Origin of the sequence: Exiguobacterium sp. ZOR0005, assembly GCF_000798975.1 — a bacterium.
In the GTDB taxonomy this organism is placed as follows: domain Bacteria; phylum Bacillota; class Bacilli; order Exiguobacteriales; family Exiguobacteriaceae; genus Exiguobacterium; species Exiguobacterium aurantiacum.
On the sequence record NZ_JTLB01000026.1, the window covers coordinates 1 to 57,671 of the forward strand.

Annotated in this window: 56 protein-coding genes and 1 other annotated feature (1 of these 57 running past the window's edge); of the genes, 9 read left to right on the plus strand and 47 right to left on the minus strand. The window is 54.1% G+C overall.

The features are described from left to right. Window positions 1-265: 265 nt before the first annotated feature. The 11 genes from radC to L971_RS11940 all read right to left on the minus strand — a co-directional run bounded on the left by radC (window position 266) and on the right by L971_RS11940 (window position 10,778). Complete coding sequence (gene radC, locus L971_RS11890) at window positions 266-895, minus strand: DNA repair protein RadC (RefSeq protein WP_047376035.1); 630 nt, start codon at window positions 893-895, stop codon at window positions 266-268. 24 nt (window positions 896-919) lie between these two features. Next, window positions 920-1,507 carry a nucleoside triphosphate pyrophosphatase gene (locus tag L971_RS11895; RefSeq protein WP_047376037.1) on the minus strand — a complete coding sequence of 196 codons (588 nt, stop codon included), beginning with the start codon at window positions 1,505-1,507 and terminating at the stop codon, window positions 920-922. A gap of 136 nt (window positions 1,508-1,643) precedes the next feature. Continuing rightward, complete coding sequence (locus L971_RS11900) at window positions 1,644-2,351, minus strand: hypothetical protein (protein ID WP_029335622.1); 708 nt, start codon at window positions 2,349-2,351, stop codon at window positions 1,644-1,646. Next, a complete protein-coding gene (gene pilM / locus L971_RS11905) occupies window positions 2,348-3,919 on the minus strand; it encodes a pilus assembly protein PilM (protein WP_047376039.1) in 1,572 nt (523 codons plus the stop codon). The genes L971_RS11900 and pilM overlap by 4 nt, the downstream gene beginning before the upstream one ends. A 12-nt stretch (window positions 3,920-3,931) precedes the next feature. After that, a complete protein-coding gene (locus tag L971_RS11910; protein WP_047376040.1) occupies window positions 3,932-4,684 on the minus strand; it encodes an A24 family peptidase in 753 nt (250 codons plus the stop codon). An 84-nt stretch (window positions 4,685-4,768) separates the two neighbouring features. Beyond that, window positions 4,769-5,206: a prepilin-type N-terminal cleavage/methylation domain-containing protein gene (locus L971_RS11915; protein ID WP_047376042.1), complete on the minus strand. Its 438-nt coding sequence runs from the start codon at window positions 5,204-5,206 to the stop codon at window positions 4,769-4,771. A gap of 140 nt (window positions 5,207-5,346) precedes the next feature. After that, window positions 5,347-6,564, minus strand: a complete 1,218-nt coding sequence (locus L971_RS11920; protein WP_047376044.1) for a type II secretion system F family protein — start codon at window positions 6,562-6,564, stop codon at window positions 5,347-5,349. A gap of 4 nt (window positions 6,565-6,568) precedes the next feature. Then, window positions 6,569-7,606, minus strand: coding sequence for a type IV pilus twitching motility protein PilT (locus L971_RS11925; protein WP_029335628.1), 1,038 nt, complete (start codon window positions 7,604-7,606; stop codon window positions 6,569-6,571). A 4-nt stretch (window positions 7,607-7,610) separates the two neighbouring features. Next, a complete protein-coding gene (locus tag L971_RS11930) occupies window positions 7,611-9,269 on the minus strand; it encodes a GspE/PulE family protein (RefSeq protein WP_024369854.1) in 1,659 nt (552 codons plus the stop codon). Between the two features lies 1 nt (window position 9,270). Beyond that, window positions 9,271-9,555, minus strand: a complete 285-nt coding sequence (locus tag L971_RS11935; RefSeq protein ID WP_024369853.1) for a hypothetical protein — start codon at window positions 9,553-9,555, stop codon at window positions 9,271-9,273. Beyond that, complete coding sequence (locus L971_RS11940) at window positions 9,552-10,778, minus strand: G5 domain-containing protein (RefSeq protein WP_047376046.1); 1,227 nt, start codon at window positions 10,776-10,778, stop codon at window positions 9,552-9,554. The genes L971_RS11935 and L971_RS11940 overlap by 4 nt, the downstream gene beginning before the upstream one ends. Before the next feature lie 161 nt (window positions 10,779-10,939). On the opposite strand from L971_RS11940, the gene L971_RS11945 reads away from it, so the two are divergent. Genes L971_RS11945 through L971_RS11955 form a run of 3 tightly spaced genes read left to right on the plus strand, consistent with a single transcriptional unit; the run spans window position 10,940 to window position 13,565 of the window. Continuing rightward, window positions 10,940-11,389: a prepilin-type N-terminal cleavage/methylation domain-containing protein gene (locus L971_RS11945; protein WP_024369851.1), complete on the plus strand. Its 450-nt coding sequence runs from the start codon at window positions 10,940-10,942 to the stop codon at window positions 11,387-11,389. Then, window positions 11,328-11,891 carry a prepilin-type N-terminal cleavage/methylation domain-containing protein gene (locus L971_RS11950; RefSeq protein WP_024369850.1) on the plus strand — a complete coding sequence of 188 codons (564 nt, stop codon included), beginning with the start codon at window positions 11,328-11,330 and terminating at the stop codon, window positions 11,889-11,891. The genes L971_RS11945 and L971_RS11950 overlap by 62 nt, the downstream gene beginning before the upstream one ends. An 18-nt stretch (window positions 11,892-11,909) precedes the next feature. Continuing rightward, on the plus strand, window positions 11,910-13,565 hold the full coding sequence (locus tag L971_RS11955) for a hypothetical protein (RefSeq protein ID WP_047376048.1): 1,656 nt from the start codon (window positions 11,910-11,912) through the stop codon (window positions 13,563-13,565). Between the two features lie 41 nt (window positions 13,566-13,606). Here the strand turns inward: L971_RS11955 and L971_RS11960 are convergent, their stop codons facing one another. The 3 genes from L971_RS11960 to L971_RS11970 all read right to left on the minus strand — a co-directional run bounded on the left by L971_RS11960 (window position 13,607) and on the right by L971_RS11970 (window position 19,255). Beyond that, window positions 13,607-14,215, minus strand: coding sequence for a hypothetical protein (locus L971_RS11960; RefSeq protein WP_047376051.1), 609 nt, complete (start codon window positions 14,213-14,215; stop codon window positions 13,607-13,609). Beyond that, the gene (locus L971_RS11965; protein ID WP_047376053.1) at window positions 14,215-17,955 is read right to left on the minus strand and encodes a DUF5057 domain-containing protein; all 3,741 of its coding nucleotides are present in this window, start codon (window positions 17,953-17,955) and stop codon (window positions 14,215-14,217) included. The genes L971_RS11960 and L971_RS11965 overlap by 1 nt, the downstream gene beginning before the upstream one ends. 85 nt (window positions 17,956-18,040) lie before the next feature. Beyond that, the gene (locus L971_RS11970) at window positions 18,041-19,255 is read right to left on the minus strand and encodes a folylpolyglutamate synthase/dihydrofolate synthase family protein (RefSeq protein ID WP_047376055.1); all 1,215 of its coding nucleotides are present in this window, start codon (window positions 19,253-19,255) and stop codon (window positions 18,041-18,043) included. Window positions 19,256-19,363: 108 nt separating this feature from the next. On the opposite strand from L971_RS11970, the gene L971_RS11975 reads away from it, so the two are divergent. The 4 genes from L971_RS11975 to L971_RS15085 all read left to right on the plus strand — a co-directional run bounded on the left by L971_RS11975 (window position 19,364) and on the right by L971_RS15085 (window position 21,432). Then, window positions 19,364-20,803, plus strand: a complete 1,440-nt coding sequence (locus L971_RS11975) for a YdiU family protein (RefSeq protein ID WP_047376057.1) — start codon at window positions 19,364-19,366, stop codon at window positions 20,801-20,803. 88 nt (window positions 20,804-20,891) lie between these two features. Beyond that, window positions 20,892-21,068: a hypothetical protein gene (locus L971_RS15080; RefSeq protein WP_156111531.1), complete on the plus strand. Its 177-nt coding sequence runs from the start codon at window positions 20,892-20,894 to the stop codon at window positions 21,066-21,068. After that, window positions 21,065-21,259, plus strand: coding sequence for a hypothetical protein (locus L971_RS11980; protein ID WP_047376059.1), 195 nt, complete (start codon window positions 21,065-21,067; stop codon window positions 21,257-21,259). The genes L971_RS15080 and L971_RS11980 overlap by 4 nt, the downstream gene beginning before the upstream one ends. Continuing rightward, window positions 21,256-21,432 (plus strand): hypothetical protein, encoded by a 177-nt coding sequence (locus L971_RS15085; protein WP_156111532.1) that lies wholly within the window; start codon window positions 21,256-21,258, stop codon window positions 21,430-21,432. Before L971_RS11980 ends, L971_RS15085 begins: the two co-directional genes overlap by 4 nt. 97 nt (window positions 21,433-21,529) lie before the next feature. Here L971_RS15085 and L971_RS11985 read toward each other — a convergent pair whose 3' ends face one another. The 21 genes from L971_RS11985 to L971_RS12085 form a co-directional block, all read right to left on the minus strand. Then, the gene (locus L971_RS11985) at window positions 21,530-24,181 is read right to left on the minus strand and encodes a valine--tRNA ligase (protein ID WP_024369842.1); all 2,652 of its coding nucleotides are present in this window, start codon (window positions 24,179-24,181) and stop codon (window positions 21,530-21,532) included. A 56-nt stretch (window positions 24,182-24,237) separates the two neighbouring features. Further along, window positions 24,238-24,461: a binding site (T-box leader), on the minus strand. A 47-nt stretch (window positions 24,462-24,508) separates the two neighbouring features. Continuing rightward, window positions 24,509-25,813: a glutamate-1-semialdehyde 2,1-aminomutase gene (gene hemL, locus L971_RS11990; RefSeq protein WP_047376061.1), complete on the minus strand. Its 1,305-nt coding sequence runs from the start codon at window positions 25,811-25,813 to the stop codon at window positions 24,509-24,511. After that, window positions 25,810-26,790 carry a porphobilinogen synthase gene (gene hemB, locus L971_RS11995; protein ID WP_024369840.1) on the minus strand — a complete coding sequence of 327 codons (981 nt, stop codon included), beginning with the start codon at window positions 26,788-26,790 and terminating at the stop codon, window positions 25,810-25,812. Before hemB ends, hemL begins: the two co-directional genes overlap by 4 nt. Beyond that, the gene (locus L971_RS12000) at window positions 26,787-27,419 is read right to left on the minus strand and encodes a uroporphyrinogen-III synthase (protein WP_024369839.1); all 633 of its coding nucleotides are present in this window, start codon (window positions 27,417-27,419) and stop codon (window positions 26,787-26,789) included. Before L971_RS12000 ends, hemB begins: the two co-directional genes overlap by 4 nt. 25 nt (window positions 27,420-27,444) lie before the next feature. Further along, window positions 27,445-28,362, minus strand: coding sequence for a hydroxymethylbilane synthase (hemC, locus tag L971_RS12005; RefSeq protein ID WP_047376064.1), 918 nt, complete (start codon window positions 28,360-28,362; stop codon window positions 27,445-27,447). A 54-nt stretch (window positions 28,363-28,416) separates the two neighbouring features. Continuing rightward, the gene (gene hemA / locus L971_RS12010) at window positions 28,417-29,766 is read right to left on the minus strand and encodes a glutamyl-tRNA reductase (protein ID WP_047376065.1); all 1,350 of its coding nucleotides are present in this window, start codon (window positions 29,764-29,766) and stop codon (window positions 28,417-28,419) included. Between the two features lie 185 nt (window positions 29,767-29,951). Continuing rightward, the gene (locus L971_RS12015) at window positions 29,952-31,121 is read right to left on the minus strand and encodes an AI-2E family transporter (RefSeq protein ID WP_024369836.1); all 1,170 of its coding nucleotides are present in this window, start codon (window positions 31,119-31,121) and stop codon (window positions 29,952-29,954) included. 111 nt (window positions 31,122-31,232) lie between these two features. Next, a complete protein-coding gene (gene yihA, locus L971_RS12020; RefSeq protein ID WP_024369835.1) occupies window positions 31,233-31,829 on the minus strand; it encodes a ribosome biogenesis GTP-binding protein YihA/YsxC in 597 nt (198 codons plus the stop codon). After that, the gene (gene lon, locus L971_RS12025; RefSeq protein WP_047376067.1) at window positions 31,830-34,130 is read right to left on the minus strand and encodes an endopeptidase La; all 2,301 of its coding nucleotides are present in this window, start codon (window positions 34,128-34,130) and stop codon (window positions 31,830-31,832) included. Window positions 34,131-34,200: 70 nt separating this feature from the next. Further along, a complete protein-coding gene (clpX, locus tag L971_RS12030) occupies window positions 34,201-35,469 on the minus strand; it encodes an ATP-dependent protease ATP-binding subunit ClpX (protein ID WP_024369833.1) in 1,269 nt (422 codons plus the stop codon). A gap of 208 nt (window positions 35,470-35,677) precedes the next feature. Further along, entirely contained in the window at window positions 35,678-36,970 is a 1,293-nt protein-coding gene (gene tig, locus L971_RS12035; RefSeq protein ID WP_024369832.1) for a trigger factor, read from the minus strand. Window positions 36,971-37,058: 88 nt separating this feature from the next. Continuing rightward, on the minus strand, window positions 37,059-37,961 hold the full coding sequence (locus L971_RS12040) for a hypothetical protein (RefSeq protein WP_024369831.1): 903 nt from the start codon (window positions 37,959-37,961) through the stop codon (window positions 37,059-37,061). 543 nt (window positions 37,962-38,504) lie between these two features. After that, entirely contained in the window at window positions 38,505-39,017 is a 513-nt protein-coding gene (locus L971_RS12045) for a metallophosphoesterase family protein (protein WP_024369830.1), read from the minus strand. A 5-nt stretch (window positions 39,018-39,022) separates the two neighbouring features. Beyond that, window positions 39,023-39,613 carry an XTP/dITP diphosphatase gene (locus L971_RS12050; protein ID WP_029335656.1) on the minus strand — a complete coding sequence of 197 codons (591 nt, stop codon included), beginning with the start codon at window positions 39,611-39,613 and terminating at the stop codon, window positions 39,023-39,025. Further along, the gene (gene rph / locus L971_RS12055; protein WP_024369828.1) at window positions 39,610-40,359 is read right to left on the minus strand and encodes a ribonuclease PH; all 750 of its coding nucleotides are present in this window, start codon (window positions 40,357-40,359) and stop codon (window positions 39,610-39,612) included. The genes L971_RS12050 and rph overlap by 4 nt, the downstream gene beginning before the upstream one ends. After that, on the minus strand, window positions 40,352-41,155 hold the full coding sequence (gene racE / locus L971_RS12060) for a glutamate racemase (protein ID WP_047376071.1): 804 nt from the start codon (window positions 41,153-41,155) through the stop codon (window positions 40,352-40,354). Before racE ends, rph begins: the two co-directional genes overlap by 8 nt. A 115-nt stretch (window positions 41,156-41,270) precedes the next feature. Next, on the minus strand, window positions 41,271-41,534 hold the full coding sequence (locus tag L971_RS12065; protein WP_024369826.1) for a phosphocarrier protein HPr: 264 nt from the start codon (window positions 41,532-41,534) through the stop codon (window positions 41,271-41,273). A gap of 71 nt (window positions 41,535-41,605) precedes the next feature. Continuing rightward, window positions 41,606-42,046, minus strand: a complete 441-nt coding sequence (locus tag L971_RS12070; protein ID WP_024369825.1) for a thioesterase family protein — start codon at window positions 42,044-42,046, stop codon at window positions 41,606-41,608. 9 nt (window positions 42,047-42,055) lie between these two features. Further along, entirely contained in the window at window positions 42,056-42,844 is a 789-nt protein-coding gene (gene sdhB, locus L971_RS12075) for a succinate dehydrogenase iron-sulfur subunit (RefSeq protein WP_174233469.1), read from the minus strand. A gap of 8 nt (window positions 42,845-42,852) precedes the next feature. Continuing rightward, complete coding sequence (sdhA, locus tag L971_RS12080) at window positions 42,853-44,610, minus strand: succinate dehydrogenase flavoprotein subunit (RefSeq protein WP_047376072.1); 1,758 nt, start codon at window positions 44,608-44,610, stop codon at window positions 42,853-42,855. A gap of 15 nt (window positions 44,611-44,625) precedes the next feature. After that, window positions 44,626-45,243, minus strand: a complete 618-nt coding sequence (locus tag L971_RS12085; protein WP_047376074.1) for a succinate dehydrogenase cytochrome b558 subunit — start codon at window positions 45,241-45,243, stop codon at window positions 44,626-44,628. Window positions 45,244-45,466: 223 nt separating this feature from the next. Between L971_RS12085 and L971_RS12090 the strand changes: the two genes are divergently transcribed. After that, window positions 45,467-45,859 (plus strand): YslB family protein, encoded by a 393-nt coding sequence (locus tag L971_RS12090; RefSeq protein WP_231557607.1) that lies wholly within the window; start codon window positions 45,467-45,469, stop codon window positions 45,857-45,859. Between the two features lie 35 nt (window positions 45,860-45,894). On the opposite strand, the gene L971_RS12095 is transcribed toward L971_RS12090, so the two are convergent. Both L971_RS12095 and uvrC read right to left on the minus strand, forming a co-directional pair. Further along, window positions 45,895-46,677: an aminoglycoside adenylyltransferase domain-containing protein gene (locus tag L971_RS12095; RefSeq protein WP_052200386.1), complete on the minus strand. Its 783-nt coding sequence runs from the start codon at window positions 46,675-46,677 to the stop codon at window positions 45,895-45,897. Next, window positions 46,674-48,458 carry an excinuclease ABC subunit UvrC gene (uvrC, locus tag L971_RS12100; protein ID WP_047376077.1) on the minus strand — a complete coding sequence of 595 codons (1,785 nt, stop codon included), beginning with the start codon at window positions 48,456-48,458 and terminating at the stop codon, window positions 46,674-46,676. The genes L971_RS12095 and uvrC overlap by 4 nt, the downstream gene beginning before the upstream one ends. A gap of 72 nt (window positions 48,459-48,530) precedes the next feature. On the opposite strand from uvrC, the gene L971_RS12105 reads away from it, so the two are divergent. Next, on the plus strand, window positions 48,531-49,844 hold the full coding sequence (locus L971_RS12105; protein ID WP_024369818.1) for an NAD(P)/FAD-dependent oxidoreductase: 1,314 nt from the start codon (window positions 48,531-48,533) through the stop codon (window positions 49,842-49,844). An 86-nt stretch (window positions 49,845-49,930) separates the two neighbouring features. On the opposite strand, the gene mnhG is transcribed toward L971_RS12105, so the two are convergent. The 10 genes from mnhG to L971_RS12155 form a co-directional block, all read right to left on the minus strand. Beyond that, window positions 49,931-50,290: a monovalent cation/H(+) antiporter subunit G gene (mnhG, locus tag L971_RS12110; RefSeq protein ID WP_024369817.1), complete on the minus strand. Its 360-nt coding sequence runs from the start codon at window positions 50,288-50,290 to the stop codon at window positions 49,931-49,933. Then, entirely contained in the window at window positions 50,268-50,567 is a 300-nt protein-coding gene (locus tag L971_RS12115; RefSeq protein ID WP_029335664.1) for a Na(+)/H(+) antiporter subunit F1, read from the minus strand. Before L971_RS12115 ends, mnhG begins: the two co-directional genes overlap by 23 nt. After that, entirely contained in the window at window positions 50,564-51,049 is a 486-nt protein-coding gene (locus tag L971_RS12120; protein ID WP_024369815.1) for a Na+/H+ antiporter subunit E, read from the minus strand. The genes L971_RS12115 and L971_RS12120 overlap by 4 nt, the downstream gene beginning before the upstream one ends. A 7-nt stretch (window positions 51,050-51,056) precedes the next feature. Continuing rightward, the gene (locus tag L971_RS12125; RefSeq protein ID WP_024369814.1) at window positions 51,057-52,541 is read right to left on the minus strand and encodes a Na+/H+ antiporter subunit D; all 1,485 of its coding nucleotides are present in this window, start codon (window positions 52,539-52,541) and stop codon (window positions 51,057-51,059) included. After that, window positions 52,534-52,875, minus strand: a complete 342-nt coding sequence (locus L971_RS12130; RefSeq protein WP_024369813.1) for a Na(+)/H(+) antiporter subunit C — start codon at window positions 52,873-52,875, stop codon at window positions 52,534-52,536. The genes L971_RS12125 and L971_RS12130 overlap by 8 nt, the downstream gene beginning before the upstream one ends. Further along, window positions 52,875-53,315, minus strand: coding sequence for a Na(+)/H(+) antiporter subunit B (locus tag L971_RS12135; protein ID WP_024369812.1), 441 nt, complete (start codon window positions 53,313-53,315; stop codon window positions 52,875-52,877). Before L971_RS12135 ends, L971_RS12130 begins: the two co-directional genes overlap by 1 nt. Beyond that, on the minus strand, window positions 53,299-55,737 hold the full coding sequence (locus L971_RS12140; protein ID WP_047376079.1) for a Na+/H+ antiporter subunit A: 2,439 nt from the start codon (window positions 55,735-55,737) through the stop codon (window positions 53,299-53,301). The genes L971_RS12135 and L971_RS12140 overlap by 17 nt, the downstream gene beginning before the upstream one ends. A gap of 277 nt (window positions 55,738-56,014) precedes the next feature. After that, window positions 56,015-56,329: a thioredoxin gene (trxA, locus tag L971_RS12145; protein ID WP_024369810.1), complete on the minus strand. Its 315-nt coding sequence runs from the start codon at window positions 56,327-56,329 to the stop codon at window positions 56,015-56,017. A gap of 106 nt (window positions 56,330-56,435) precedes the next feature. Beyond that, window positions 56,436-57,401: an electron transfer flavoprotein subunit alpha/FixB family protein gene (locus L971_RS12150; RefSeq protein ID WP_024369809.1), complete on the minus strand. Its 966-nt coding sequence runs from the start codon at window positions 57,399-57,401 to the stop codon at window positions 56,436-56,438. Between the two features lie 14 nt (window positions 57,402-57,415). Then, on the minus strand, window positions 57,416-57,671 hold the final stretch of the coding sequence (locus L971_RS12155) for an electron transfer flavoprotein subunit beta/FixA family protein (protein ID WP_029335670.1). Its footprint extends 518 nt past the window's final position; 256 of the gene's 774 nt are visible here — the last part of the coding sequence; the start codon falls outside the window, past its right edge — the gene reads right to left on this strand; the stop codon is at window positions 57,416-57,418.

Genomic DNA, 57,671 nt, shown 5'->3' on the forward strand with positions numbered 1-57,671 from the left:
TTCTCACCATAAAAAAACACTCCCCAATCAGATAAACAGATTTGTTATTTCATCTGTCTACCTATTGGGGAGCATATCAGTATTAAACCGGGCTCAGGTTTTTTTGTCTACTTTTGACATGACAGAACTTACGGTAATCGATATAGTGCTTGATCACCTGTATCATGAACTCCATTATGAATTTAGCAATACAACAACCAATAATAGTTAGATATCACATTTCAACTTTTATCGGATAGTTCAGCCCCAATTTACTTTCTCTTACTTATCCATTCATATACCCGCGCTGTTTCATGCTGACGTAATGGTCCTCCCCGATGATGACGTGGTCGAGACAGGCGATGCCGACGATGTTCCCCGCTTCGACCAACCTCTCCGACACCTCGATGTCTTCCCGGCTCGGCGTCGCGTCCCCGCTCGGATGGTTATGGACGGCGATGAAGCACGCCGCCGACAGCTTGAGCGCCTCGCGGAACACGTCCCGCGGGTGGACGATCGAAGAGTTCAACCCGCCGACGAAGAGCGTCTTCCGGGCGATGAGTTGATTTTTCGTGTTTAAGTACAGACAGACGAAATGCTCTTGATTGAGGAGCCGCAACTCGTTCCGGAGCAGCTCGTACGCGTCTTGCGGCGAGCGGATCGTCGGCATCTCCGACTTCGGTTCTTCGACGTAACGGATCCCAATCGTGAACGCCGCGAGCAACTGTTCGGCCTTCTTTTGCGTCATCCCTTCGATTTTGCACAAGTCGCTCACGGACGCCTGCGACAGCGCCCGAAGCGTCGGATACACGTCGGACAGTCGCCGGGCGGTCGCGTGCGGGTCTCCGCCCCGCCCTCCGATTTGAAGCAGTCTGGCGATGGCGGTTTCAGCACTACGGTCGAGCACCATGGTCATTCCTTCACCTACTTTCTACATCAATCACAGAAAGCGTGGCGTCACCCCGTGACCTTCAAGCGTCCGGACGAGCGGCTGGAGCGGCAGGCCGACGACGTTGTAGTAGTCGCCTTCTAACCGCTCGACGAACAGACCGCCCGAGCCTTGGATGCCATAGGCGCCGGCCTTGTCATACGGCTCAGCGGAATCAAGATACCCTTCGAGCCACGCCTCCGGGATGTCGATGAACGTGACGCGCGTCGCCGTGACGAACAAGTCTTGCCGCTCGGGTCCGATGATGCTGACACCGGTGAGCACGTCGTGCGTCGCCCCGGACAACTGTCCGAGCATCCGCCGCGCCTCTTCCCGGTCGTTCGGCTTCTCGAGGATCTTCCCGTCTAGGACGACGACCGTATCCGATCCGATGACGACGGCGTCACGATTGTCTCGCGCGACATCTATCGCTTTCTCACGGGCGAGGCGCCCGACGTATTCATCTGCCGCTTCGCGCCCGTTGACGCCCTCGACGACGTTCGACGGGATGACCTCGTGGTGAATGCCGGCCTTGGCCAATAGTTCGGTCCGCCGCGGTGACATCGAGGCGAGAATGACACGTTTCTGTGTTGGTTTCATTGTATCGACTCCTTCTCATCTTAGATAACGGGCTTCCTTCCCGTTTCACACTTCCCTGTTGATTGTAGGCAAAAGGGCAGCCGAACACAATGTCAGCCGACTGAAAAACGCCCCTTCATTTCGAAGGGACGTCTCGTTATGGCGTCGTGTAGTCGTATACCGGGATGTCTTTGCGTGGGAACGTTTGCGTCGGCACGAACCGGTCGTCGACGAGTTGCGTCAAGTCCGGGCGGTAGAAGGCGTCGAGTTCGACCGTGAAGTCGAGCGGCGCGATCACGTCCGTCGTGTTCGGTCCCGTCTCGGCCGGTCCCGTGAACTGAACGGTCCGCAAGATGTGGATCCGGTTCATCGACTCGACCGACTCGAGGAAGAGGACGAGCGCGTCGTACGTCTCGGCTTGAAGCGAAACGGTCGTCCGCACCGAGGACGCGTTCACCGGGGTGATGTCGACCGGTGTCGCCGGTTCAGACGTCGCGCTGACGTCTTCCGGTTCCGGTGTCTCGATCGTCTCCGGCACTTCTGATTCGGCGAGAACACCGTCCGCGAAGGCGATGCTCGTCACATTGACGCTTGAGAGCTGGCTCGCCTGCGACAACGCCTCGACGACGGTGTCTAACGCTGGCTCGGCCGGGACGCGCGTCTGGAGTCGCTGCGAGTCGGCGACGTCGACGGCGCGACCTTCCTGGCGCATGAGCTCGAGCTTCGTCTGTTCGAGCGACAGTTCGCGCTCGAGCGCTTTCACGTCACCTTGTTTTATGAAATACGTATAGCCAAAGTAAGCCGGGACGGCGATGGCCGTGAACAGGCACAAGGTGAACACTAAGTAGATCGTCGAACGTTTCATTGGCTCACCACCTCCTCATCGGTCGTCGCTTCGGTCTCAGGCTCTTCGACGTCGACAAACGTGAACGTGAATTCACCGATGTAACGCGGAAGCGGCTCGTCCGTCAGACGAGTCGGTTCATCCGTGTCCGTCTCCGTGTCGGCTTTCGTCTCGGTCGTGACGCCGAGCAGTTTGACGTTCTCAAAGCGCGGATCGGTCAAGAGCGCGCGTTGAAACGCGTTCAAGTCCGGCAACGTCTCGAACTGGGCGCGGACGCTCATGAGCGAGCCGTCGGCGTAATTGTACGTCAAGACGTATCCGGTCGGCGGCAACTGTTCGGTGAGCGCTCGGAGCGCCGGCACCGCTTGTTTCTCTTCGTTCGTAAGCGACGTCACCGTCTGTTCGAGCGACAGCACTTGTTGCCCTTTCGAGTTCACTTGTTCCGTCTGATAAATGCGGACGAGCTGCAACTGTTCGTTCACTTGCGCTTCTTGCCGTTCGAGCCCTTGCACTTCGTAGTACAAGAAGCCGGCGAGCCCTCCACCGATGAGAAGAGACGCGAGACTCGCGACGATTGGCCAGCGGAGCGTGACGTCGGTCGAATTGATGAAGTTCGCGTCGCGGTCACGATCGAGCGTCGCCATCCCGAGGAGCGGCAACATCTGGTGCGACAGCGGCGTCGCGTGTGACAACGGGAGCGGGTCGTCGATCCGTTTGACCGGCACCATCGCTTCCGCCTCGATCGTCCGGACGAGCTCATCGAGTTCCGGGACCGTCCCGGAGACGAGGAGCTCGTCAATCGGGCGACCGTCCGTGCGGAGCGAGTAGCGATAAAAGTCGAGGAAGCGCGACAGCTCGTTCAACCAATCGTCGGTCTGGCTCGAAAGCGTCTCGTTCGAACCGTTGAACGTGTATGTAACCCCGCCGTCTGTCGTATCCGAGCGGTATGAAAGGTCGGTCTCGATGGCGCGGATGAAACGGACCTGCCCTTCCTCAAGGACGAGCAACTGGTGCGCGAACGGTGTCACGTGCCAAAGGAGCGTCGATTTGAGCGGGTCGAGCGTCTCGAGACGGGCCACGCCGTTCGCAATGGCGACCGGGCGCGGGACGATCTTCTTCAAGACGAAGCCGCGTTTTTTCATGTAACCGCGGATCGCTTTCGTCAACTCGACCGAGACGGCGTGCAGCATGACTTCGGTCTTCATCTCCGTCTCGCCGAGCACCTCATAGTCGAAGGCGACGTCGTCGAACGGCAAGATGATCGAACTGCCGATCTCCATGAACAAATAACCGCGGATCTCGTCTTTCGGGATATTCGATGGGATATCGACTTTACGCGACAACACTTCCGTCTCGGCCATGTCGACGGCACAGACCATCCCTTTTCGTACTTTCAATTTTCGGCACAACTCGTCGAAGGCGAGGCCGAACGCGTTCTCGTCTTGGATCCGCCCTTCGGCGTAGGCATTCTTCGCCAACTGGACGGAGGCGCTCCGTTTGAAGACGCCTTGTTTGATCACGGCCCCGTGGATGCTGAGCGCATCGAACGAGAAGTACGCGACCGTTCCTTTCTCTATAGCCCGGCTCATGCTAGTTTCCCCCTACAATAAATCAAAATACCAATCAAAAAAGCGTTCGCTGAACCAAAACGTCAGCATCGTCCCGAGCGCGATCGACGGGACGAACGGGATCGGCTGTTTGCGACCAATCCGTTTCAACCCGATCAGCGCGAGACCGACGACGGCACCGATCAAGCTCGCGAGGAACAACGCGACGAGCACGTCACGCGGTCCGAGCACGAGTCCGATCACTGTAAATAGTTTGACATCGCCGGCTCCAAGTCCCCCTTTTGAGACGAAAAAAACGGTGGCGAGGACCGAAAATCCTAACAACGCCCCGGCGAGCGGGCCCCACCACGTCGCCCCTGATACGTAAGCGAGAGCGAGCAGGACCGGCGCCGTATAGAGCAAAATGACGTTCGGCACGAGCATCGTCGACAAATCGGACATCGCCAAAGCGAGCAGCGTCGACAAGAAGACGAACGCGAGCAGCGTTGTCCCTGAGAAGCCGTACAGCCAAAAGCTGTAGCCGTAGCCGATTGCCCCGAGCAGTTCGAACAGCGGATACGTCGGCGCGATCCGTCCGCCACAGCCGCGGCATTTGCCACTGAGGAACAAGTAGCCGAACACGGGAACGAGTTCCCATGCCGACAAGACGTGGCCGCAAGACGGGCAGTGCGACCGTGGCGTCACGATCGATTGCTTCTGTGGCACGCGGAGCCCGACGACGTTCGTGAACGAAGTGATGACCGCTCCGAGCACGATGCTGTAAATGAGTCCAATGAGGTCAAGCAATTTGGTCACTCCTTCTGTAAGTATATGCCAAAAATAGAAAACCGGCTAGGCTGAGCGAGTGCCCAGCGCCAGCCGGAGATTAAATTATTCAATTGAAGCTTTACTAAGATTTTCTTCACTCACTGCTGCAGTTTTACCAATTGCCTTTTTGCCAATCAGTTGCACAGAGTAACTGTATTTGTTGCCATCAGGCGTAATAGTTACAAGTGCTGTAGAGTAATTTTCACCAAAAGGATCATTAAGTTTAGAAATATATCCTTGCCCTACTGCTTCTTTAAAATCTAACGCTACTGCCTCAGGGTTCGAAGCTGTATGCAATTTCGCCGCACTTATCATCTGCTTCGCATCAGCGACCATCGCATCTTTCTTCGAGTTCTCAATGATCCCACCAATCGCGACGACGGCGATGGCAGCGATAATTCCTAAAATTACGACGACGACGAGCAACTCAACGAGTGTGAGGCCGCGCTCATCCTTCAATTGTTTCGCATCTTGCCAAATCATTTTCATTTTCTCCAACATGACTGATTCTCCCCTTTTGTGTGTTGTGCTGTGTATTGTGCTGTATTCATTACATAAGACCTAGAACAAGTAGAACAATTTTACTATACATTCAAAATTTGGTGTTGAAAAGTAGTTTATGTGCATAAACTAAGAATTTTCTACTGATTTTGGATATCCCCGTAAATTTGGAACATCGGCACGACGATGGCGATGACGATGACGCCGACGATGCTCGCCAAGACGACAATCAGGAGCGGCTCGATGATCGACTTCAATCGGTCCGTCGTCGTCTCGACCTCTGTCTCATAAAACTCAGCGACTTCGTTCAACATCGAGTCCAAATCCCCACTCTCCTCGCCGACCGCGATCATTTGCGTCATGAGCGGCGGGAAGTTGTTGTTGCGCATAAGCGGCTCGTGGAGCGGGATGCCTTGCGCCATACTGTTGCGCGCCTCCCCGAGCCCTTTACGGATGACGCGGTTCGAGACGATCTTCTCGGTGATCTCGATCGCCGACAAAATCGGCACGGCGGCTTGCAGCAAGACGGCGAGACTGCGCGTCAGTAACGCGATCTGCGACTTTAGGACGATTGGCCCAAAAATCGGCATCTTCAGCAACAACCCGTCGATGATGAACCTTTCCTTGTCCCGCTTCAACATCCACGTAAACACGAGGATACCGAGGAGTGCCACCCCGAAGATGAGCCACCAATAGGCGGCGACGAAATCTGAGACGGCGACGACGAGACGGGTGATGAGCGGCAGTTCGCCTCCGAGCTGTCCGAAGATGCTCGCGAACGTCGGCACGACGTTCACCATGAGGAAGGCGACGACACCGATGGCGACGATCGACACGACGAGCGGATACGTCAACGCCGAGATGACTTTTCGCTTCACGTCATACTGCTTTTGAAGCTGGAGCCCGATTTGGTCGAGCGCTTCCTCCAAGTTCCCGCTCGCCTCGCCCGCAAGCGCCATCGAACTGAAGAAGTTCGAGAACACGCGCGGATGCTTTTTGATCGCCTCGGAATAGGCGATTCCTTCCCGTAAATCGTCCTCGACTTGGCTGAGCGTTTTCTTCAACACTTTCGACTCGGTTTGGACGCGCAAGATCGACGTCGCCCGGACGATCGGCACACCGGCCCGGATGAGCGTCGCGAACTGGCGCACGTACATGATCAAATGCTCAATCTTCACCCGCTCCGGAAGAAGGTTGATCTCGGTGTTGAGCCCGGTCGACTCGAGTTCGGACAGCTCGGTGACGAGAATCGACTCTTCGCGGAGTTTCTCTTTCGCCTCGCGGAGCGAGACGGCCGTGATGCGGCCTTTTTTACGGCGCCCGTTCAAGAGCTTGCCTTCGTATTGGAATATGGCCATACGCTTACCTCATTTCTTCGTTCGGCACGGCGTTCGGGTTGATGATACCTTGCCGGACGAGTTGCTCGATGGATGCGTCCATCGACTGCATCCCGCTCTGCCGGTTCGTCTGGATGACGGTCGGGAGCTGGAACTCTTTTTCATTGCGAATCAAGTTGGCGACGGCCGCGTTGCCGAGCATGATCTCCATCGCGGCGACGCGTCCTTTCGGGACGTCGACACGCGGGAACAAGCGCTGGCTGACGACGCCTAGCAAGACGTTGGCGAGCTGCGTCCGGATCTGGTCTTGTTGCTCGGCTGGGAACGCGTCGATGATACGGCTGACGGTCGACATCGCGCTCGACGTATGTAACGTCGCCATGACGAGATGTCCCGTCTCGGCCGCCGTCATCGCTGTCGAGATCGTCTCGAGGTCGCGCATCTCCCCGAGCAAGATGACGTCCGGGTCTTGCCTGAGCGCGGCACGGAGGCCGTTCACGAACTTCATGACGTCCGAACCGATCTCGCGCTGGTCGACGATGCTCTGGTTATGGGAATGTAAATACTCGATCGGGTCTTCAAGCGTGATGATCCGCTTCCGTTGCGTCCGGTTGATCTCATGGATCATCGCGGCGAGCGTCGTCGATTTCCCCGACCCGGTCGGACCGGTCACGAGGATGAGCCCGTGCGGTTTCTCGATGAGCCGCTTCAACACCGGCGGCAGATCGAGCTCGTTTAACGTCGGGATTTCCCCGGAAATCGAACGGAAGGCGATGGCGACCGTCCCCCGCTGGTAATAGGCGTTGACGCGAAACCGCGACACGCGCGGGACGCCGAACGAGAAGTCGAGGTCGCGTTGGACTTCCAAACGCCCCCGCATTTCCTCGGTCATAATCTCATTCAAATAACCTTCGATGTGCGTCGGCAACACTTTCTCCTCGCCCATCGTGACGAGACTGCCGTCGATGCGGAAAATCGGCGGCGAACCCGCGGTCAGATGAATGTCCGAGGCGCGCTGTTCGACCGCTTTTGTCAGTATCACTTCAATCGATTGATGGATCATCTCATCACTCCGTTATGACTGTTCTCAGTATTTCTTCGGTCGTCGTCAATCCTGACGCGACTTTCTCTAATCCATCAGCGAGTAAGAACCTCGCCCCGTTTTGTTTCGCATAGTCGACCATCTCGGCCTCGGTCGCCTGGTTCATGATCATCCGGCGCAGCCCTTCATCGATCGGCACGACTTCATGGATAGCGAGGCGGCCACGGTAACCGGTGAAGTTACACGACGCGCAGCCGTTGCCGCGGACGACGTGCTGAATCGCGACGCCTTCATTCGCGAACAGTTCTTGCTCGCGTTTCGAGACGGGCTGTTCATGGCCACAGTCACGACAGACGCGCCGGACGAGCCGCTGGGCGACGAGCCCGGACGTCGAGGCGGCGACGAGGAACGGTTCGACCCCCATATCGACGAGTCGGGTGATCGAGCTGATCGCCGAGTTCGTATGGAGCGTCGACAGCACCAAGTGACCGGTGAGCGAGGCACGGATGGCGATCTCCGCCGTCTCCGTGTCCCGAATCTCCCCGACCATGACGATGTTCGGGTCTTGACGGAGGATCGAGCGGAGCCCTGAGGCGAACGTGAGGCCGACTTTCGAATTGACTTGCACTTGGTTGATCCCGTCGAGCTGATACTCGACCGGGTCCTCGACCGTGATGATATTTTTCGATTCATCGTTCAGTTCTTTCAGTGACGCGTAAAGCGTCGATGATTTCCCCGACCCCGTCGGTCCGGTAATCAAGATGATCCCGTTCGGCCGTTTCAGCATGTCGCGGTAGACGAGTTCGTTATGCTCGCCGAAGCCGAGCTTCGTCAAATCGGTCAGCCCTTCCGACGAGTCGAGCACCCGGATGACGATTTTCTCGCCGTACATCGTCGGGAGCGTCGAGACGCGGAAGTCGTACGGCCGATCGCGGAGCGTATATTTGATGCGTCCGTCTTGCGGCAAGCGGCTCTCGGTGATGTCTAGATTACTCATGACTTTCAACCGTGTCAGCATGACGCTTTGAATCTTCTTCGGATACACCGCCTCGGTGCGCAAGTCACCATCGACCCGGAAGCGGACGTGGAGCTGCTTCTCGTGCGGGTCGAAGTGGATATCCGAGGCGCGTTGGTCAATCGCGCTCAAGAACAGCTGGTTGACGAGCCGGATGACCGGCGCATCATCCCGTGACGCCGTTTCTTGACGTTCGACTTCGGGCGCTTCTTCTTTCAAGATCTCGATGAGCGAGGCGTCCATCTCGTAGTAGCGGCTGATCGTCTTACGGATCTGTTCCCGCGTCGCGATGCCGACCTCGATGTTCATCCCCGTCTGCAGCCGGACGTCATCGATCGCAATCAAATCAAGGGGATCCGCCGTCGCTACGAACAGCGTGTTCCCCTGTAATTCGATCGGCATGATGTCGTGCTTTTGGGCGATCGCCTTCGGCACGAGCTTTGTCACGGTCACGTTGATGTCTTGCGCGTATAAAGCGATGATCGGCACGTTCAACTGCTCATGCAACACTTGAATGAGCTGCGTCTCCGTCAAATAGTTGAGTCGCATGAGCGTATCGCCGAGCTTTTCACCGCGTCGTTTTTGAGCGAGCGCCTCATCGAGCTGGGCCGTCGTAATAATCCCTGCCTCGATGAGCATCTCGCCTAATCGTTTCTTCGTTCGTCTCACCTTACTTCACCATCCTCTGTGGTACCTCCTGATGCTCGACGTCTCGTTGTTCGATGAAGACGCTCAAAGCGGCACCGCCCATCACCCCGAAGACGAGGAGGAGCAACGCCCACCACGTCCGCTCGAGGGATTCCATGTACATCGTGTACACGCCGACCGATAGCACGGCGACGACGAGCGCGATGACGAGCTTCGTCTCCCGTTTTCGTACGGTCGGGACCGACAAGGCGAACAGCGTCAAGGTGGCGAGCACCCAGAAGGCGAGCAAAATCAAATATCCAATCATCCGACTGCCTCCTCGCTTGTTTCCGGAACGGTTTCGAATACCGGCGGTTCTTCTTCAAATTCATACGATCCGTCATTGTCTACATCGTCACCAAACGGGTCATCTTCCAGTAGTTCATCAGGAAAAGTTGGGATGACCGGTTCGACCGGCTCTGGTGGCGGAAGCGGGACCGAACTCTTCGTCACGATCTCAGGGATCGGTTCGTAGAAGTCGAACCCGAGCATCTCGAGCGTCTCACCCGATTCGGTGATGCGGACGCGGTACAGTTTCCCCGATTCGCCGGCTTGTCCGGATTGCGTCACGGACGAGCTGCCGGCCGGAAGCGACGGGCTGAAACGGACGACGTTTTGATACGGCACGCTCACGACTTCTTCGACGCGAGACTCGTACGCCGCCTCGAACGCTTTGCCGAGCAGTTGCACCGTCATCGTGTTCCCTTCGTTCAAGACGATGATGGCGTATGCCGTCTGTTCCGTGTTTTGGACGGCGAAGTTCGATTGTGCGTCAACCAATACGTCGTAACCGAGCTCGACGCCGTTCGGGAGCGTCTCGTGCGGGACGCGCTCCAAAATCTTGAACGGGGTCGCCGCGAACAGCTTATACAGCGACGGGCCGAGCGTCGTCAGCGCTTCAAAATCTTCCCCGAACGCTTTCAAGCTGAAGATGTCACCAGCGTTCATCTCATATCCGTTCATCCGTTCGAGCGCAGAACGCATCGCCGGCGTCGGACTGATCGTCATCGTGGCGACGACTTCGTTCTCTTCAGTGACCGTCTCGAGTGTGACGTTCGAGTCGAGCTGTGATGCCGACGCCGTGAGCGGTCCTGTCACCATCGTCATCGTCACGGGCTGGTTGTCGAGGTACGGGATGAGCCGCTCCTCATCGATCGCTACGGCGAGCGGATAATCACCCGGTTCACTGATGGCGTCGAGCGTGCCGTCGACGTTGAACGTGACGACGTCTTTCCCGACCTCGAGCGCCGTACCGTCGACCATGCCGACCGTGAACGGCATATTGTTAAAATCTTTGACGGCGTTGTCGAGTCTTATAACCGCCTCTTGTTTCGTCATTCCCGACACGTCGATGCCGGCGACACGCGTGTCTTTATATGTAGTACTCGTCTTCGCGGCCACGTCCAAATAGTTGACGAGCCCGATCGTCGGCAACGATACGAGCAGTACGAGGCATGCCAGGATGAAAAAGTGCATCCCATATCGCTTCATTTCAATTCCCCCTAGTTTTGAATCCATGAGACTTTCGATGGACTATCCGAAATCACTGTAACTTTAGTATAATATGCATTGTACAGAAAATAACAATTAAATCAGGAAAACAGACTGTTTTTTCCTACAGTTTTACTATTTTTGAAAAGGAGGTCAACGCGTTGGCTCGTTCTGAACAAGGTTTCACGCTCGTCGAAGTACTCGTCTCGATTGTTATTCTATCTATTGTATCTTTCTCCTTGTTAAATATATTTAGTCAAAGCTTGAAAACGACGAATGATAGTTTGAATCGTACAATTGCCAATCAAGTCGCACAGAATACGTTACATACGTTAGATCGAAGAGCCTCTTCGCTTGAAGACGTGCTCTCTCTTACGACGCTGACACCGAGCGGTCCTTGTCCGTTTTGTGCGGAGATCAACGGACAATCGTTCAATGTAGTCGTGACGGAGATTGGCCCGACGCAATCCGGTCATACGATTGAGCTTGAAGTATCTGTCACGACGGACACGATGTCCTCCCCCGTCCGATTGAAAGGAGTGATCTCGAATGCGACGTTACGTGAGCCGTTCCCTGAAACGGCTGTCCCAGAAAGCGAAAACGATAAGTAAACAATCAAACGGGTTCACCTTAGTCGAATTGCTTGTGACAGTCGTCGTCGCCTCCATCTTGAGCGGCGTCATCATAACGGCCTTCATCTCAGGCACGCTCGGATTTCGCTTGACGAATGAAACAAGCGAGCTCCGTAGTGAGGCGGACTATTTGGTCTCATCGATCCTCTCGGAGGTGAACCGAAGTCAATTCGATGCGGTCACCCAAATCGATGACACGTTTCAATTTCATCGCCTATCAGACCCAAACATATCTGAATCAGGGATGATTTATCGTGAGGCCGGCTATGAAGCTATCCCGCTCAATCTATCAAACGAGTCATATGAACCAAGCAACCCAAACATCGTACTTGAAGCAATCTCAATTCAACTTATCGATCCAACTTATGACAAACGTCGTCCGAGTTATATGACAAGTGGCTTACTTGAAATCGAGATGCGGTTATCGCTCGCCACTAATCCTGAATCGGCGAAGACGTTTAAAAGTTCCATCCCATTCTAAAGAAAGGAGGCCATCCGCATGCAAAAACGTGAAGAGGGATACGTGCTCGTCCTTGTACTCGTGACGATGGCAGCACTAGCGGTGCTGTCGCTCGCCGCGATGCAGGTGAACCTCGTGACGAACAAACTGACCGTCATCCGAACTGAAGATACACAGTTGAACGAGGATGCGAGAAGCGCCCTCAACTTGATTGCGGCAGACGTTCGCAACAAATTCCCACTCCATGACGCACAAACCGTACCTGAGCACATGGCATCAGAGGCCGCGTTCAATAGCGCGATTCAAGACGTGCTCGCAGTAAATTCGCCATTTGATTCGTTAGCCGAAACGAGCGACAGTACTATCACATACTCGATCCGCCTTAAACAAGACGAAGCCACAAATCTGCTTGAGACAGCTCCTTTCACAAAGATTTTGCAAGTGAATGTCGTTGCGAGCCGCCAGCTGAATCCCGAGCAACCACTCTTATCCGTCGAGTACACGCAAGACCTTTATTTGACGGCGTTGCCCTCTTTCTTATACTACGTACTCGGCTCCGACCAGCAGTTAGCCGTCAACGGGATGCCCACCGTGAAAGGGAATATTTACTCGGGTGGCCCACTATCATTCAATCGAACCGCTGAGTATCAGTTAAACGGGGAAAAACGACTGCTGCCGAACGTGCCGTCTAGCATGCTTCATCTAGATGGACGAATCGATTTATCGAATCCGGCCAACTGTTCGACTTGCGCAGCGAGCGGTTACTTCACTTCAGGCAAAGAAGTTGTTAGTGAAACGGCTGATTATGGCATCTCGAAGAGTCAATTCTCGCCGTTTCAATACGAGTACTCCATTATCGAGTTTTTGAATCGTCACGTGGACCGCACGCTCGCATATACGACAGATGTAAGTAAAACTATTTTTGAGGAGAATATGATTGCGTCAACGGATCAAGCATTTAACGTTGAACGAGTCCTTAGCGAAGATGGATTGACTGTCATTGAGCGCCCAACCTCTTATGTGACGGCTAGCGTCTATAACGGTTTTTTTAAACCGACCATCATTAAACCACCGCCAAGCCTCTCAGATCGGCCGATGTATGTGACAGAATCGATTGCTACGCAAACGGCCCCACTTCTTTTTGACGGTGACGTCGTAATCGAATCGACAAATCAGCTTACCATCGAGCGCCCTTTAATTGTGAGAGGCAATTTAACGATTCGAGGAAATGTCTCGTTCGCTTCAACCGTCTACACGCTAGGCAATACGTTCATCGATCGAGCTAACATTTTGCCAATCGATGAGGCGAAAGGAAACTCGTTGATTTTATTATCAAAAGGACAAATTTTGTTGAATCGTATCAATGAATTCGAGTCGACCCCTACGACGTTGCAGGCTTTTCTTTATAGTGACTCCAGCGACACAACTTTTGTTTATGCCGTTGGATCCACGCTTGAAATTAACGGTGGACTTTATAGTAAGGGGCCAATGGTTGTGAACGTCTTCCGCGGCTCTTTTAGTGAAGACGATCTGTTGACGCCTGAAGCATATTTCGACAGCCGTACTGCGAGCCATGATGCTACCTTATCTCGTCTTAAACTCTCGTATAACGATGCTGTCTTCAACCAGTTGAACACGTTGCCCGTGACGAACCAACTTCAATTTTTCGTAAGCAATCCGGTTCAACTTCGATAAAGTCAACAAACAAGGACAATCCGCGACGGATTGTCCTTGTTTTAGTTTGCTCCATATCCTTTTTGTTTCAGTGCCTCGAGCATGAGTTGTTGGTCTTGTTCCATAGTGAGTTGCTCTACGGTGTCAAAGGGAATGGCCGCTTCATCCATCCGATTGATTAAATCGATGAATGCTTCCGAGTTCCCATCATGAATCGCACGAACCAACACGTTCGGATGTTCGTTTAAAAAAGATGAGTCGATTCGCTCATGTGCGAGCTGCCACTTTTCAGGTTCATCGTTCAAACTGTACAGTCCCTCGAGTAACGTCTGAGACGGGAGCGCCACATTAAGCGGTGCCCCAGCCTCAACAGTACGTTGAAATTGTTCGAACGTCATCAAGTCAGCGAGGTACACCCACTGCTCGTCGGATAACTTTCCACCTTGTTCATACAAGACAATCGCTGTGTTGACATCGAATTGCTCGACCGCCTCACCCATCCATCGATCGTCCACACTTACGAGCGGGCGATTGAGAATTCGTTCTAACCGCTCCACATCACCATCCACCATCGTATGTTCGACTTGTTGCTTTTGATACAACACATATCCCGAAGCGCTGAGTCCGGCGAACAATAATATCCCAACGAGTATGGTTACTTTCCATTTCATCAATAGTAATCTCCTGCATCATTTGGCGTGCCTGGGTTCGGATCATTGCCTTCCCGGACGCGGACATAAAATTCGCGATAAACGATGGACGGTCCTTGATCGTTCGAGAAGAAGCGACTGACGTCTTCGGTCGCAATTTGAACTTTGGCCAGTCCTGGTTTTTTAAGTCGGAGTTTCGTCTGATTGACCACTTCCACGACATCCGTACCTTCGGCCACTCTCATTCCAAACCCTCGAATGTTTGCCGTCGCCGGCAAGAAGACCGGTTCATACGTGTATGGAGAGTTTTCCATATACAGCTCGATGTTCGGAGCAAGAACATCTTGTGGATATTCTTTGACTTCAATCGATGCGGTCACTTGTTGCGATGTGAATTGTTCAAGGGTCCCTTTGACAGGAATGGAACGGTTCGACGTTCCTGGTCCTTGAACGGCTCGAACAGTCACACGATCGAGTGTTGGATTTTCAAGCGTCACTTCTTTTGTGTTAACAGGCAGTGTCCAAGAGATCGGTAGTTTAACGGCTCCGCTCTGCGTCATGGTCAACTCTCTCGCTTGTCGAACCATTGCCCCGGATTTGTCGCGGTACACCCATAAGGTTGCCTGTGATGGAGAAATACTGAGGGTCGGCAATGCGACTTCAACGTTTACTAAAATAGGGATAACGGACTGTGTGATTGGTTGATTGATTAGCGACACTCTCACTTGCGCCGTTCCCGGAGTGCTACCTTTCACTTTTAGCGTCTGCTTTGTTCCTTCGACGACAGTGATGACATTCTGACCAGAGACGACCTCAAATCGGAAATTCCGGTAATCTTCATTCACTGACTTAATTGTCGGTTGAATCGTCCCATCTTCTCCAACGAGCAACTTCAAGCTGTTCGCAACAAACTGTGTCGGTGGATCGTCGACGATGATGTCGATTTCATTCGATTGAATTGTTTTTCCAGTCACCGGTGACGTGTACTCCACACGAACGGTCGATTTTCCAGGCTTTAATCCTTTCAATGTCGCGCTGTTATTAACATAACTCGGTGATAACTCGACTACATCTGAGCCGACACGCCAACGTAAATCAAGCTTCCGAGATGTATCTGGTGTGATGGCCGGCGCAATTTGTCGCACCTCATTAATATTCAAATAAATTGGTCCAGTGAGTCGTAGTTGCTCAATCTCTTTTTCAAGAATAGTCGTATTGACGGCTGATAAGTTCCCGGATCCTCGTTTTTGCACATCATGCTTTTCTGTTCCGTTTGCATTGTGTTCTGCGTCAAATACGTAGTTAAATGTACCTTTATCGAACGAGTAATTTCCGACTTTCGTCGCCGTTAATTTCACTTCCACTTTCGTATCATTCACTTTGCAGGTCTGATCACCCTGTTCAATGAGACACTGACTCGTGAAAGAGCCACTCACTTTGTTCCCATCGACTCTCCAACCGTTCGGTAATGTGCTCGGGACGACCGCGTAACCTGTCGGAATGACGTCTTCCACATTAATCGTCCAAGAGAATTGTTTATAAGCATTCTCGTTTGGCGACTGAATGAACGGGACAGCATGGTTAATATTGTATGCGAGTGTGACTTGATTACCCGTCTCGGTCACTAACGGACTGATCGTACGAGAGACGAATGCTGCTTCTTCTGAAGCAAGTACATCGACCGTAAATGTCTCAGAGGAGGTGATAGCTCCCTTCGCACGTTGCTCTTTCGTTTCAATTCGAACGTTCAACGTTGACCCGGCTTTGGCTTTATGGTCATAAAAGAAACCGGTCGCCTCATCGTTTCGCACGCTAGCGAACTTCCCTTCTTCTTTCGGAAACACTTGTTTTCCGTCGACAAGGACACGCGTGTCTAAAAATTGGTCTGCAAAGTCATAGTCGATGGACTTCCACGACAAGTAGAGTGGTTCGATGTCATATACGGTCCGTTTCTTCGACTCGTTCATGACCGGTGCAAGTACATCAATCTTTGGAGCATGGTTTGATCCGATAAAAGCACGGAACATCGTATTGACGAAGATCTCTTTCTCATCTTGCTCATTAAACGTTTGAACATGACCCGCCCCAGAATACGTCAAGTTGCCGACCGTATACATATAGTAATGGTTTGCGCTGTCGCCTGCAGTCCGGTTACTCCCCACCAAGTTGAACCAGGTCGTCAATTCCTCATTTTCTAAATCAAGTGAGAAGTATTGATTGTGTGTTGTCCTGATTTTCTTTGTTGTCCCCGAGTTAGTGCTCAGCTTATACGGATATTCCGTAAATAAGCCGCTCGCTGTTTGGACGACTGAGGTTGTCGTATTTTGCGCATATATTCCCATGTTCGTATATTCGCGCGTCGCGAAACGGGAGGCGAAATTCGATTCCCATCGATTAATCACTTTAAATTGACCACTCGTTTCGGTCCGGTATAACATGTCGTGTGTGAACATGACGCCTCTTCCTTGATCCATGTATTTAAGCAGTTCAGCATGGAAACAATCATTTGTCAGTCCTGAAATATACGAATCCTTAAATCCAAAAATAATTAAATCTTTTGAATAAAACCATGTCTCGTTTGCCTTTAAGTTCTGTCCGCAGACACGATCGATCAGTTGCTTATAACTGATTGTCTCTAAGTCAAACTCATACATGTCTCCATATGCGAGCATCTCGTTCGTTGTGAATGTACTTCGCAAGTTTCCTGTCGTTGCGGAATCAGACGTATCAGCTGTGACTTGTAGCACTTTCGCTAGCGCTTTCTCATCTTTCAACAAAAAACGGCCTGTTTGATAAGAGTAAGTACGGGCACTCGGATCTTTTAACACGAGTTTCCAATATCGCGGGCTCGTGTAACTAGGAGCATCGATACGATAGCTGATTGATCCAGCTTGCTTAGCAGGCAATGTTTCGACCCATTCGTTCGGAGTGAATCGGTCATTGCTGTCTAGGTCGATGTACAATTCGACCGTCGCATTGGACGAAGGAGCGTTCTCAAGAGTGTACTCAAATCTGATTTCCTTACCGCGCTCAGCTGGCACGATTGAAGTTGCCGATTTCACATCGACCAATGACGTCAATGTCTTCGTTCCTTGCTTCGTCACGACTTGTTTCACCTTATTCGGCTTATTCGTATTGAAAAACGTATTTAACACCGTTTTTGCCTCATCGGTCGTTTTGAACACGACAGCTTGAGTTTGTTTTAGTAGGTTAAATTTTTTCGCCGTGTTATTTTTGGTGGCAAACACGTCCTCATGAAGCAATACCGGAACACCGTTCGCAAGAAGCTCACGTTGAAGTTGTTGGACCTTCAACGCTGTAATATCATTATCATGCTCGGTCGTATTATGTGAATCACTCGTGACCGGTCGAATAGCGCTCGATCCTTTTAATTCAGAATTATAAGTAACGGTACTCGCACTATATTTCTCTTGGCTATCCGTCGCCCGTGATGGACCAAAGACGACAGCATCATATTTCCCTAATAAATCCTCTCGGGAGGCGTTGAACTGTTTCATCGTCATCGTCTGAACAGTATATCCAGAGCCTAGGTTGAGTTGTGACGGTATTTTATATGTCACGCTCGTTGTATTTTTGTTCACTTCTGCCATATCAGTTAATTCTAAAATAACAGGTTTGACTGGCGTACTTGCCGAAACAGTCGTATAAATTTCAAATAAAGTCGAAATAAGGAGTGATGTTAAGAAGACGATCGCGACGAATGCCGCTACGGGTCGTTTCAATCTTCGCTGACTGACCATGGTGCGTTTCCTCCTTGGGATATGAGTTGATTAAGACATACGTTCTCATACTCATTCATACGCTTTAAATGGATGGAAAACAAGGTCATTTTTGCAAACCTTGGAAATACGTTCTTACTTCACTGATGAAGTACAGCGACCCCGTCACGACGAGCGTCTTCGACTGCGGGTTCTTCACCCAACGGTTGAGCCATAGTTTCCAGTCGACATAGTCGGCCCCGTCCTCGATCAAACTTTCTTTCGTCCTTGTGCGCGGGAAATCGAACGTCGTCTCGTACACTGTTCCGACTGTTTGAAGCGACGCCACCATGCTGGCTCGGTCTTTATCGGCGAGGATGGCCGCGAGGACCGTCACGTCGCCTTCAAGCCGCAACTGTTCGACGAGTGCGGCGATTCCTTCCGCATTGTGCGCCCCGTCGAGCACAATGCGCGGCGTCTTCGACACGAGCTCATATCGACCTGGATGCTGCGCTGTCTCAAGCCCTGACCGAATCGCCGCTTCTCCCCATCCGAGATGGCGCGCGACAGCGACGGCACACGCCCCGTTATACGCTTGATGGTGTCCGGTCAATCCGAGCGTCACCGGAGGCAAACCGTCATATGTCACGACCGTCTCGCGACCGTCCTCGATCGACGTGACGAGTGATGTGACGTCATGAATCGGGGCGTCCATCGCCTCTCCTTGTTCGTCAAGCAACCCGATCAACCGCTCATCCGTCAAACTATGGAACATCGGCACACCTCGCTTCATGATACCGAACTTTTCGAGCGCGATCTCTTCGAGCGTGTCACCAAGGATGCCTTGATGGTCGTGCCCGATTGACGTGACGACCGTCGCGAGCGGCCGTTTCAACACGTTCGTCGAGTCGAGCCGACCCCCGAGCCCGACTTCCCAGATGACGAGGTCGGGCTGTTGCTTGTGGAAATAGAGCCACGCCATCACCGTGAGCAGCTCGAACTCGGTCAACGTCTCTGGTGACGCACTCGCACAATCTTGGACCTGGTTCGCGATGCGGACGAGGTCGTCCTCCCGAATCGGCTCCCCGTTCAACATGATCCGCTCCTCGAACTGGATGATGTACGGCGAGATGAACGTCCCGACGTTCAAGCCCTCCTGCATCGCCATCGCTCGCAAAAAGGCGACGGTCGACCCTTTTCCGTTCGTGCCTGCGACGTGGACCGACGGCAACTCCTCGATCCTGAGCTTTTCTAGCATCCACTCGATTCGGGTCAACCCCGGCTTAATCCCGAACCGAAGCTGTCTGTTCAACCAATTCAATACGTCTTGTCTCGTCTCCATCTCCATCCACTCCTATATGTACACTTCCTTTTCATCTTACCAAAATTCGCGAAGCCCTACGTAAGGAATCGGCTGTGCTATACTCGAGGCGAAGAAGGAGGGATTGCGATGACAACCAATTGGAATTTCGAGGCGACGTACCTTGAACTCCGTGACATATTTTATGATCGTGGACCGGTCCACCCGGTCGACACACCTGAACTCGTCTTGTTTAATGACGACCTTGCGAAATCGCTCGGCCTAAACGTCGAGGCGGTGAAGCAAGACGTCGCCCTGTTAGCCGGAAATATTCAGACCGACACATCCTTTTCCGAGGCGTACGCCGGACACCAGTTCGGGCACTTCACGATGCTCGGAGACGGGCGTGCCCTCATGCTCGGGGAGCACATCGCTCCGAACGGGAAACGGTTTGACGTCCAATTGAAAGGCTCGGGCCCGACCGAATATTCTCGGGGCGGCGATGGACGAGCCGCCATCGGTCCGATGGTTAGGGAATTCATCATCAGTGAGGCGATGCACGCGCTCGGCATCCCGACGAACCGCGCCTTGAGTGTCGTCAAAACCGGAGAGCCTGTCATGCGGCAACGCCCGGAGCACGGCGCCGTGTTGACGCGTGTCGCCTCGAGTCACTTGCGGGTCGGGACGTTCCAATACGCGGCCGCATCCGGTTCAATCGATGACGTCATCGCGCTCGCTGACTACGCGATTCGTCGCCACGACGCTGACCTTGAAGGAAAGCCGGACCGCTACGAACAGTTCCTCCGTCGTGTCATCACGCGCCAGGCGAAGCTGATCGCCGACTGGCAACTCGTCGGCTTCATCCACGGCGTCATGAACACGGACAACACGTTCATCAGCGGTGAAGGTCTCGACTACGGCCCGTGCGCGTTCATGGACACGTATCATCCGCACACCGTCTTCAGCTCGATTGACCGGGAAGGCCGCTACGCGTACGCAAATCAGCCGTATATCGGGTCGTGGAACTTGGCGCGTCTGGCCGAGACGCTATTACCGCTCCTCGCCGAGACGCAAGAAGGAGCGATTGACATCGCCAACAAGCTGTTGGATGGGTATACCGAGACGTATAAACAAGCATACTTCACGGGACTCGCGCATAAAGTCGGGCTGTACGTCCGAAAAGACGGAGACGATGCGCTTACGGACGAGCTGCTCCGGCTCATGATGGAGAGCGAGGCCGACTTCACGAACACGTTCCGCGCGCTCACGCTCGGTGACACGGAATCGCTCGCTTTCGCCAATCGCGACGACGGTAAGGCGTGGCTCGCCGCTTGGCGGAAACGCCTTGGGGAACAAGGTCTTCCGGACGAAGATGTGACCCGACTCATGTGTCAGCATAACCCGGCCATCATCCCGCGCAACCATCACGTCGAGACGGCGATTCAAGCGGCCGCTCGCGGTGACTTCGCACCGACCGAGTCACTGCTCGCCGTACTCAAAAACCCGTACGATTACAAAGCCGACCACGGACGCTACGTCTCGCCAGGTCCACCGCGGACGTATCCGTATCAGACGTTTTGTGGCACATGATCCATTCCGCTCTCGCGGGATGGATTTTTTAGGAACCTCTTCTCTCGATTTACGTATAAATGAACATCAACGATTCAGGAGGTTCCTTATGCGCTTACTCGCTTCACTCATTTCGTTAGGTTTTGCCTGCCTTATCTCGCTCGAGCTGTGGCAAGGTCCGTTTCATAGCGGCTGGGTTTGGTCCATGCCCGCGTTTTTCTTAATCGTTTCATTCTTCCAGTTCATGAAACATTTGAACGAGCTTGAATGGAAGGAAACAAAATGAAGGTCACAATTGCCGCATTGATGCTTCTCATCCTTTCGGCTTCCTACACGGTATATAGTCTCTACCTCTTATTGATTGGGCAAGCGATTCAGCCCCAATGGACCGGGCTTGCGCTCGGCGCCTTATTCACCTCATCGTACTTCCTGTTGACCAAACAGTTGCCAGCGTGGGACGGAAGTGATCACGAATGAAAATCGTCTATTTCATTTTGATGCTCATCGCTGCGTTTTTGTATGCGGTCTATCTCGTCCATCTGTATCGGGTCGGGCTGACCGATTCGCTCTACATGCATTTTCTTTGGATTACCGCCATCGGCCTCTACATCGTCTGGCTAAAGCGAAGAACCCCCAAACGTCACGATTGACGTCGGGGGTTCTTCGCGTTTACATCCCACAGCTTAAGCTATTGTGACTCCAAAAAAACCTTCTTCGGAGAACGCGTCTCCAAAGAAGGTCAAGGTGTTACTTACGCAACTCTTCCAAACGGGCGCGGACCGCGTCACGTTTGTCGAGGTAGTCTTTTTCTTTTGCTTTCTCTTCGTCGATGACATGAGCCGGGGCCTTGCCGGTGAAGCCTGGGTTGCCGAGTTTCTTCTGAACGCGCTCGACTTCCTTCTCGTACTTCGCCACTTCTTTTTCAAGACGGGCGATTTCTTCTTCGAAGTTGATCAAGTCAGCGAGCGGGATGAACAACTCTGCCCCCGTCATGATGGCCGACATCGACTTGTCTGGAGCCGTCAAGCCACGCGCGATTTCAAGCTCGGTCGCGTTCGTGAACTTGCCGATCGTCGCCTCGTTCTCGCTCAAGTAGCCTTGTGTCGTGTCGTCACTCGTCGCGATGAAGAGTTGGATCGGTTTCGACATCGGCGCGTTCACTTCCGAACGAATGTTACGGACCGAGCGGATGACGTTCATGACTGCCTCAAACGCAGGGACCGACTCCGCGAAGTGGAGGTCGTCACGGCGTGTCGGGTAGCTCGCACGGACGATCGAGTCGCCTTCGTGCGGCAAGTGTTGCCAAATCTCCTCTGTGAGGAACGGCATGAACGGGTGCATGAGACGCATGATCGAGTCGAGCGTATGTGCGAGCACTGAACGTGTCGTCGCTTTCGCCACCTCGTCCTCACCGTAGAGCGTGAGTTTCGCCATCTCGATGTACCAGTTACAGAACTCTTCCCAGATGAAGTTGTACAAGTAGCGACCGGCTTCGCCGAACTCGTACTTGTCGACGAGACGTGTCACTTGGTCGACCGTGTCGTTCAAACGAGTGAGGATCCACTTGTCGGCAAGCGTCTTCTCGCCTGAGAGGTCGATATCCTCGAACTTCATGCCGTCCATGTTCATGAGAGCGAAACGGCTCGCGTTCCAAATCTTGTTCGCGAAGTTCCATGTCGACTCGATCTTCTCCCAATAGAAGCGGAGGTCGTTCCCTGGAGTTGAACCGGTAAGGAGGAACCAGCGGAGCGAGTCGGCACCGTACTGGTCAATGACTTCCATCGGATCGACGCCGTTACCGAGCGACTTCGACATCTTGCGGCCTTCCGAGTCGCGGATGAGACCGTGGATGAGGACGTCGTTGAACGGTTGCTTCCCTGTGAACTCGAGCGATTGGAAGATCATTCGCGATACCCAGAAGAAGATGATGTCATAACCCGTGACGAGCGCGCTCGTCGGGAAGTAACGTTTGAAGTCTGCTGAATCCGTGTCCGGCCAGCCCATCGTCGAGAACGGCCAGAGCGCTGACGAGAACCACGTGTCGAGCACGTCTTCGTCTTGCGTCCAGTTCTCGCTGTCCGCGGGTGCGTCTTTTCCTACATAGACTTCGCCTGTCTCGTTATGGTACCAAGCCGGGATGCGGTGGCCCCACCAGAGCTGACGGCTAATACACCAGTCGCGGATGTTCTCCATCCAGCGGAGGTACGTGCCTTCGAACCGTTCTGGGACGAAGTTGACTTTCGTGTCATCATGTCCTTGTGCTTCGAGCGCCGCTTTCGCGAGCGGCTCCATGTCGACGAACCACTGTTTCGAAAGATACGGCTCGATGACCGCGCCTGAACGTTCCGAGTGGCCGACCGAGTGCGTGTGCGGTTCGATCTTAACGAGCGTGCCGTCCGCTTCTAGGTCTTTCACGAGTTGCTTGCGGCATTCGAAGCGGTCGAGCCCTTCGTACTTGCCTGCGTTCTCGTTCATCTTGCCGCCTTCGTCCATGACGAGGACGCGCGGGAGCTCGTGACGGTTCCCGATCTCGAAGTCGTTCGGGTCGTGTGCCGGCGTGATCTTCACGCAGCCTGTACCGAACTCCATGTCGACGTAGTCGTCGGCGACGATCGGAATCTCACGGTTCATGACCGGAAGCATGATCGTCTTGCCGACGAGGTGCGCGTAACGCTCATCTTTCGGGTTGACGGCGACGGCCGTATCACCGAGCATCGTCTCCGGACGCGTCGTCGCGATCTCGATGTGACCTGAGCCGTCCGCGAGCGGGTATTTCATATGGTAGAACGCGCCCTCGACTTCTTGATAGATGACTTCGATATCCGAGACGGCCGTCTTCTGTGCCGGGTCCCAGTTGACGATATATTCGCCACGGTAGATCAAGCCTTTCTCATACAGACGGACGAACACTTCCTGGACCGCTTTCGAGAGCCCTTCGTCGAGCGTGAAACGCTCACGCGAGTAGTCGAGGCCGAGACCAAGTTTTGACCACTGGGCACGGATTGTGTCGGCGTACTCGTCTTTCCATTCCCACGTCTTCTCGAGGAACTTCTCGCGACCGAGGTCGTAACGCATGATACCGTCCTCACGGAGCTTCTGTTCGACTTTCGCTTGTGTCGCGATGCCGGCGTGGTCCATCCCTGGGAGCCAAAGCACGTCATAGCCTTGCATGCGCTTCAAGCGCGTCAATAAGTCTTGGAGCGTCGTGTCCCACGCGTGTCCGAGGTGAAGTTTTCCTGTCACGTTCGGTGGCGGGATGACGATCGTGTACGGCTCTTTCGAGTCGTCCTCGTCTGCTTTGAATACGTCGTTCTCTAACCAGTAGTCGTACCATTTCGCTTCCGTCGCACTCGGGTCGTACTTCGTCGGCATGGTGATTTCGTTTGTCTCGTTGGCCATGTGTAATGCCCCCTCTATAAAATGTAAACACAAAAACGGCTTCTCTCGTCCTATACGCTAAGGACGAAAGAAGCCGAATCTTCCGCGGTACCACCTTAGTTCGCCAAACACGTTGGCGCCCTCAAAATCGAATAACGGTCGATGGACCGGACCTCTCTACTCGCGTTCAAAAGGTCAGCTCCGAGGCGACTTCCGCACCATCCTTCGCGGCCTCGCACCAAGCGGCCGCGTCTCTGGGAAAGGATGGTTGTTGCGTACTATTCCTCATCATAGCTTTTGTTCGTATCTGTTAAACAATTGTAGCGACAGAAGCTGTTTCCGTCAAGATTAGAGTGAAAACTCTTCTTGCAACTCTTTGAACGTCGCTTCGACCGCCGCGATCGTCTGATCGATGTCCTCGTCCGTATGAACGGTCGAGAGGAACAAGCCTTCGAACTGTGACGGTGGCAAGAACACGCCACGCGCCGCCATCTTCCGGTAGTATGAGCGGAACATTTCGAGGTTGGCCGATTTCGCCTTCTCGAAGTTCGTCACTTTCTCGTTCGTGAAGAAGAAACCGAACATCGACCCGGCACGGTTCGTGTCGTGCGGGATGTTGTACTTCTCGCCCGCTTTCGTGAAGCCTTCGGCGAGACGGTCGGCTTTGCGCTCGAACTCCGCGTAATGTTCAGGCTTCAGTTGCGACAGCGTCGTGTAGCCGGCGATCATCGCGAGCGGGTTGCCCGAGAGCGTTCCCGCTTGATAGATCGGCCCTTGTGGCGCAATCTGTTCCATGATCTCGCGTTTCCCACCGTACGCACCGACCGGAAGGCCGCCGCCGATGACTTTCCCGAGGCACGTCAAATCCGGCATCACGCCGAAGTAGCCTTGGGCACAGTTGTAGCCGACACGGAAACCGGTCATGACCTCGTCAAAGATGAGGAGCGCGCCGTGTTGTTCCGTGATCTCACGAAGTCCTTCGAGGAATCCTGGTTGCGGCGGGACGAAGCCCATGTTGCCGGCAGCCGGCTCGACGATGACGCCGGCGAGGTCGTCGCCGTACTTCTCGAACGCGACACGGACGCCTTCTAAATCGTTATACGGCACCGTGAGCGTGTGGCTCGCGAGCTCTTTCGGCACGCCTGGTGAGTCCGGGAGACCGAGTGTGGCAACACCGGATCCCGCTTTGATGAGGAGCGAGTCGCCGTGACCGTGGTAGCAGCCTTCGAACTTTAAGATTTTCGTCTTGCCCGTATAACCGCGTGCGAGGCGAAGTGCCGCCATCGTCGCTTCCGTACCCGAGTTGACCATACGCACCATCTCGATTGACGGGACGCGGTCGATGACGAGTTCCGCCATCTTCGTCTCGAGCTCGGTCGGTGTCCCGAACGTCCAGCCTTTCTCGGCTTGTTCTTGGATCGCTTTCGTCACGACAGGGTCACGGTGACCGAGGATGAGCGGTCCCCAAGAGAGGACGTAGTCGATATATTCGTTGCCGTCGATGTCGTACACACGTGAGCCTTCACCACGTTCGGCGAAGATCGGTGTCATCCCGACTGATTTATAGGCACGGACCGGGCTGTTCACCCCGCCCGGCATGAGCGGACGTGCTTGTTCGAACGCCGCTTCTGAGCGTGTTTGTTTGTAGGTCATGCGTAGTCTCCTTCCAAATAGCGACAGACGTCTTTAGCGAAATACGTGATGATGAGATCGGCGCCGGCCCGTTTGAATCCGACCATCGTCTCCATGACGATGCGTTGTTCGTCAACCCAGTCGTTCAACGATGCCGCTTTGATCATCGCGTACTCCCCGCTCACGTTATACGCCACAATCGGCATATCGAGCGAGTCGCGCATATCACGGATGATGTCCATGAACGCGAGCGCCGGTTTGACGATCATGAAGTCCGCCCCTTGCTCGACGTCCGATTGCGACTCCCGGAACGCCTCGCGACGGTTGGCCGGGTCCATCTGATAGCCTTTCCGGTCACCTTCACCCGGTGCCGACTGCGCCGCGTCACGGAACGGTCCGTAGTACGCCGATGCGTATTTGACGCCGTAGCTCATGATCGGGATATGGCTGAACCCGTTTTGATCAAGCCCTTCCCGAATCGACGCGACGAAGCCGTCCATCATCGAACTCGGCGCGATGATGTCAGCGCCGGCTTGTGCTTGCGTGATCGCCGTCTGGACGTGAAGCGGTAGTGACGCGTCGTTATCGACGTCACCGTTCTTCACGATGCCACAGTGGCCCGTCGACGTATATTCACAGAGGCACGTATCGGCGACGACCGTGAGTTCAGGCGCCCACTGCTTCACTTTGCGGATTGCTTCTTGGACGATGCCGTGGTCGTGATACGCTTCCGTACCTTCCGGGTCTTTATGTTCAGGCACGCCGAACAAGATGACCGATTGAATGCCGAGGTCGACAATCTCTTTGATCTCGTCCTCGAGACGGTCGAGCGAGAAGTTGAAGACGCCAGGCATCGAGCTGACCTCGCGTTTAATATTCGTCCCTTCGATGATGAAGAGCGGGTAAATCAAATCTTCTTTCCGAACATGGTTTTCACGTACGAGTGCACGCATCGACTTCGATGAACGAAGGCGACGGTGACGGTCGAACTGGTTCATGAAAAATCCTCCCCTACACACTGTATTAATGCATCCATAGTATAACATTCTGGTACCCGGACCGGTAACGTCGACACTTGTCGGACGGCGCGCTCGGTCACTTCACCGATGGCGTACCACGTCCCGTGGAAGCGCTCGAGATAAGGTGTGAGCGCGTGGACGGCCGACGGACTGAGGACGAGGAGCACCTGGACGCGTCCGAGCGCCTCGGCTTCTGTCTCCGTCAGTTCACGACCGACCGTCTCATAGACGACCCAGTCGACGACATGTCCGAGCTGTCCCATATGGTCCGTGTTTGCCAAGTCGCCCCGGGCGAACAAGACGGTCTCGTCCGGTTTGACGACGTGGGCCAAATCGTGGAACAATGCCTCGCCCGTATACGTCTTCGGCATGAGCGAGACGGTGAATCCGACGGCCTCGAGCGCTCGTTTCGTCTTCTCGCCGACGGCGGCGACCCGGACGTCACGCGGGACATCCGACAGCGCTGGCACGGCGTTTTGACTCGTGACGACGAGCCAGTCGAACGAGCGCGTCGGTAGTGGCGCATCGGTCAATCTCGTCTCGATGAGCGGGACGTGATGAACGGAAAGACCGCTCGCCTCGAGCGTGGCTCGTTGCGAAGCGGTCAATCGTTTTGTCCCTGTGTACCAGACGTCACACATTGACCGAGGCGAGAATCTCACGCCCGCCGCGACCAAGAAGGTCGTCTGCCACATCTTGACCGAGGGCGATCTCGTCTGTCGACGTCTTCGTCACCCGGAGCACTTCTTTTCCGTCGACCGAGGCGATGAGCCCGGTGAGCGTCACGTCGTCCCCGTCGACCGTCGCATAACCGCCGACCGGTACGTGGCAGCTCCCTTCGATCGCCTTCAAGAACGTCCGTTCCGCCGTCGCCGCTTTCGCTGTCACGTCGTCGTGGAGAAGTTGGAGGACAGCCGTCACTTCGGCGTCGTCTTTCCGGCTCTCGATGGCGAGCACGCCTTGACCGACGGCCGGGACCATCATGTCGGCGTCAAGCGCCTCGAAGTCGACACGGTCCGTCCATCCCATCCGCTCAAGTCCGGCTTTGGCGAGCAAGATGGCGTTGAAGTTCTCGGTCTCGAGCTTCTTCAAGCGCGTATCAATGTTCCCGCGAATCCATTGGATCTCGAAGTCCGGGCGCGCCGCGAGCATTTGCGCCCCGCGACGGAGCGAGCTCGTTCCGATGACGGCACCTTGCGGGAGCGTCTCGAACGTGTAGCCGTTCTCACAGATGAGGACGTCACGCGCATCGACGCGCTTCGGCATACAGCTGATGTAAAGCTCTTCTGGCAACTCGGCCGGGACGTCTTTCATGCTGTGGACGGCGAAGTCGATGTCGCCTTCGAGCATCTGTTGTTGAATCTCTTTGACGAATAGACCTTTGCCGCCGACTTTAGATAATTGGACGTCGACGATTTGGTCACCTTTCGTCACGATTTCTTTGATCTCGAACTCGTTTTTCGCTCCGGCTTTCTTCAGTTGCTCGATAACCCATTTCGTCTGTGTCATCGCAAGTTGTGAACGGCGTGAGCCGACAATGATTTTACGCATCATACTATCCCCTTCATAGAAAAAGGCGACGGACCTCGTCGCCTTAAGATTGTGTTAGCGCATCAATGCGCGAAGTGGTGCTTTCGCCGAAATGGCCTCGGTTTCTTCCATCTCGTGTTCCATCTCTGTTTCCGGTAACTCGACATCGAGCCCAAACGTTTCGACGAACTGCGCGATGCGCGTGTTCGCATCCGGCTGGGCGGCGGCATCTTTAATATAGTCGATCGGTTCACGAAGCATCTGATTGATGATTGACTTCATATGTTTGCCGATGACTTTTTTGTCCCGGTCCGACAGATGGTCGAGCTTGCGCTCGAGACTCTCCATCGTCTCTTCTTGAACGTTTAGCGCGCGGGCACGCAACTCGTTCATGATCGGCACGACGCCGAGCGTGACGAGCCATGTCTGGAACTCTTGGATCGCTTCGTCGATCTTCACTTCAATCTTTTCCGCTTCAACGAGGCGGGCCGCCAAGTTCTTATTGACGATGCCGTTCAAGTCATCCACATCAAACAAATGCACGCCCGGAAGCGCACGGACCGCTGGATCGATATCTCGCGGTACAGCAATGTCGATTAAAAGGAGCGGACGTTCCCGGCGCAACAGTTGCGCCGCGGCCACATCATCATATTCGATGACAGCTTGTTTCGCGCCCGTCGAACTGATCAAAATGTCCGCGTCGAGCAGTCCGCAGGCGATCTCGCGAATCGAGTGGGCCCGGCCTTTGAACTTGTCGGCGACCGCTTTCGCCTTGCTCTCGGTCCGGTTGAAGACGGCGATTTGTTTCGCCCCGGCCTCGAACAAGTTGAGCGTCGTCAATTCGCCCGTCTCGCCGGCACCGACGACGACGACTTGTTTGTCGTCAAGCGACGTGTACATCTCTTGCGCGAGCGTGACCGCCGCCGAGCTGACCGATACCGACATTTCCCCAATTTGTGTGTCCGTATGGGCGCGTTTGGCGAGCGTGACCGCTTCTTTGAACAATTTGTTGAACACCGTGCCGGTCGTGCCGTTCTCTTGGGCACGGAAGAAGCTCGATTTCACTTGTCCTAAAATCTGTGTTTCCCCAATGATCATCGAGTCGAGCCCCGACGTGACGCGGAACAAGTGACGGATCGCCTCTTCCCCTTCACGAATCGACAAGTAAGGTGTGAACTGATCCATCTCAAGGTCAAACCAATTCGCTAGAAAACGTTTTGTATAATAACGACCTGTGTGGAGCTGGTCGGTGACGACGTATAGCTCCGTCCGGTTACAAGTTGACAAAATAACCGATTCAAATATGCTTTTCTCTTCGCGAAGTGCAATCATCGCGTCCACGATTTCTTGCTCCCCAAACGAGAACTGCTCCCGAATCGCGACAGGGGCTGTCTTGTTATTTAGTCCAACGACGACAATATGCATGTACCTCTTCCCCTCATCCAAAATCCACCGACGGTTGTCTCTTCTATAATCAATCTCTACCGTACATTATAACAGTTCTTATCTGGTAACTATAATCTTCTGTTTGATTTTATTGAAATAAAATAAGAACTTTTTGTGACGAAAAAAAGTAGAAACGGACAAAGATGCCATTTCTACTTTTTCAGTCATTTGAGTGTCGAAGAATCTGTGATGATTGTGCTTTCCTGTTTCTCTTCTTCCGCTTCCAAGTAATGCTTTTGCTCCCGCAGTTTGTAGATGCGGACGATGTTTTGGACGACGACTTTCGCCACCGCATACGTCGGCACGGCGATGAGCATCCCGATGATACCGGCGAGGTTCCCAGCGACGAGCAAGACGATGATGATCGTGAGCGGGTGCACTTTGAGCGACTTCCCTTGAATGAGCGGAGAAATGACGTTCGACTCGATCTGCTGCACGATGATGATGACGATGATGACCCAAACGGCCATGATCGGCTCTTGAATGAAGGCGACGACGACGGCCGGGGCGGCACCGAGGAACGGTCCGACGTACGGGATGATGTTCGTCACCATCATGAAGAGGGCGAGCAAGATCGCATAATCGACGCCGACGATCCAAAGCCCGATGAGCGATGTGATCCCGACGAAGAAAGCAACGAGAAGTTGCGCATGCACATAGTTTTTAACCGTCGTGTGCATGTCGTTCAAAATTTTACGAGTTTCTGACTCATAGCTCTTCGGCAACCACTTGACGATCGAGTCCGGAAGACGCTTTCCATCAAGCAACATGTAGATGAGCATGAACGGAATGACGACGATCGTGATGACGGCCGATGTGATAAATCCGACGAGACGGCCGACCGACGAGGCGACGTTTCCGAAGATGTCTCCGAGGTACGCCGTGACGTTGTTCGTGAACTCCGTGAACATGTCGTCGTTCTCGTTGACGAATCGTGACAAGAACTCATTTTCCATGAGCGAGTCACGGACGGCGAAGATTTGCACTTGCAGCTCTTTCGCGATACTCGGTAATGCGTTCACAAGTGACGTCACCTGCTCAACGAGGAGCGGGCCGAGCACACTGAAGACGATCGTGATAATGAGCAGAAGCGACGTCAACGTGATGGCGACGGAGACGCCGCGTTTCCCGGAGCGCTTCTCCAAATAGTCGACGATACCGACGAGAAAATAAAAGAATAGTCCAGCAAGAATGAGCGGTACGGTGACGAGCGCCAGAATGACTTTCACCGGTTCGAACACGAATGAGATCTGTGTCCCGACCCAGATGACCAGGAAGATCGTCAGCGCCCAAAATAAGGCGCGGTACCATTTACTTTCAAACATCATATGCATCTTTTCCACCCCGTTCAATATTCTCTTGTCCTATATGTAGACAATTATACGATACTTACCCGCTGCGGTAACCCTGAAAACAAAAAAGACGAGGGATTGCCTCGTCTTCCATCAATCGTCTTCGCGTGTCAACAAATCATAGATCGCTTTCCACGCCTCGTCTTTCCCTTCTGCCGTCTCCGCCGAGAAGGCGATGAACCGATCAGACGGGTCGAACTGGAGCTTCCGTTTGACGGCCGCTTCATGTTTTTGACGTTGGCTCTTCTTGATCTTGTCGAGCTTCGTCGCGACGACGATGACCGGGATGTCGTAATGCTTCAAGAAGTTGTACATTGTCACGTCGTCCCCTGTCGGCTCGTGACGGATGTCGACTAACAGCACGACGCCACGGAGCGCTTGTTGCGACGTCAAGTACTGCTCCATCATGACGCCCCACTTCTCGCGCTCGGTCTTCGACACTTTCGCGTAGCCGTAGCCCGGAACGTCGACGAACATGATCTCGTCGTTAATGTTGAAGAAGTTGAGCGTCTGCGTCTTCCCAGGCTTTGAAGACGTGCGGGCAAGCGCTTTACGCTGACAAATCTTGTTGATGAACGACGATTTCCCTACGTTCGAGCGGCCGGCAAGGGCGACTTCCGGCAACTCGTGCACCGGATAATGGTCCGGTGCGACGGCGCTCGTAATAAATTCTGCTTTAGTGATTTTCATTTAATTTCCTCCAAATGCTACTTCTAGTACTTCATCGAGCATCGTCACAGGCACGAACGTCAATTTCTCACGGACCGTGTCTTGAATGTCATCGATGTCGCGTTCATTGTCTTTCGGGATGATGATCGTCGTGAGCCCGGCCCGGTGTGCGGCAAGTGCTTTCTCTTTCAAGCCGCCGATCGGCAAGACGCGGCCGCGAAGAGTGATTTCACCGGTCATACCGATGTCGCGGCGGACTTTCTTCCCGGTCAGTGCCGAGATGAGGGCCGTCGCGATCGTAATACCGGCCGACGGTCCGTCTTTCGGGACGGCACCTTCTGGCACGTGAATGTGGACGTCTTGTCGTTCATAGAACGACGGGTCGATGCCGAACCGTTCGGCGTTGGCGCGAACGTAACTGTACGCCGTCTGGGCCGACTCTTGCATGACGTCTCCGAGTTTCCCCGTCAACTGCAACTTGCCTTTACCCGGCGCGAGCGCGACCTCGATCGTGAGCGTGTCGCCCCCGAACGCCGTGTAGGCGAGGCCAGTGACGGCACCGATCGAGTCTTCCGTCTCTCCTTTTCCGTAACGGTACTTCGGTTTCCCGAGGTAATCGCCGAGACTCTTCAAGGAGACGGTGACGCGTTTTTTCTCACCGATGGCGATTTGTTTCGCCGCTTTCCGGCAGAGCGATCCGATGACGCGTTCTAAGTTACGGACGCCGGCCTCGCGTGTATAACGACGGACGACCTCGTAGAGCGCGTCTTCTTTGATCGTCAGTTGGCTCTTTTTCAAGCCGTGTTCTTTATACTGTTTCGGGATCAAATGGCGTTTCGCGATCTCGACTTTCTCGAGCTCCGTGTAACCGCCGATTTGAATGAGCTCCATCCGGTCAAGGAGCGGTGCCGGGATTTGCGACACGTCGTTCGCCGTCGCGATAAAGAGGACGTTCGACAAGTCGAACGGCTCTTCGATGTAATGATCGGAGAACGAGACGTTTTGTTCCGGGTCGAGCACTTCGAGCATGGCCGACGCCGGGTCACCCCGGAAGTCAGACGCCATCTTGTCGATCTCATCGAGCAAGAACACCGGGTTTTTACTCTCGGCTTGCTTCAAACCACGGATGATGCGACCTGGCATCGCCCCGATATACGTCCGGCGGTGCCCGCGGATCTCGGCTTCGTCACGCACCCCGCCGAGCGAGACGCGGACGAAATGGCGTTCGAGCGCCGAAGCGATCGAACGGGCGAGCGACGTCTTCCCGACCCCTGGAGGTCCGGCGAGACAAAGGATCGGTCCGCGCAGCGAGTTCGTCAATTGACGGACGGCCAAATATTCGAGGATGCGATCCTTCACCGATTCGAGTCCGTAATGATCATCATCGAGCACGTCGGCCGCATGTTTGACGTCTAGTTTATCCTCGGTCTCGATGCCCCACGGCAGTGAGGCGACCCAGTCGAGGTAGTTGCGGATGACGGCGTACTCCGGTGATGTCGCCGGGACGACGTTCAGCCGCTCGGCTTCTCGCATGACGTTCTTCCGTGTCACCTCGGGCAAATCGAGCGCCTCGAGCTTCTCGCGGAGACGGTTCGGCTCCGAGTCTTGCGACTGGTCCCCGAGCTCTTGTTGGATCGTCTTCATCTGTTCGCGCAAGTAATATTCTTTTTGCGCCTGCTCGATCGTCTTTTTCGTCCGCTCGCGCAGCTCTTGCTCGAGTTCGATGATCTCGACTTCGTGCGTCATGATCTCGAGCAGCTCCAAGCCACGCTTGACGGCGTCCGGTTCTTCGAGCATCGCCTGGCGCAGATCGACATCGATGTCGAGTTTCGAGGAGATGTAGTCGGTGAGTGACTCGAGCCGCTCGTACATCTCGAAACGGCGCCGCTCATCCGGCGACAACCCTTTGATCGACCCGACGAGTTTGCCGAACTGTTCTTTGAGCAGGCGGACGAGTGCCGTCCGTTCGACTTCTTCGCCTTCGACGAGTTCGAGCGGTTCGACTTCAGCGAACCAACCGTCTTTCGTCTCTTCGATCGACGTGATTGTGACGCGTTCTTTCCCGACGAGACGGACGCGGACCGTCTCGTTCGACAGCTCGCTCATCTTGGCGATGTGGACGCGCGTCCCGATCACGTATAAGTCCCCCGGTTCAGGAGCTTCTTTTCCTGTCTCTTTTTGTGTCACGACAATCAAATCTGTCTCATTTTCCTTTGCGGCGAGGAGTGCCCGCAATGACAGCGGACGCCCGACATCGATCGTCACGCCGATCAGCGGATAAACCACGACGCCACGCAAAGGAAGGATTGGTAATTGTTCCATAACAACGCCTCCTGTGCAAAAAGGCTCAAAACCCGGATGTGCCGAGTGTTTGAGCCTTCTTCGTTAAAAATTATGCTGTCTCTTTGTTGTCGCCTGTCTGTTCGACAGTACCATCACGAAGGACGTATTTCGGACCGGCAAGACCCGTAATCGTTTCATCCGTGATGATGACTTTCTCGATATCGTCGCGCGATGGGACAGTGAACATCACATCGAGCATCATTTCTTCGATAATCGAGCGGAGACCGCGTGCGCCAGTCTTACGTTTGATCGCAAGTTTGGCAATTTCAATCAACGCCTCATCGGTGAACGTGAGTTCGACGTCGTCAAGTTCGAGCATTTTCTCGTACTGACGAACGAGTGCGTTTTTCGGCTTCGTCAAAATCTCGACGAGCGCTTCTTCATCGAGCGTCGTGAGCGTCGCCATGACCGGCAGACGTCCGATAAATTCAGGGATTAATCCGAATTTTTGAAGGTCTTCCGGCAATGCGCGGGCGAGCAAGTCTTCTTGCGTCAACTCGCGGTTCTCTTGGTCGTTCCCGAAACCGATGACTTTTTTACCGATACGGCGTTTGACGACCGCTTCGATACCGGCGAACGCGCCGCCGACGATGAACAAGATGTTCGTCGTATCGATTTGGATGAACTCTTGATGCGGATGCTTCCGTCCACCTTGTGGCGGGACGCTCGCAGTCGTTCCTTCAAGAATTTTGAGCAACGCTTGTTGGACACCTTCACCTGACACGTCGCGCGTGATCGATGGGTTTTCCGACTTGCGGGCAATCTTATCGATCTCATCGATATAGATGATCCCTTTTTCAGCCTTCTCGACATCGTAGTCAGCCGACTGGATCAGCTTGAGCAAGATGTTCTCGACGTCTTCGCCGACGTAACCGGCTTCCGTCAAGCTCGTCGCGTCCGCGATCGCGAACGGGACGTTCAAGACGCGAGCCATCGTTTGAGCGAGAAGCGTCTTACCGCTACCAGTTGGTCCGATCATGACGATGTTCGACTTCGAAAGTTCAACATCATCAGAGCGGCCACCGGCGTTGATGCGTTTATAGTGGTTATAGACAGCTACCGAAAGCGCACGTTTCGCCCGATCTTGTCCGATGACGTACTCGTCAAGGATATTACGGATTTCTTGTGGTTTTGGAATGTCTTTGAATTCGACTTCTTCTTCGACACCGAGCTCTTCCTCGACGATCTCGTTGCAAAGCTCGATACATTCGTCACAAATGTATACGCCAGGACCGGCGACTAGTTTACGGACTTGTTCTTGCGATTTCCCGCAAAACGAGCACTTGAGTTGCCCCTTTTCCTCGTTAAATTTGAACATTCGGTACACCCCTTCTAAATGGAAATGGATGTAAGTGCGATAAATCGCCTATTTGTATTTTCAGGTGCTCTCACACCGTGAAAAGACATTTACATCTCTGCGTTGCAATAATTGTAGCATGAACAAATCACTTCATCAAAGATAAACACATACAAAGTGTCATGACGAAAAAAAGGACGACTGCGCGGCAGTCGTCCTTTCAATCCAATTACTTCGCTTTCCCGTTTTCGACGAGGATGTCGATTGCCTTACGGAACTTGAGGTCACCTTTAAGTGTCTCGATTCCGCCTTGTGGCGCGAGCATCGTGCGGAGTTGGTCTGGTGCGATGTTGTAGAGCTTCGACATTTCTTCGAGCTCTTTCTCAGCATCTTCGTCAGACACTTCGATTGCTTCTTTTTCAGCGATCGCTTTCAAGACGAGACGAGCTTTAACGCGCTCTTCAGCTTGCTCTTTCATCTCTTCACGCATTGCGTCTTCAGAAGTTCCTGTAAGCTCGAAGTACATGTTGAGGTCGATTCCTTGTGAAGATACACGAGTACCGAACTCTTGAACCATGCGGTCTACTTCTTGCTCAACGAGGACAGCTGGTACGTCGATTGTCGCGTTTGCCGTCGCTTGTTCAACGAGTTGGTCGCGCATCGTGCCATCTGCTTCTTGCTTCTTGCCTGCTTCTAAGCGCTCACGGATTTTCGCTTTCAATTCGTCGAGTGAAGATACTGACTCGTCGATATCTTTTGCGAACTCATCGTCGAGCTCAGGTACTTGCTTCGCTTTGACTTCGTGAAGCTTGACTTTGAATGTCGCTGGTTTACCCGCCAAGTTGTCAGCGTGGTACTCTTCAGGGAATGTTACTTCAACGTCTTTTTCTTCACCAGCCGTCATGCCGACCATTTGCTCTTCGAATCCAGGGATGAATTGGCCTGAACCGATTTCAAGCGTGTAGTTCTCAGCTGTGCCGCCTTCGAACTGCTCGCCGTCAGCGAAACCTGCGAAATCAAATACAGCTGTATCGCCGTTTTCGACTGCGCCTTCTTTAACAGCAAGCTCAGCGCCTTGCTGTTGAAGTGCGTCAAGTTCTGCTGTGACTTCTTCGTCAGTGACTGTCGTTTCAACAGCTTCGTACTCGAGACCTTTGTACTCGCCAAGCTCAGCTTCAGGCTCAACAACGAACGTTACTTTGAACGTTACAGGTTTGCCTTTTTCGAGCGTGCCGTCTACATCGATGTTTTCGAGTGCGATTGGTTCGAAACCAGCTTCTTCGACTGCAGATTGAACCGTGTCGCGGTAGAGGATGTCGAGTGCGTCTTGGTAAAGCGCCTCTTCACCGTACATTTTGTTAAACATTGGGCGTGGCAATTTCCCTTTACGGAAACCAGGCACGTTCAAAGTTTTGACGACGTCTTTGAATGCTGCGTCGACTGCTTTATCAAAAGCTTCTGCAGGTGCTTCGTACGTGAGTACGCCTTGGCTACCTGATGTTTTTTCCCATTTTGCTGTCATGCTAAGTCCCTCCAACAATTCATTTATACGTACAAGAATGTACAACAATCCGTATTATAGCATAAATCCCACATGAGCACACAACGATTTAGTCGAGGAGCGACCGTGTGAACGAGGCATCCGCCTCTAGTATTTCCCCGGCAAGACCGGTCGTTTCCATTGCGTTCAACATCGCCCGCTTCGCTTCAAGGATGGCCGGTTCCAACTCATCGGCGAGATGGGGGACGAACGGATAATGGACGTAACAATAGTTCGTCGATAACTGTGTCGCGATTTCATCGCCATAAAATCGCTTTTGCAGATCACCGAACGTGAAGCCCCATTCGCGCGCGAACGTGCTCGCCTCGCTTCGGTCATACACGTACCGTTCCCCGCGATCGGTCCATTCAATCATCTCAAGTTCTGCGATCGCCCGCTCGAGCACCATCACTTTGATCACTTTCGGCCGATCTTCGAGGAGGTATGCCTTCAGCACGTTATCGAGCACGTCATCGATATTGAAATGGACGTGAGCGAGCATCTCGATTTGTTCGGCGGTGCTCCCTCGATGGAGCGTCCGCTTCAGTTTCGCGATCGCCGCCGGGAACTCCGTCAGCTTCAACACTTGAAGCACCTGATACGCTTGCGTATTCACGTGGTCCCCGTCTTGGACGCTCAAGTACTTTTCAATCCAATGCGCCGCTTCGAACGGCTGGTCGCGCATGATGTAATATTGGGCGATTTGAAGACCGCACGTTTCCGGTTCGTCCGACGTCTCCATCTGTGTCGTGACAAGCTCTTCGAGTCGCTCGAGCGTCTCCGGCTCGTCCGGACGTTCCATCAAACATTGAAAGATTTCCATGAACAAGTACGTGTCCCCGTTTAGTTCTTCGTACCAGTCCCATAGTACCGGTTCGATGCGTTGCCGCTCCCCGGCCACATCGGCCTCTTTCACCATCTTTTGAAGTCGCGTCCAGTTCCCCGGAAACGGATACTGCTGATTTTTCTCCATCTCCCCACACCCTTTCTTCCACTCTTCTCCATCTTCCTTAGGAAAAAGCGGATTGTCAAATGTTTCCCGAGAAAAACGAAAAAAGAGACAGCCCCCGTGGAGGCTATCTCTATTTTAAATGGAAGTGTCCCAAGAGGGATTCGAACCCCCGACCGACGCCTTAGCTTACCACCATGGCTTTCGCCACCAACGTGTGTTGTTTGTAGTCTGGACTATATCTTCACCGTTTCAGGTGCGACACGTGTAGTCTCTACGGAACCTCACGAACGTAATCGTTCCTTTACCGGTTCTACCTCTGCAGCAATTGCAGTCCTTCGAACCAGCTCGACCTCCGAAAAGGTACAAGTTTCCTCGGTATTACCATCAGCATGATCTGTTAAGGCTTCACCGATATAGTGTCGTCCACTTTATAGGTTCTTGTTTCCCTATAAAGGCTCCTATTTGTCTTGAAGGGCGTTGCTCTATCCAGCTGAGCTATTGGGACATTGACAAGAAAACTATAATAGAAAAATGGTTTGCTGTCAATTCCTTCTTTTCATTCCGTCACAGCTTTCCGCTCACATCGAGGTCTGGGACAGGCGAACCGTCCTCCGATCGATAAAAGCGGACCGCTGCCTCTCCGTTCTCTAAGTCAAGGAGCGCATACGTCTTGTCACTCCGGCCGCGCGGCATCCGAATCGAGCCCGGGTTGATATACACGACCCCGTCCTCGATCAACGCACCGGCGACGTGGGAATGCCCGAACAAGACGACGCTCGCCCCGACTTCCTCGGCCCGGTAGCGCAATCGGTTTAAGTCGTACTTCACATCGTGGTGATGGCCGTGAACGATCAGGATCGTTCCAACAGGTGTCGTCTCGACCCGTTCGAGCGGCAAGTCCCCGCCAAAGTCGCAGTTGCCGCGTACGGTCCGATACGGCAGCAAGTGCTCGTCAACGAGCGCGAGCTGCGAGTCCCCGCAATGGAACGCGTCATCAATCTCTTGTTCGTGCCGGTTGAAGATGCTCAATAGTTCTTCTGTCAATCCGTGACTGTCACTGACGATTAGAAAACGCATACGGCTCACCCTTCCATGAACGAAATGATTTCTGCCTCCAACTTGCGTAACGCTTGGCCGCGGTGGCTGACCGCCGCCTTTTCATCGCGCTCGAGCTCGGCCGCCGTCTTATGAAGCGACGGGACGATGAAGAGTGGGTCGTACCCGAACCCGTTCTCGCCATGCGGCGCATAGCCGATCGTGCCTTCGAGCGTCCCGCGCACAGTCAGTGTCTCCCCTGACGGTTTTGCGAGACAGAGTGCGCAGACGAAGCGCGCCGAGCGGTCGTTTGCCCCGTTCAACTTCTCTAAAAGAAGCGCGTTGTTCGCGGCGTCTGATTTTTCCGGTCCGGCGAAGCGTGCCGAGTAAATGCCCGGTGCCCCGTCGAGCGCGTCGACTTCAAGGCCTGAGTCATCGGCGAGTACCGCGTGGCCGAAATAACGGGCCGCCTCGGTCGCCTTAAGTTCGGCGTTCGCTTCGAACGTCGTACCGGTCTCGTCCGTTTCCGGCGCGTCCGGATAATCGAGGAGCGACTCGACTTCAAAGCCGAGCGGCGTGAGCATGCCTTCGATTTCGACGACTTTGCCTTTGTTTCGTGTTGCTACAATCAACTTCATGTCGTTTCCTCCATCTGTTCACCGACGTACCACCATGAGGCGCCGAGCGCATCTTCCGCTGCTTTGAACAGCTGCTCGATCCCGCCTTGGGCGAGCAAGAGCATCTCGTTCATCTCTTGGAGCGTGAACGTCGCCTCTTCTCCTGTGCCTTGCACTTCGACGAAACGACCGCTCGCCGTCATGACGACGTTCATGTCGACTTCCGCCGCCGCGTCTTCCTCATAGTTCAAATCGAGGACGAGCGCATCGGTCCGTCCGACCGAGATGGCGGCGACGCCCTCCTTGATCGGGGTATCCGCCAGTTTCCCTTGGCGGATGAGCGCGTCGACCGCGAGGACGAGCGCACAGAAACCGCCGGTGATCGACGCGGTCCGCGTGCCACCGTCCGCTTGGATGACGTCACAGTCGATCCAAATCGTCCGTTCGCCGAGTCGTTCCAAGTCAACGACCGAGCGTAAGCTCCGGGCGATCAACCGCTGGATTTCCATCGTCCGACCCGATTGTTTCCCGCGCACCGCTTCGCGCACGGTCCGGTCCCCGGTCGCCCGTGGGAGCATCGCGTACTCGGCGTTGATCCACCCTTGTTTTTTCCCGCGCAAGAAGTTCGGGACGCGCTCCTCGACGGTCGCCGTACAGATGACTTTCGTGTCGCCGATCGAGATGAGGACCGAGCCTTCCGCGTGTTTGTTCACGTGCGGGATGATCTCGACCGTTCTTAATTCATCGTGTTTACGTTCGTTACGCATTTAGCGACACCTCCACTTTCTCCGCCTTGACGGAAAGACCGAGCCACTCTGTCGCCAATCGATTGAACATATCGACGTCGCCGGTCGCGTAAAACTGGTGCGCCGGCACGGTGTCGAGGTCGTTCTCGAGCTCTTGGAAATCGAGAATGGCCGCCACTTCGAGCGCCGTCTCGTCCCCAGACGAGATGAGGTGGACGTCCGGTCCCACGACATCTTGGATGACCGGTGCGAGAAGCGGGTAATGCGTGCAACCGAGGATGAGCGTGTCCATCTCCGAAGGTTGGAGCGGACGGAGCGTCTCCTCGACGATCGAGCGGACGCGCTCCCCGTCAAGTTCCCCCGCCTCGACGAGCGGGACGAACGGCGGGCAGGCGAGCGAATAGACGTCGACTGCGCCCGCGACGTGACGGAGTGCCATCTCGTACGAGTTGCTCTCGATTGTCATCTTCGTCCCGATGACGCCGATATGTTTGTTGCGCGTGCCTTTGACGGCGGCCCGGGCCCCGGGATCGATGACCCCGATGACCGGGATATGGAGGCGCTTGCGCGCTTCCTTCAAGACGACGGCCGTCGCCGTGTTGCAGGCGATGACGATCATCTTCACGTTTTTGCTGAGCAGGAACTCGATCAGTTCCCACGTATATGCCTCAATCTCATCGTGCGGCCGCGGTCCGTACGGACAACGTTCCGTGTCACCGATGTAAATGATTTCTTCTTTTGGGAGTTGGCGCATCAATTCTTTGACTACCGTCAAGCCGCCGACCCCGGAATCGAGTACTCCAATCGCTCGTTTCATGTGATCACTTCCATTCCCATCTATCTTACCAAAAAAGCCGTTCCGGCAAAAGAAACGGTCATGTGACAAACAAAAAGACGAGGTAGCCGATTGGCCGCCTCGTCCGTTGCTCGAATTACTGAGCAAGACCTTCGCTAGTGAGCATGTCAGAAAGCGTGTTGATCGCTTCTTCTGCATCGTCACCTGCTGCAGTGATTTTGATTGTTGAATCTTTCGCGATTCCGAGTGAAAGTACACCCATGATCGACTTCAAGTTAACTGTCTTACCGTTGTACTCGAGGTTGATATCTGATTGGAACTTAGAAGCTGTGTTTACGAGCTGAGTAGCTGGACGAGCGTGAATCCCTGAATCAGCAACGACTGTGAATGTTTTTTCCATGACTTGATGGTCTCCCTTCAAATTTCAATTCTGCGGGCGAACCGGCAGAATAATTGTTTGTGAACTCATTATCAAATGATAGCGGATTCGCAAAAATTCTGCAAGCGATTTTTATATTCTGGAGTCCATTCCGTCGGACGGCCGTCTTTCGACAAATGCACGAGGCTCGTGCGGCCGGCGAATAGCAATTGGTCTCCGTCATACGCCCCGTAATGAATATCACATGAAGTGTTTCCGACCGTCAAGACATTGGCATACACCGTCAGCTGTTGACGCGGCATCACTTGTCTTACATAGTCGCACTGGGCGTCCGCCACGACGACGAAACCGTCTTTTAACGAAAATCCTGTCGTCTCGAGCAACTCGATCCGCGCATCTTCAAAGTAGATGAACGGGATCGTGTTGTTCATGTGGCCGTACGGGTCACACTCCGAGAAGCGGACCTTGACGTCGAGGGCGACCCCTCTTTTGACACGTGTTTCCCAATCGGGTTCGCGGAAGTATTTCGTCATCGGCGACCCTTACGCCTCGACCGCAGAACCGGTGCGGCCTTTGTCGCTTCCGAAGAACGATTTGAACGAGTGAAGCGTCGTCTGACGGTTCATAGCAGCGATCGACGTCGTGAGCGGGATGCCTTTCGGACAAACTTCGACACAGTTTTGTGCGTTACCGCACTGCATGATGCCGCCGTCTTCCATGAGCGCCTCGAGACGATCTTCCGCGTGGAAGGCGCCTGTCGGGTGCGAGTTAAAGAGACGGACTTGCGAAATCGCCGCCGGGCCGATGAAGTTCGACTTGTCGTTAACGTTCGGGCATGCCTCGAGGCAGACGCCGCACGTCATACATTTCGATAGTTCATACGCCCATTGCCGTTTGTTCTCTGGCATCCGCGGTCCTGGACCGAGGTCGTACGTGCCATCGATTGGGACCCACGCCTTCACTTTTTTCAACGCGTCGAACATGCGCTGACGGTCGACTTGAAGGTCACGAATGACCGGGAACGTCTTCATCGGCGACAAGCGGATCGGCTGCTCGAGCTTATCGACGAGCGCCGTACACGATTGACGCGGTTTGCCGTTGATGATCATTGAACAAGCGCCACACACTTCTTCGAGACAGTTCATGTCCCAGTTGATCGGTGTCGTCTTGTCGCCTTCGGCGTTGACCGGGTTCCGGCGTATTTCCATAAGTGCCGAGATGACGTTCATGTTCGGACGGTACGGAACCATGAACTCCTCGGTGTAGGTCGGTTGATCCGGTCCATCTTGGCGTTCAATGATGAAACGGATGTCTTTTTGTTCAGATTGCATCGGCGTCGTCATTTCGTCTTCGCCCCTTTCTTCGAGTAATCCCGTTTACGTGGCGGGATTAACGAAACGTCGATTTCTTCATACGAGATATCGACTTCCCCTTCGTTGTAACGTGCCATCGTCGTCTTCATGAACTGCTCGTCATCACGCTCCGGGAAGTCCGGTTTGTAATGGGCCCCACGGCTCTCGTCACGTTTCAATGCGCCGAGTGTGATGACGCGTGCGAGGTCGAGCATATGGTCGAGTTGTCGGATGAACGATGCCCCTTGGTTGCTCCAGCGAGCCGTATCGGTCGCTGAGATGTTGTTGAAACGAGCGCGGAGTTCTTGAAGCTTTTTGTCCGTCGCAATGAGCTTGTCGTTATAGCGGACGACGGTAACGTTGTCCGTCATCAGTTCACCGAGCTCACGGTGGATTTGGTAGGCGTTCTCCGTGCCGTCCATCGCGAGGATCTCATTGAACCGTTCGATCTCTTCACGCTCGTTAAAGTTAAAGAGCGCTTCCGGTACGCTCTCGGTCGCTTGATCGAGGCCGCGCATGTAGTTGACGGCCGACGGACCGGCTTCCATCCCGCCGTAGACGGCAGACAAGAGCGAGTTCGCCCCGAGACGGTTCGCCCCGTGCATCGAGTAGTCACATTCCCCAGCCGCGAACAATCCTGGGATGTTCGTCATCTGGTCGTAGTCGACCCATAGTCCGCCCATCGAATAGTGAACGGCCGGGAAAATTTTCATCGGTACTTTACGCGGGTCGTCCCCGACGAACTTCTCGTAAATCTCGAGAATGCCGCCGAGTTTGATGTCGAGCTCTTTCGAGTCTTTATGCGACAAATCGAGATATACCATGTTCTCACCGTTGACGCCGAGCTTTTGGTTGACGCAGACGTCGAAGATTTCACGCGTCGCGATGTCACGCGGCACGAGGTTCCCGTAAGCCGGATACTTCTCTTCAAGGAAGTACCAAGGCTTGCCGTCTTTATACGTCCAGACGCGGCCGCCTTCCCCACGCGCCGACTCACTCATGAGACGAAGTTTGTCGTCACCAGGAATGGCCGTCGGGTGGATTTGGATGAACTCGCCGTTCGCGTAGACCGCTCCTTGGCGATAGACCGCGCCGGCCGCTTGGCCAGTATTGATGACCGAGTTCGTCGATTTGCCGAAAATGACGCCCGGTCCGCCTGTCGCGACAATGACCGCATCCGACGGGAACGCTTTAATCTCCATCGAACGAAGGTCTTGACAGACCGCACCGCGGCACACGCCCGCCTCATCGATGATGGCCCGGAGGAACTCCCAGCCCTCATACTTCTCGACGAGACCTTGTGCCTCGAAACGTCGGACCTGCTCGTCTAGTGCGTAGAGGAGCTGCTGCCCCGTCGTCGCACCGGCATAAGCCGTCCGGTGATGGAGCGTGCCCCCGAAGCGACGGAAGTCAAGGAGACCTTCCGGCGTCCGGTTGAACATGACACCCATCCGGTCGAACATGTGGATGATTTTAGGTGCCGCTTCTGCCATCTTTTGGACAGGCGGTTGGTTGGCAAGGAAGTCGCCGCCGTAAACCGTGTCATCGAAGTGTTGCCAAGGAGAATCCCCTTCCCCTTTCGTGTTGACGGCACCGTTGATGCCGCCTTGTGCACAGACCGAATGTGAACGCTTGACCGGTACAAGCGAGAATAGTTTAACCGGAACACCCATCTCTGCCGACTTGATTGTCGCCATGAGTCCAGCTAGACCGCCACCGATGACGATCAAACTTTGATTTGCCATGTAAATTTCCCCCTATTACAAGATGCCGGCGAACGTCAAGATTGAACGAAGTCCGACAAAAGATAGTGCCAAGAACACGGCACCTGACACGTAGCTCATAAAGCGTTGCGAACGAGGTGACTGTGTGATTCCCCACGTGATCGCAAACGACCAAAGTCCGTTCGCGAAGTGGAACGTAGCCGAGAGGATCCCGACTATGTAGAAGATGAGCATGAGCGGATTGTCGACGATGTTTTGCATCATCTCCGCGTTAACCTCGACCCCACGCATCTTCGCCAAGCGCGTTTCCCAAACGTGCCATGCGATGAAGATGACGAGGAAGACGCCTGTGAAGCGCTGTAAAATATACATCCAGTTACGGGCGTACGAATAGCGGTTCGAGTTGATCGATCCGAGAAACGCATAGTACACGCCATACACCCCGTGGAAAATCATCGGCAAGGCGATGACCGTCACTTCAAGGAAGTATAGATACGGTAAGCTCTCCATGAATTTTGCTGCCTTGTTGAACGACTCCACCCCATCGACGATGTAGTAGTTGACCGATAAGTGGACGATCAAAAACAAGCCGATTGGGACGACCCCAAGTAGCGAATGGACTTTACGACTGAAATAGTCACGACGCGACGCCATTCTAGTTCCCCCTTTTTACGAGCAGTTGGCTCGTTTTGTCAATAAAAGCGTTTTCAAATCTAAATATAGCTTTCTGACTCCTATTCTACTCTTGTGAAAATTGTATGACAAGACAACCTGACCGATTTCTGGCACATTCTTTTAGAAAATTCTCGGTGACCAAATCCCAATTCGTCGTTATAATGGTATAGAGAGATTGGAGTGATGGAAGAAGATGGAAACCATGAGCCAACCCACTTTCGCGATCGAATTGTTGCGCGATTATGTGTTGACAGACTTGCTCGGAGACGATTACGGCCAAGTCATCTATTGGTCCGGCAAACGGATCGCCCGCAAGTTCCCGGTTATGCCGGACGAGGAGCTGTGTGCGTTTTTCGAAGAAGCCGGATGGGGACAATTGTCTCTTGTGAAAGAGAAAGGGAACAAGTTCGTGTTCGAACTCGTCCCTCCTCCTTCGACGCAGCAAAAAGCGACAGGCTATTACCAGCTCGAGGCTGGCTTCTTAGCCGAACAAATCGCCGGTCGTCTCCAATGCGTCGCCGAAGGCTATGCCGACCCGGCACGTGAAGCCGTCCACATCACCGTCCAATTAGACCGAAAAGACACGTACGAATGACGAAGAGCCGATGCGATTGACCGCATCGGCTCTTCTTATTTGAGTGACAAGTGAGTGCGCACAAAATTATGGAATACGTCTAACTCATCTGCTGCAAAGTAAATTTCTTCTCCGGCATACGCACCAGCTGCTTTTGCAACCGTTTGGGAGACGTCTGAAGCGAACCCTCTTCTTTCAGACCATTTGAACGCCTCTTGTTTCGAAAGGACTAGCTGGTCTCCACAATACGCAAGGACGCGTGTCAGATTGAGTACGCTGTACACAGGCGCATCATGGATGGAGTCAAGACAGTCACGTGCGTCAGACATGATGGCATCCCTATAGTCTTCTTCTTTGAAGCCGGTGAGCAGACTTTTGAGCGATCGCCCATAAAGGGTGATGCCACGCTCACACGTAATTCGCACGTGTGCCGCCAAATCTCGGTCGGTCAGTCCTGATTGAAGCGTCAACACTTCACTGCTCTGAGGTGCCAACTCGAATCGTGTCCGCCAGCCTTCGCTGTAGTGAAACTCGAACGGGCTCGGATGTTGCCAGTTGCCCAACTCATGGACGGTGAGGACACTCAGTTCGATTGGATACGGATCGTTCGATGACGTGAGACAAAGATGAATCAAAGCGAGTCTCTCTTCGCCAGATAACGGTCGGCTCGTGACAATCAAGAAGTCCAGGTCGCTATGGTCAGGATGAAAGCCTCCCATCGCTACCGAACCGTGCACATAAAAGTGTTCGACCGGAACGATTTCCTTTAAGCGGTCAATGAATGTCTCGATGATGGGACGGACGATGGTCGGCAACGTTTGAGAGGCATTGTCTTTCATTCATCCGTCTCCTCATGCACATGCTGTAAAACAGTCTCGGCGAGCTTCTCAGGCAAGCCCGCCTCTTTCAACTGTTCGAGTGACGCCAGGCGAATCTGTTTCATCGACCCGAAATGACGAATCAATTGTTGGCGCCGCTTCGGACCGACACCCGGGATGTCATCGAGCACCGATTTCGTCATCTTCTTCGTCCGCAAACTGCGGTGGAATGTGATGGCGAACCGGTGGACCTCGTCTTGCATCCGCTGCAACAAGTAGAACGCACTCGAGCGCGAGTTCAACTCGATCACCCCACCGCCTTCACCGAACAAGAGTTGGCTCGTCCGGTGACGGTCATCCTTCTTCAATGAGCCGACAGGCAAATCGAGGCCGAACTCGTTATGCAACACATCGAGCGCCGCGTTCAACTGCCCGATCCCCCCATCGATCAACAGCAAGTCCGGCAACCGTTTCTCTTCGGTCAACAAACGGCGGAAGCGACGACGGACGACTTCGCGCATCGTCTCGTAATCGTCCGGCCCTTGGACGGTGCGAATCTTATATTTCCGATATTCTTTCTTGAGCGGCTTGCCGTCCTCGAAGACGACGAGCGCCGAGACGGCGTCACTTCCTTGGATGTTGGCGTTATCGATGATGTCGACACGCGACAAGTTCGGGATGCCGATCGCCTCACCGAGCTCGCGCATGGCGAGGAGCGTCCGTTCTTCGTCACGGGCAAGGAGCTCGAACTTCTCGTTCAGCGCGATCTCCGCGTTCTTCGTCGCGAGGGCGAGCAGTTGTCGTTTCGCTCCTCGTTTCGGCTGCATCACTTTCGTGCCGAGCGCATCGTTCAACAAGTCGATGCGGACGATTTCCGGGACGAGCACTTCTTTTGGCAACACGTTCTGTTCGTAGAATTGGACGATGAAACTTTCGAGTTCTTCCGACGGCTCACCGTGGAGCGGGAAGAGCGAGACGTCGCGCTCGATCATCTTGCCGCCCCGCATATAGAACACTTGGACACACATCCAACCTCGGTCGAGCGTGTAGCCGAAGACGTCACGTGCCGTCGGATCGGCGGTAATCATGTTCTGCTTGTTCATGATCGACTCGACGGCCCGAATCTGGTCGCGCAGCTCGGCCGCTCGTTCGAACTGCATCTCTTCGGCCGCCTTGCCCATGTCGACCTCGAGCTTCGCGAGCGTCTCGGACGTCTCCCCGTTCAAGAAACGACGAATCTCCTGGACGATCGCTTTCTGGTCGTCCGTATCGACGGCGAGCTCACACGGACCGAGACATTGCCCGATATGATAATACAGGCACAGCTTCCTCGGCATCGGCTGACACTTCCTTAGCGGGTACAGCTTGTCGAGCAGTCGCTTCGTCTCGTTCGCGGCATAGGCGTTCGGGTAAGGCCCGAAATAGTGGCCTCCGTCTTTTTTCAGCTTCCGCGTCGTCAGCAATCGCGGGTAGGGCTCATTCGTGATTTTAATGTACGGGTACGTCTTGTCGTCTTTCAGACGGATGTTGTACTTCGGGTCGTGCTTTTTAATGAGCGTCATCTCGAGCAACAACGCCTCGAGCTCGCTCGCTGTGACGATGTACTCGAAGTCACGGATCTCGGCGACGAGTCGCATCGTCTTGATGTCGTGCGCCCCGGTGAAGTAAGACCGGACGCGATTCTTTAAGTTTTTCGCTTTCCCGACGTAAATGACCTCGCCGTACTCGTTCTTATGCAAGTAACAGCCGGGCTCATCCGGGAGCAACGCCAGTTTATGTTTAATATGGTCGGTCTGACTCAAGTTCGATCACCTCAGTTTAGCTTCCTCTAGGACGGGAAAAAATAGGGTGAAGTCTTAGAGGGAGGGAATTTTATGAAACGGTACGACGTCATCATCCTCGGGAGCGGTTCGGCAGCGAGCCAAGCCGCTAACGTTCTGTGCGACGCCGGTAAACAAGTTGCCATCGTCGAGAACTGGACGTTCGGCGGGACATGTCCGCAACGCGGCTGCGACCCGAAAAAGATGCTTGCGGAAGGAGTCGAGCTCCTCACCCGCGTCGATCAAATGAAATCGCTCGGCGTCAAAGGGGACATCACGCTCGACTGGAGCATGTTCAAGCGGCGCCTCGACGAATATCGTTTTGCCGTCCCGACGACAAAGACGCACAACTGGAAAGAGCGCGGCATCGATTTGTTCGAAGGCGAGCCCCATTTCGTCGACGAAGACTCAATCGTCATCGAGGGACACGAGGTCTCAGCGCATCAATTCATCATCGCGACCGGGCTCATCCCCCGTCCGCTCGATATCCCCGGTGGAGACGGTGCCATCACGAGTGACGATATTTTCGACCTCGAGACGTTGCCGGAAGCCATCACGATCGTCGGGGCGGGCTATATCGCATTCGAATTCGCCCACATCCTCCGTCGCTTCGGGAGTCGTGTCACGCTCCTCATCCGATCGCGCGCGTTGAAGGCGTTCGACCGGAAGATCGTAAAACGGCTCGTCGACGAGACGATCCGCATCGGCATCGACGTCCGATACGGGGTCAAACCGGCCCGGCTCGATGGGAACGTCTTGACGTTGTCAGATGACTCTACCCTTGAAGGAGTCGTCCTTAACGCCTCGGGACGCATCCCGAGCATCGAGCGGCTCCGTTTGGACGCCGCCGGCATCGACTCCGACAAAGACGGCATTCGCGTCAATGAGTATTTGCAGACGACGAATCCGTTCGTCTATGCGGCCGGTGACGTCAGCGCGAGCGACAACCCACCGCTCACCCCGTTCGCCGGCCAGGAAGGCAGGATCGCCGCGCTCAACTTGCTTCGGGGCAACACGCGCCCATTTCCGGAACGACCGGCCCCGACCGTCGTCTTCACGTCCCCTCCTATCGCCAAGGTCGGTTTGACGATTGACGAGGCGAAAGCGAAAGGGCTCGACTTCGAATGTAAGGACAATGACTTGTCTCACTTTTTGACGTATGAACGTATCAACGACCAGACCGCCTTCTCCCGCGTATTGCTCAGTCATGACGGTCATGTGCTCGGCGCCCATCTGATCGGCCAGCATGCGCCGGAACTGATCAACCTATTCTCGTTCATTATACAGAACAACATCAGCCATCAACACGTGAAACACTTACAGTTCGCGTATCCGACGTCGGCATCCGACTTGAGCTATTTGATTTGAACGCCTGTGTACTTCTCTCCAGCGCCGCCCGATGTGTCATCACCAATCACGACATACAAAAAGACTCGCCGCAGCGAGTCTTTTTGTCATTCCAATCCTTTATCCTTATCTTCTTTCAACGCATCCTGAAGCGACTTCTCCCAAAGCGGGACGCCTTTCGAATGTGCGGCGCGGGCGATCAAATGTCCGCCGACCGGTGCGGTCAACAGAACGAAGAACAACCCGAGCAAGAGACGGGCATCGAACACGCGCTGGTCGACCCAGACGTGTAAGACGGCCGCGAACAACACGAACATGACGCCGAGCGTCGCCGACTTCGAGGCCGCATGGGTCCGCGAGTAGATGTCAGGCAAACGGATGAGGCCGATCGCCGCGACGACCGTGAAGAACACCCCGATGATCGTGAAAATGCCGGTCAATATATCAAAGATCATTGTCGCGGTCATGATGGATGATCTCCCCTCTCTCTAAGAATTTCGAGAACGCCACCGTCCCGATGAAGGCGAGGATACTGAGCAACAAAATAACCTCGAAGAACATCGTCGTGTCGAGCAAGATCGACAAAAGGGCGACGACCGAAATCAAGGCGATGCCGATCGAGTCGAGGGCGATGACGCGGTCAGCCGTCGTCGGTCCTTTGACGACGCGGTACAACATGAACAGCATCGCGAGCAGTAGGATGGCGAGCGAGATGTAAATCAAAATGTCCAAGATGTCCATCATTCCGTCGCCTCCTTAATGCTAGATTCAAAGTTATCGTAAATGTCTTGCTTGAGCGCCTCTTTATCCGGCATATGGAGCGCATGGATATAGAGGATCTTGCTGTCTTGCGACACTTGGACGACGAGCGTCCCTGGTGTGAGCGAGATCAGCATCGACAAGAGACTGATTTTCCAACCCGACTTGAGCGTCGTCTCGTAGCGAAAGATTCCTGGTTGAATCTCGAGCTTTGGACTGAGGACGAGGCGCAACACCTCGAAGTTCGCCATGACGAGCTCGCGGGAGAAAATGAGCAGCAACTTGAAGAGCTTGATCACGCGAGTGAAGTAAAAGCTCGTTCCGGATTCACGGAAGAAGCGGCGCATCATGAAGATGACGAGAAGACCGAGCAAGTAACCGATCAAGAATCCGTATGTCGTGAACGATCCCGTGAGGAACATCCAGATGAACGCCAAGAAAAAGTTAATCAATATTTGATAGGCCATCTTGTAGTCACTCCTTTAACACGGCATCGATGTAGAGTTCTGGTTGCGTGAGCGGTTCGATTGCCTGGGTAATATATGGGTGCATCAACTCGGCACCGAATCCGTACGCGACCGCCACGGCGAGCAACAGACACACCGGGACGAGCAACCGGTTCGTGAACGGGATGAGCGGACCGTCATACTGCCGACGCTCTTCTCCCCAAAAACCGTTCAAGAAAATCTTGATGACAGAGAACAAGACGAACAGGCTCGAGATGAGGACGAGGATCGGACCGAACAAGTCCCCTTCCCCGACCCCGCCTTGGACGATCAATAGTTTCCCGAAGAAACCACTGAGCGGCGGAATCCCGGCGAGCGAGAGCGCCGCGATGAAGAACGTCCAACCGAAGAGCGGGAAGCGTGTGATGAGTCCGCCCATCTCACGGAGCTGCCCGGACCTCGTGATGCCGATCATCATACCGACGAGCATGAACAGGACGGCTTTGATCATCATGTCGTGGATCAAGTAGTAGAGTGCCCCTTCGAGCGACGTCTGCGTGTTGACCGCGATCCCGTACAGGATGACCCCGACGGCGATCATGATGTTGTAGATGATGATCAGCTTGACGTCGTTGTAAGCGATCGCGCCGACCATCCCGGTGATGATCGTCAAGACGGCGAGCACGATCAAGAACGTCTGTAAGAACGTCCCGTTCACGTCGAACAAGAGCGTGTACGTCCGGAGAATCGAGTAGACGCCGACTTTCGTCAAGAGCGCCCCGAACAACGCGAGAATCGGTGTCGGTGCGACGACGTACGAACCAGGCAACCAATAGTGAAGCGGCACGAGCGCCCCTTTCAATCCGAACACGATGATGAACAGAACGCCGATGACAGAGATGACGTTCGGGTTATCGACGAGCGGAATCTTCTGGGCGAGGTCCGCCAAACTGAGCGTCCCGACAGCCCCGTAAAGATACGCGACCGCCATGACGAACAACGCCGAAGCGAGGACGTTGATGAGCAAGTACTTGATCGACTCGCGCAACTGGACGCCTTTCCCGCCGAGGACGATCAAGACGTAAGACGAGATCAAGAACACTTCGAAGAAGACGAACAAGTTGAAAATATCGCCTGTCGTGAACGCCCCGTTGACACCGACGAGCAAGAACATCATCGCGACATACAAGTAGTTCTCTTCATACGCCGTCGAGAAGTAATGGACGGCGAACCAGACGATGAAGAACGTGAGCAGCGTCGACGTCGTGACGAGGAGCGCGGATAACATGTCTGAGACGAGCGTGATCGAGAACGGCGCCGGCCAGTTCCCGAGGTTGAGGGTCAAAATCCCCTCGTTAGAGACCGTGTGCACCAACAAGAGCGACACGAGTAACGTGACAAAAATCGATCCAAGAGCCAGGCCGCGCTGCAGGCGCACGTTCTTTGGCAGGAACATCATGATGATCGCCGCAAGCGCCGGGATGACAATCGGAAACACAGGTAAGTTAATCATTCGATTCCGTTCCTTTCATTTCCTCCATATTATCCGTGTTCAGCTCTTGGTAAGTGCGATACGCGAGTACCAAGAAGAACGCGGTCACCCCGAAACTGATGACGATCGCCGTCAAGACGAGCGCCTGCGGTAACGGGTCGGTATAATCGGTCACACCGTCGACGAGGACAGGTGCGGCGCCTGTCTTCAATCCTGACATCGTCAAAACGAGCAAGTGGGCGGCGTGACTAAACAGTGACGTGCCGATGATGATGCGTAACAAACTCTTTGAGAGAATCATATAGACTGCACACATCGTCAAGGCACCGATAATGATGCTAACGAAGATTTCCATTATTCACTCTCTCCAATCGTTTGAATGATCGTCATCGTGACACCAATGACGACGAGGTAGACGCCGAGATCGAACGCGATCGCCGTATGGAGCGTCTCTTCGCCAAGGAGCGGCAAGTAAAACTTGTCATAGGCGTGCGTGAAGAACGGCAAGTCGAAGAAAATCGAATGCATCGCCGTCAATACAGCGATCAGCGCCCCGAGCGCCGTCATGCGGCGGTAATCAAACGGCAAGACGGTCGCGAGCGTCTTCGAGTCGAAGGCAAGGAGCAAGAGCACGAGTGCCGCTGCCGTCATCAAGCCCCCGATGAATCCACCGCCTGGCGAGTAGTGTCCCGAGAAGAACAAGTGGATCGAGAAGACGATGATGATGAAGAAGATGATCACCGCGGCCGTCTGTAAAATGACGTCGTTGACGCGCTTATTACTTTTTGGCTTCATGTCCATGTTCATCTTCTCCTTTCGTACGTTGTGCTGTCGTTCTGAACTTGATCATCGTGTAAATACCGAGACCGGCGACCGCGAGGACGATAATCTCGAACAATGTATCGAAACCACGGAAGTCGACGAGGACGACGTTGACCATGTTCTTCCCGGCAGCCAAGTCATAGACGTTTTCTTTATAGTATTCCGAGATCGAGCTGATCGATTTGTTCGACAGCGTCATGAAGCTGAGCATCATGACAGTGATCCCGACGAGGACGGCCACGATGGCGTTCCCGACCTTAAAGCGCATCCGGGCTTCTTTCTTGCCAATCTCCGGCATGTGATAGAAGACGAGCAGGAACAACGCGACCGACACCGTCTCGATGACGAGCTGAGTGAGCGCGAGGTCCGGCGCTTCGAAGAAGACGAAGAAGAGCGCGACACCGTAACCGACGACACCGAGCAAGATGATCGCCGGCAGACGCGAACGCATGAACAGAATCGCGAACGCGCTCAAGACGACGACAGCACCGAGCACGTACTCGTATGGTGTGACTTCAGCCATCTCGCCGAACGAGAAGCTGAACATCTCATACCACCACATCGAGAACAAGAGCATCCCCGACATGAAGACGAAGATGTAAATCAAATACGAGCGGATGAAGCCCGTCATGTAGTTGTCTTTGAAGCGGTACGCCGCCTTGTTCGACCAGACGAGCGAACCGTCGTACATCCCGTTGAGCGTCAAGCGGTACGGCACCCGGTTGTAGATGCCCATCCATTTGTTGAGCGTGAAGAAGAGCACCGTCCCGAGCGCGACAATCCCAATCGTCATGAGCAACTCAGGCGTGATCCCGTGCCAGAAATACAGATCGACCTCGACCGCCTGTCCGCCTTCGACGAGCGACGGGTAAATCGACTCGACGGCCGGACGGATGAGCGTGTTCGACAACACGTTCGGGATGAAACCGAGCACGACGACAAGCACGGCGAGGATCGCTGGCGGGATGAGCATCCCGATTGGCGCCTCGTGCGGCTGTTTCGGCAACTTGTCAAACTGGGCTTTGCCCATGAACGTCCGCGTGAAGATGATCAAGCTATAGACGAACGTGAACACGCTCGCAATGAACGCGACGACCGGGATGAGCAGGCCGATCGTGTCGAGCGCGAAGAAGTCAGCCGAGAACACTTTCGTCGTCGCCTTCAAGAACATCTCTTTACTGAGGAAGCCGTTGAACGGTGGTAACCCTGCCATCGATAATGAACCGATGACGGCGATCGTGAACGTGATCGGCATGACGGTCATCAAGCCGCCGAGCTTACGAATATCACGCGTCCCGGTCTCGTGGTCGACGATTCCGACCATCATGAAGAGCGAGCCTTTGAACGTCGCGTGGTTGATCAAATGGAAGATCGCGGCAATCGTCGCGACCATGAAGATGTTGTCATCGACGCCGTCATAATGAAGCGCCGCGGCCCCGAGGCCGAGGAGCGACATGATGAGACCGAGCTGACTGACGGTCGAATACGCGAGGATCCCTTTCAAATCGGTCTGTTTGACCGCATTGAACGACCCCCAGAAGAGCGTGAACGTCCCGAACGAGACGATGATCCATAACCAGAGCGACGACTCTTGGAACACCGGACTCATCCGCGCGACCAAATAGAGCCCCGCCTTGACCATCGTCGCCGAGTGGAGGTATGCACTGACCGGGGTCGGTGCCTCCATCGCATCCGGTAACCAGATGTGGAACGGGAACTGCGCCGACTTCGTGAACGCCCCGAGCAAGATGAGAATCATCGCCGGGATGAAGAACGGGCTATCGACAATGACCGCTTGGTTCGCGACCATCTCTCGAATGCTGAACGAACCGACCATAGACTCGAGGAGGACGATCCCCCCGAGCATCGACAAACCGCCGAAGACGGTGATGAGCATCGACTTTTGCGCCCCGTAACGGGAACGCTCTTTCTCGTACCAGTAACCGATCAAAAGGAACGACGAAATCGACGTCAATTCCCAGAACATGTACATGACGACCATGTTGTCGGACAAGACGACCCCGAGCATCGCGCCCATGAAGAGGAGCAAGTACACATAAAAGTGACCGAGCGATTCTTTGTCTTTATTCAAGTAATAAATTGAATACAAGACAACGAGCGCACCGATCCCCGTGATCAGGAGCGCGAACAAGAGCCCGAGTCCATCGACGTATGCCGTGAAGTTGATGCCGAGCGACGGCATCCAACGGACCGTCTCCGTCACGACACCCCCGTCACTCGTGATGCCGATGTAACGGAAGAAATACACGAAGAGAAGCGTAGGGACGACCAAAACAAACCAACCCGTATGTATTCGCTTCACTGCCCGAAACAGAAACGGGATAAACGGTGCCGCCAGGAGCGGCAATAAAATAGCGAGATGTAACACCGACAAGAAAATTCCTCCTTCGAACAGAGTCGTACAAGCAATGTAGCGTGCCCTATGTAAAAGTAGGGTCATCTGACTACATCACGTCTCTACATGAGTATAGCGCAATTTTTCCGTTCTTAGCCATGATTAAAACTTCCCTGTTTCTTCACAAATTCAAACTATTCTTAAACTTTTAAATATGAAGGAACGCGTCGGAAAATGTAAAAAAAATCTCATAGTTCGTTTTCAGGCGCCATACAAAAAAACAACCGATCGGAGACCCGATCGGCTGTTTTGGACATTATTGTGCTGTCGCGATGAACTCTTTCAACGCTTCTTTTGGTTGGAAGCCCATTGTCTTCGAGACAGGTTGACCGTCTTTGAACATCATAAGTGTCGGGATGCTTTGGATTTGGAAAGCGCCCGCTACTTCTGGGTTCTCGTCAACGTCGAGTTTAATGATTTGGACTTGGTCGCCCATCTCTTGGTCGAGCTCTTCAAGAACCGGTGCGATCATGCGGCACGGTCCACACCAAGCTGCCCAGAAATCGACGAGGACGACGCCCTCTTTTACATCTTGTTCAAACGATTGAGTCGTTGCATGTTTAATAGCCATTTGGTAATACCTCCCCAGTAAGATGAGAAAGTTCAGTTACGAACTCTCTTGCAATTCATGTTCAGAGTATACCACGGAGGGTAAGTTTCCCCAAACGTTTTGCCCATCAGCTATTGACGAGGTGCTTCCGGAACTCTTCTGTCAACAACGGGACGACGTCGAACAAGTCACCGACGATGCCGTAATCGGCCACCGTGAAGATGTTCGCCTCAGGGTCCTTGTTGATCGCGACGATGACTTTGGCGTTGCTCATCCCGGCCAAGTGTTGGATTGCCCCGGAAATACCGCAAGCGATATACAGGTCAGGCGTGACGACTTTCCCGGTCTGACCGATTTGGAGGGCGTAGTCGCAATAGTCGGCGTCACATGCTCCACGTGAAGCGCCGACCGCGCCGCCGAGCAGTTCCGCGAGTTCTTCGAGCGGCTTGAATCCGTCCTCGCTCTTGACGCCACGGCCGCCGGCGACGATGACTTTCGCCTCGGCGAGGTCGACTTTCCCGGTCGCTTTGCGGACGACTTCTTTGACGATCATCGCGAGGTCTTTGAGTTCCACGCTCGGCGTCTCGACCGACACACTCGCTCCCGCTTGGCGCGGCAAGCTGTCGATGTTGTTCGGACGGATCGTGAAGAACATGACCGAGTCTTTGAATTTCACTTTCTCAAACGCTTTCCCCGAATAGATCGGACGGACGAACTCGGCGTCTTTGCCAGATCCTTCGATCGAAACGACGTCACTGATGAGACCGGCGTCAAGACGGGCCGCGAGTTTCGGCGCGATGTCTTTTCCGAGCGCCGTATGACCGAGGACGATCATGTCCGGTCCTTCTTGGTCGATCAGTTGGCGGAGCACTTGTCCGTAGCCGTCCGGCGTGTAGTGCTTGAGGCGTTCGTCTTCGACGACGAGGACGCGCCCGGCCCCGTATTCTCCGAGTTCATTCGCGAGCGCTTTGACGTTTTCCCCGATGACGACCGCCGTCACGTCGTCCGTCAATTGTTTCGCTGCGGCGATCGCTTCAAATGATACGTTCCGTAACGCGCCTTCGCGCGCTTCTGCGAGTACTAAAGCTTTCATATGTGATATCCCCCTTAAATGACTTTGGCTTCCGTGCGAAGTAATTGAACGAGCTCACTCACTTGTGACGCCGTATCCCCTTCAAGGATGCGCCCGGCTTTCTTCTCTTCCGGCAAGAACCGTTCGATCGTCTCGATTTTCGCTTCGATCTCATCTTCGTCGAGGTCGATATCAGACAGTTCAAGTTCTTCAAGCGGCTTCTTCTTCGCCTTCATGATTCCCGGAAGGCTCGGATAGCGCGGTTCGTTCAACCCTTGTTGCGCCGTCACG

Coding starts and splice junctions, on each gene's coding strand:
- L971_RS12130 (WP_024369813.1), bottom strand. CDS start 52,875: ATGGAAATCTTCGTTAGCATCATTATCGGTGCCTTGACGATGTGTGCA.
- trxA (WP_024369810.1), bottom strand. CDS start 56,329: ATGGCTATTAAACATGCAACGACTCAATCGTTTGAACAAGATGTAAAA.
- L971_RS12120 (WP_024369815.1), bottom strand. CDS start 51,049: ATGGCCTATCAAATATTGATTAACTTTTTCTTGGCGTTCATCTGGATG.
- L971_RS15085 (WP_156111532.1), top strand. CDS start 21,256: ATGAAAATCGTCTATTTCATTTTGATGCTCATCGCTGCGTTTTTGTAT.
- pilM (WP_047376039.1), bottom strand. CDS start 3,919: ATGAGCCGGGCTATAGAGAAAGGAACGGTCGCGTACTTCTCGTTCGAT.
- L971_RS12135 (WP_024369812.1), bottom strand. CDS start 53,315: ATGAAGCCAAAAAGTAATAAGCGCGTCAACGACGTCATTTTACAGACG.
- tig (WP_024369832.1), bottom strand. CDS start 36,970: ATGACAGCAAAATGGGAAAAAACATCAGGTAGCCAAGGCGTACTCACG.
- L971_RS12050 (WP_029335656.1), bottom strand. CDS start 39,613: ATGAAGTTGATTGTAGCAACACGAAACAAAGGCAAAGTCGTCGAAATC.
- L971_RS12085 (WP_047376074.1), bottom strand. CDS start 45,243: ATGGCGTCGCGTCGTGACTATTTCAGTCGTAAAGTCCATTCGCTACTT.
- L971_RS11980 (WP_047376059.1), top strand. CDS start 21,065: ATGAAGGTCACAATTGCCGCATTGATGCTTCTCATCCTTTCGGCTTCC.
- sdhA (WP_047376072.1), bottom strand. CDS start 44,610: ATGGCAAATCAAAGTTTGATCGTCATCGGTGGCGGTCTAGCTGGACTC.
- L971_RS12115 (WP_029335664.1), bottom strand. CDS start 50,567: ATGATGGACATCTTGGACATTTTGATTTACATCTCGCTCGCCATCCTA.
- L971_RS12105 (WP_024369818.1), top strand. CDS start 48,531: ATGAAACGGTACGACGTCATCATCCTCGGGAGCGGTTCGGCAGCGAGC.
- L971_RS12065 (WP_024369826.1), bottom strand. CDS start 41,534: ATGGAAAAAACATTCACAGTCGTTGCTGATTCAGGGATTCACGCTCGT.
- racE (WP_047376071.1), bottom strand. CDS start 41,155: ATGAAACGAGCGATTGGAGTACTCGATTCCGGGGTCGGCGGCTTGACG.
- L971_RS11935 (WP_024369853.1), bottom strand. CDS start 9,555: ATGATTGGATATTTGATTTTGCTCGCCTTCTGGGTGCTCGCCACCTTG.
- hemL (WP_047376061.1), bottom strand. CDS start 25,813: ATGACCTACAAACAAACACGCTCAGAAGCGGCGTTCGAACAAGCACGT.
- L971_RS11915 (WP_047376042.1), bottom strand. CDS start 5,206: ATGTTGGAGAAAATGAAAATGATTTGGCAAGATGCGAAACAATTGAAG.
- L971_RS11940 (WP_047376046.1), bottom strand. CDS start 10,778: ATGAAGCGATATGGGATGCACTTTTTCATCCTGGCATGCCTCGTACTG.
- L971_RS12090 (WP_231557607.1), top strand. CDS start 45,467: ATGAGCCAACCCACTTTCGCGATCGAATTGTTGCGCGATTATGTGTTG.
- L971_RS12150 (WP_024369809.1), bottom strand. CDS start 57,401: ATGAAAGCTTTAGTACTCGCAGAAGCGCGCGAAGGCGCGTTACGGAAC.
- L971_RS11970 (WP_047376055.1), bottom strand. CDS start 19,255: ATGGAGACGAGACAAGACGTATTGAATTGGTTGAACAGACAGCTTCGG.
- L971_RS11900 (WP_029335622.1), bottom strand. CDS start 2,351: ATGAAACGTTCGACGATCTACTTAGTGTTCACCTTGTGCCTGTTCACG.
- hemB (WP_024369840.1), bottom strand. CDS start 26,790: ATGAACCAGTTCGACCGTCACCGTCGCCTTCGTTCATCGAAGTCGATG.
- radC (WP_047376035.1), bottom strand. CDS start 895: ATGACCATGGTGCTCGACCGTAGTGCTGAAACCGCCATCGCCAGACTG.
- L971_RS11925 (WP_029335628.1), bottom strand. CDS start 7,606: ATGATCCATCAATCGATTGAAGTGATACTGACAAAAGCGGTCGAACAG.
- L971_RS11950 (WP_024369850.1), top strand. CDS start 11,328: ATGCGACGTTACGTGAGCCGTTCCCTGAAACGGCTGTCCCAGAAAGCG.
- L971_RS12125 (WP_024369814.1), bottom strand. CDS start 52,541: ATGATTAACTTACCTGTGTTTCCGATTGTCATCCCGGCGCTTGCGGCG.
- L971_RS12095 (WP_052200386.1), bottom strand. CDS start 46,677: ATGAAAGACAATGCCTCTCAAACGTTGCCGACCATCGTCCGTCCCATC.
- L971_RS15080 (WP_156111531.1), top strand. CDS start 20,892: ATGCGCTTACTCGCTTCACTCATTTCGTTAGGTTTTGCCTGCCTTATC.
- L971_RS11975 (WP_047376057.1), top strand. CDS start 19,364: ATGACAACCAATTGGAATTTCGAGGCGACGTACCTTGAACTCCGTGAC.
- hemC (WP_047376064.1), bottom strand. CDS start 28,362: ATGCGTAAAATCATTGTCGGCTCACGCCGTTCACAACTTGCGATGACA.
- L971_RS12015 (WP_024369836.1), bottom strand. CDS start 31,121: ATGCATATGATGTTTGAAAGTAAATGGTACCGCGCCTTATTTTGGGCG.
- lon (WP_047376067.1), bottom strand. CDS start 34,130: ATGGAACAATTACCAATCCTTCCTTTGCGTGGCGTCGTGGTTTATCCG.
- mnhG (WP_024369817.1), bottom strand. CDS start 50,290: ATGACCGCGACAATGATCTTTGATATATTGACCGGCATTTTCACGATC.
- rph (WP_024369828.1), bottom strand. CDS start 40,359: ATGCGTAACGAACGTAAACACGATGAATTAAGAACGGTCGAGATCATC.
- L971_RS12040 (WP_024369831.1), bottom strand. CDS start 37,961: ATGGAGAAAAATCAGCAGTATCCGTTTCCGGGGAACTGGACGCGACTT.
- L971_RS11955 (WP_047376048.1), top strand. CDS start 11,910: ATGCAAAAACGTGAAGAGGGATACGTGCTCGTCCTTGTACTCGTGACG.
- L971_RS12045 (WP_024369830.1), bottom strand. CDS start 39,017: ATGCGTTTTCTAATCGTCAGTGACAGTCACGGATTGACAGAAGAACTA.
- hemA (WP_047376065.1), bottom strand. CDS start 29,766: ATGCATATTGTCGTCGTTGGACTAAATAACAAGACAGCCCCTGTCGCG.
- sdhB (WP_174233469.1), bottom strand. CDS start 42,844: ATGCAATCTGAACAAAAAGACATCCGTTTCATCATTGAACGCCAAGAT.
- L971_RS12070 (WP_024369825.1), bottom strand. CDS start 42,046: ATGACGAAATACTTCCGCGAACCCGATTGGGAAACACGTGTCAAAAGA.
- L971_RS11965 (WP_047376053.1), bottom strand. CDS start 17,955: ATGGTCAGTCAGCGAAGATTGAAACGACCCGTAGCGGCATTCGTCGCG.
- L971_RS11895 (WP_047376037.1), bottom strand. CDS start 1,507: ATGAAACCAACACAGAAACGTGTCATTCTCGCCTCGATGTCACCGCGG.
- L971_RS11920 (WP_047376044.1), bottom strand. CDS start 6,564: ATGGCCATATTCCAATACGAAGGCAAGCTCTTGAACGGGCGCCGTAAA.
- L971_RS11960 (WP_047376051.1), bottom strand. CDS start 14,215: ATGAAATGGAAAGTAACCATACTCGTTGGGATATTATTGTTCGCCGGA.
- yihA (WP_024369835.1), bottom strand. CDS start 31,829: ATGAAAATCACTAAAGCAGAATTTATTACGAGCGCCGTCGCACCGGAC.
- clpX (WP_024369833.1), bottom strand. CDS start 35,469: ATGTTCAAATTTAACGAGGAAAAGGGGCAACTCAAGTGCTCGTTTTGC.
- L971_RS11985 (WP_024369842.1), bottom strand. CDS start 24,181: ATGGCCAACGAGACAAACGAAATCACCATGCCGACGAAGTACGACCCG.